Source organism: Exiguobacterium sp. MMG028 (genome assembly GCF_027947425.1).
In the GTDB taxonomy this organism is placed as follows: Bacteria; Bacillota; Bacilli; order Exiguobacteriales; family Exiguobacteriaceae; genus Exiguobacterium; species Exiguobacterium aestuarii_A.
This window is the reverse complement of the sequence record NZ_JAQJIN010000001.1, coordinates 1,268,775-1,326,445: the sequence shown is the minus strand read 5'-3', so window position 1 is coordinate 1,326,445 and position 57,671 is coordinate 1,268,775. Positions and strand designations below refer to the sequence as shown.

Sequence of the window (57,671 nt, the reverse complement as noted above, 5' to 3'; positions counted from 1 at the left end):
CTTTGCCGTTTCCAAGTTCACGGAACACTAAGTTTTTGCGATCGTTGTAAAAGACGACACGGTACTCACGACCATTTTCATGATCGTAGTTGAAGACGCCTTTGATGTGATCCATGTTCTTCTCTTCCGGTTGATCCTCATCATCGTCCTCATCTTCTTCTGCTTCAGCAGCTTCGTTAGCTTCATCAAGCGCGTCGGCGAGGACTACCGTTTCTTCTTTTTCTTCTGTCTCCTCTTCTTCAGATGAGACGACTTCTTTTTTTTCTTCTTCTGTCATGTGAAACGACCTCCTTTACTTACTTTCCTATCATACCCACTTTTTATAGTTGTGACTACTCAAAATGATGCGAGCAAACGCGGACGACATTCGAAGAGGACATGATCAGTCGCTGGAAGAGCTGACGTTTGATCGATTCTGGCGCATCGACTGTCTTGAGCGCTTGCTCCATGCATCCGAGCCAATGCCCGGCATGGGTCTCAGAAATCGGATGTTCATGATGAATCATCGCTAAATTCCCACCACCGCGACGTTCCGAATACAACTTCGGACCACCGAGCAATTGGGTTAAAAATTCGAATTGGTGTTGCTTCACCCGTTCTTTGTCTTCCGGAAACAGCGGAAGTAGAATTGGATCGGCATAGACGAGGTCATAAAACGCGTCAACGAGTTGTTGAACGCCGCTTTCGCCTCCAAATTGTTCATAGGCACTCACATTCATTCCCCCTCATACGTTCAGTCTAATCGATTTCGGGCAAAAATGGGAATGATGCAAGCTGTGACTTTTTTGACTAGGGTAAAGAGGAGGTTTCCCTCTACAAATAAGAGCGGATGGTTCATAATGAAAGAAAAAAGGGAAGGAGTGTTCGCTAAAATGACAGTAACCTTTCACGTCGGTCGATCGGGAACGGGGAAAAGTGAACGGATGATCGAACAGGTTATTCAAGAACTGAAACAAAACCCGAGCGGACCAACGATTTATATGATCGTGCCGGACCAAATGTCGTTTGAAATGGAGAAAAAGATGGCGACAGTGGACGGCCTACGCGGCTCGACAAGAATCCAAGTGCTGTCGATGCGCCGTCTTGCATTTTTGATGATGCGGGATGCGGGAGTGGCGACCGACCAATTTTTAGATCAGACGGGGACACATCTGTTGTTGCGGAGAGTCGTCGAGATGAGCGAGGAACGCTTGACCTTGTTCCGTCGAACGATGAACCAGTTCGGATTTTATGAAGAGTTGAACCAACTGATTTCGATGTTGAAGCGAGGGCTTGTCGAACCTGAACATCTGTTGCGGTTGAGTGAACAAGCGCAACACCGTGCCTTGAAGTTACAGGACCTCTCCATCATCTATGAAGGATTCTTGAAGGTGACAGAAGGGAAGTCGCTGCATGCGGAAGATTACTTCAACGTCCTGTTGCAACTGTTGCCCGAGACGGATTTGACGGGAGTCCGTGTTTACGTGGACGGATTTAATGAGTTCTCGGAGCAGGAATTAGCCGTCCTCGTCGGTCTTGCGGAAAAAGTCGACGTCGATGTGTTGCTGACGCTTGACCCTTCATCGATGTATCGTCCTGACCCATTGTTTGGACCGACGCAACGGACGCTCATGCGCTTCAAGGAACTCTTGTCGGAACGACAACTTCAATCGGTCGACAAACCGTATGACACCATCTATCGCTATACGCATCCAAGCCTTCGCTATTTAGAGGCGACATTTGACCAGATGACGGCAGAGCCGTATACAGGGGCAGAGAACCACGTCGATTTACATGCTGCTGTCGACCGGACTGTCGAGGTGGAAGCGGCCGTTCGAGAAGTCATCCGACTCACCCGTGAAGAAGGATATCGTTACCGAGATATCGCGCTCATTTCGCGTTCACTCGAAGAGTATGGCGATTTGGCATCGCAGGCGTTACAAAAGATGGGGCTCCCTTACTTCCTAGATGAACGGCAACCGATGCTTGACCATCCGCTCGTCGAATTGTTGAAAGCAACCATCGACATCGCCTTGCGTAGCTATCGGGAGGAGGCGGTCTTCCGGGCATTGAAGACGGAACTCGTCGTCCTCGACCCGACACATCGACGCACGTCAGTTGACCGTCTCGAAGCATTCGTCATTGAGCGCGGGATCAAACACTATCACTGGCACGATGCATGGCAATTGCGTCGTCGTACAGGTGAAGAAGCGCGACTGACGAGTGAAGAGCTAGACGTTGAAGCGGAGTTGAATCGATACCGGGAACGCGTCATCGAAACGTTCGATCCGTTGTTAGCGGATTTGAAACAGGCGAAGACGATGCAAGCCTATACGCATGCCATGTATGCCTTTTTGGAGCGGATTGGTGTATCAGACTGTCTGACCCATTGGCGTGACGAGGCGATTGAAGAAGCGCAGTTGCTCGAAGCGCGTGAGCATACCCAAGTGTGGGACGCGGTCTTACATCTTCTCGAACAGTTGGAAGCGGCAGCTCCGGAAGAAACGCTGTCGACGGAACTGTTTCTTCAGATGATGGACACTGGGCTAGATAGTCTACGTTATGCGCTCATCCCACCTTCACTCGATCAGTTGACGGTGACGGACTATGTCCGTGGTCGATTGATTGATAAAAAAGTGGTGTTCTTGCTCGGGGCAAATGAAGATCAAATCCCTCTCGTCACGACACAGTCCAAACTGTTAACCGATCACGACTTGGACTTCATGCATGAGAACGGACTGCGTGCCGGGAAAGCGACCGAGCACTTGTTTGATGATGAAACGTATTACTTATATAAAGCAGTGACGGCACCGAGTGAGCGTCTCTATATTAGCTACGCCCTCGTCGACAGGACCGGTAAGGCGGTTCAACCGGCACGTTTTATTGCTGATTTGAAGGCGCGTCTCCATAAAAACATCATCAAGACACACTTTGCTGAAGCAGGAGAGCACCGACCACGTGACCAATTCGCCTTTTTGACGAACGTGAACCAGACCGCAGCGGTCACGGCTCTTGAACTACAACGATTGAGTCGTCATTATCCGATTCAAGATATGTGGTTCGCCGTCTATAACGAACTGTTAAAACATCCGGACGGCCGTGAACGTTTGCAGTTGTTGACGAGCGCCCTGTTCTATCAAAATATCCCGAAATCACTAGACGACGATGTGGCTAAATCTCTTTATACACCGTCGATTCGGGCGAGTGTCTCGCGACTTGAGACGTTCCAAGCATGTCCGTTCAAACATTTTGCCAGTTATGGCTTGCGTCTGAAAGAGCGCCGACTGTATCGACTTGAGGCACCGGATATCGGAAACTTGTATCACCGAACGATTGAACATATGTCCCAAACGGTGAAGATGGACGGAAAAGAATGGCGGGATGTGGCACCTGATGAATGTGTGAACTTAGCGGAACAGGCAGTAGAACTCGTGACGCCTGAAATCCAACACGCCATTCTGATGAGCTCAAATCGTTACGCCTATTTAAAGAAAAAATTGACGGACGTTGTCAGCAAGACGGCAGAAGTATTGATTGAACAGTCGAAACGGGACGGATTTGACCCGAAAGCGTTTGAACTCGCGTTCGGGAGTGGGCAGTTCCCACCTGTCTCATTCACGTTATCAAATGGGGCCACGTGTGAGCTCATCGGCCGCATCGACCGTGTCGACACGGCGATGGTCCACGATCAGCTGTATGTTCGTATCGTCGATTATAAGTCGAGCAAGCGTGAAGTCGACTTCGCGGAAATTTACTATGGTCTTGCCATGCAGATGCTCATCTACTTGAAAGTACTGATTGAACAGGCAGAGGTATGGACGAAAGAGAACGTGGCGCCGGCTGCGGCACTGTATTTCCACGTTCATCGCCCACTCGTCCCACCTGCTGGATCTGAGGAAGAGACGCGACAGAAAGTATTGGAGTCGTATCAGATGCAGGGGTTGTTGGTCGACGATCCGGAAATTTTGGAGATGATGGACCGCTCTGCGAAAGGATCTTCGAAAAAATCGATTGTCATCCCGGTTAAATATAAAAAAGATGGCACACCTGATTCGAATACACTGAAGAAGATTGTCACACCACCTCAACTCGAACAATTGATGGACCATGCGCTTGACGTCGTCAAATCGAGTGCCGAAGAGATGTATGAAGGAAAAATTGACGTAGAACCTTACGAATATAAAGAGCGCCGCCCGTGTCAGACGTGTCCGTATCAGAGTGTCTGCCATTTTGACGAGGCGCTCGCGAATGAACCACGCAAATTGAAAAAGTTAGAGAAAGAAGATGTATTTCAGGAGTTAGGAGGGGATGACCGTGAAATGGACGAATGATCAATTCGCCGCAATTGAAGCGAGGGGAAGTCACGTACTTGTCTCGGCTGCGGCCGGTTCAGGAAAGACAGCAGTTCTCGTTGAACGGTTGTCTAGCCGATTGCTGGACGAAGCGGATGCGTTGACGGCAGACCGTATGCTCGTCGTCACGTTTACAAACGCGGCAGCTGCAGAAATGAAGCGACGCATCGCAAAGGCGCTCGAAGAGGCGTTGCGCGACGACCCGACGAATGAGTACGTCCGAAAACAACGACAAATGTTGAACCGGGCTCTCATTACAACCATCCACTCGTTCTGTTTAGAAGTGATTCGTGAGAATTACTATTTGTTAGACTTAGACCCGGCATTCAAGATTGCGGAAGAACGTGACCTCGTGCTCTTACAAGATGATGTGTTAGAAGAGGTGCTTGAAGAGGAGTACGGAAAGCAAGATACGGATTTCTTCGCCCTCGTCGATGCCTATACGTCAGACCGTGGCGATAGCGAAATCGAAGACCTTATTCTTGGTCTTTATCACTATGCTCGTACACTCCCAGACCCTGACGCCTATTTGGACAAACTCATTTCGATGTATTCGTTCGGCGATGACCCGGATCAAGAAGCCATCCTCATCGAGTTCGGTCACATGCTGTGGCAGGACATTGAGAAAGCGGTGCGTGATCTTCGGAAGCTCGAGGCGGAACTTCGGGTTGCAGGCTATGAACCGCAGTCGGAAAACATTCGTCAGGCGATTTTCCCGTTTGAACAGTTAGAAGGGGAAGAAATTGTCTGGAGTGAACTTGAAACGGCTGCACGTGCGATGAAGTTTGGGACGATGAAAGCCGTCCCTAAAAAAGAGGAGCATCAAATTTATCATGAGGTGCTTAAACCGGCGTACGATCAAGCGAAGAAGAAGTTGACGGCAGCTGCTGAACGGGCACGTGTCAGTGGGGCGGATCTATTAGAGAGCGTCTCGATGCAACAACCTCTCGTCAAGACGCTCGTCCGAACGGTCCGTGCGTTCGGAACAGCGTATGAGCAAGCGAAACGTGACCGAGCCTTCGTCGACTTTAGCGACTTGGAACATTATGCGCTCGCCATCTTACGGCAGGAGGATGGACCGTCTGATGTCGCCGCTCTATACAAGGAACGTTTCGTCGAGATACTAGTCGATGAATATCAAGATACGAACGAAATTCAAGAAACGATTATCAACCTGGTCGCAAATGAACGGGAAGAGATTGGGAACCTGTTCATGGTTGGAGACATCAAGCAGTCGATTTATCGGTTCCGTCATGCGGAACCGGGTCTCTTCATCGATAAGGCGACGCGCTTCAAACAGGCGGACACGGGAAAACGAATTGATCTCTCTCAAAACTTCCGAAGTCGGGCAGAGGTACTTCATGGCATCAATGACTTGTTCGTCCAGCTCATGGACGAAGAGGTCGGAGAAATCGCTTATGATGAGGCCGCTCAACTCGTGCCGGGTCGTGAATATGAACCGATTCCAGCGAATCCTGAATTTATGATCGTCGACGGGACAAGTCGCGAATTATCGAAACAGGAAGTCGAGGGACGAGCCATCGCAACCCGAATCCTAGAATTAGTATCTGGGGAAGAACCGTTCAAAGTGACGGATGAAGTGACGGGTCAACTAAGAAACTGTGAGTACCGGGACATCGTGATTCTCGTCCGTTCGAAAAAAGGGCGGGTTGAACAGTTGATGGACATTTTGACACAGTACAACATTCCGGCTTATACGGATTCAGATGGCGGCTATTTTCAAGCGACAGAGATTCGAATGATTCTTGCTCTCTTGAAAGTGATTGATAATCCCCTACAGGACATCCCGCTCGCCGGTGCGCTCCGTTCCCCGATGTTCCGATTCGATGATGGGGAATTGGCACGAATCCGACTCGAGTCCGAAGATTCTTTCTTTGAAGCTTTGAAAGCAAAAGCGGATGACGATGACGAGCTTGGTGTGAAGTGTGGAGATTTTCTCGATCGTCTTTCCCACTGGCGTACGTATGCACGAAATCATAGCTTATCTGAACTGATTCAACAGCTGTTTAACGACACAGGGTTTTATGACTTCTCGGGTGGATTGCCTGGTGGGAAAGGACGCCAGGAAAACTTAAAAGCGCTCTATGACCGCGCCCTCTCTTACGAGCGAAGCGGCTATCGTGGACTGTATCGCTTCTTACGTGTCATGGACCGTTTACAAAATACAGGAGAAGATTTATCCGAGGCGCGTTCTCTCGGTGATGAGGAGAACGTTGTTCGCATCATGACTGTGCATAAGTCAAAAGGTCTTGAGTTCCCGGTGACGATTGTCGCCCAGCTCGGAAAACAGTTCAATACACTCGACCAGAAACAGCGCGTCATATTCCATAAGCAATATGGAATTTCACTCGATGCGATTGATGTCGTGACACGTACGAAATCGGAAACATTCGTGAAAGAAATGATCCGACGAGATTTGGACGCAACGATGAAAGCCGAAGAGATGCGTGTCCTCTATGTCGCATTGACACGGGCAAAAGAGAAACTCATTCTCGTCGGTACGGTTGGAGATTCAGCCAAGCAGCTCCAGCAATGGCTACAGGTCGGGCAATCTGGGGAACTGTTAGCAAGTGAGGCGAGACGAGAGGCGAAAACGTACTTGGATTGGATTGCGCCAGCACTCTTACGTTTGCCAAGTGCCACGACATTTATCGAGTCGTTCGGTTTCACGGTACCCGCTTCATTTTATGAATCGACTTCGTGGACGTATCGTTTGATTGGAGAAGACGATCTTGCAGAGATTGCGACACTTCAAGAAATGATGGCACAACTCCACCATGTGCAACGATTTGAAGCAATTGATTTTCCTATTCAAAATGAGGATGAGACGATTCGTGCCGTCCACAAAGCGTTAACTTATAGCTATCCAGCTCAGGATGCTGTACGCACAGCGGCGAAACAGACGGTGACGGAATTAAAACGGGCGATGCAACTAGAGCAAGCCGCCTTCGAAGATCCGGTTCGTCCAATCGATACACCTTATCGGGAGCCGAAATGGCGTCAAGTGAAACAGACTGGTGCCGAACGGGGGACCACGTTACATTTGATTTTCCAAATGGCTGACCCGAATCAACCGATTGTCGACCAAATCGATAAATGGGAGCAGCAAGGAATGCTCAGTCCGGTCGAGGCTGAGACGGCGCGTCTGGCCATTCCTGACGTCGAAGCATTTTTCCAGACTGAAGTCGGACAGGCGCTCGCTGGCGCACTTGAGCGAGGCACGGCGTGGCGAGAACTTCCGTTCACCTATACCGTTCCGGCTGAACGAGTCAACCCGGATGGGCAGTTTACGGATGAGGACGTCTTGATTCAAGGGATTATCGACTGTTTGTATTTCGACGGAACATCGTATGTCCTGTTGGATTATAAATCAGATGCCGTTGTTCATTTGTCCGAATCTCGTGAAGACGCACACGAGCGGCTCCGTGAGCGATACGCGATTCAGTTGCAACTGTATCGAGAGGCCATTGAGACGATTTGGGAGATTCGCGTCGAACAGACGCTCATTTACTCACTTGATTTACAAGAAATCGTCACGGTGACAACCTCATAAAGATTACACGTTGAGCGATGTCAGCTACATGACATCGCTCTTTTTGTTATGTGCATCTTCACATTCTAAATCGTTGACAAGTGAGCTATGGAGGAGTAATTTATTTTATATAAGTAATTGTTCCGTATAGAACAATCCGAAACGGAACGATAAAAGGAGTGAAGACATATGACCGAGATGAGCGCAACAAGAGCGCGGGAAATGATGCAATCGTTTTGGCGCGTTCAGCGTGTATTGATTCGTTTAATGCATCAGACGGCACAACAAAACGACCTTACTTTGCCACAGCTTCATGGACTGATGATGTTGAATGAACAAGGGGCAATCACTCAAAAAGAGTTGGTTCGGCGTACAAGGATGCCGAAGAGTACGTTGAGTCAATCATTGGATGGACTTGTGGAAAGAGGGCTCATTCGTCGAGACATCAACCCGGATAATCGGCGCGAAGTGGTATTGACGATCGATGAATCAGGCAAGCGATTGATTGAGGAGATTGAACAGCAAGAGGAAGGGACCGAACAACAGTTGAATCAAATTCTGTCTCGTCTAGATGAGGAGACGTATCGCCATATGATTGAAGCCCACCAACACATTGCAGATGGGTTGAATGAAGGGTTCACCGATTTTGAAGGAGGGTGTCGTCATGATTAAGTTGTTAAAACGTTTGATTACTTATAAATGGGCCGTCCTCATGGTCTTGTTATTTGTATTCGCACAGTCGTTAGCAGATTTATTCTTACCAACATTAATGGCGGATATCATCGATAACGGGGTCGTGACAGGAGACACGGGCTATATTTGGCAAATGGGCGGCATCATGCTCGGCGTGACCGGGCTTGGGGCGCTCGCAGCGGTCGTCGCAAGTTTTTATTCGTCGAAAGCGGCGATGGGATTTGGACGTGATTTACGAAGACGCGTGTTTAACCATGTCGAGCGTTTCTCACTTGAAGAGTTTGATCGTGTCGGCACGGCCTCACTCATCACACGGACGACGAACGACATCACACAAGTCCAACAAGTCATCATTATGATGCTTCGGATGGTCGTCAGTGCACCGATCATGTTTGTCGGTGGTTTGATTATGGCGACGTCGAAAGATGCAACGTTGTCCCTTGTCATCGTTGCCGCCATGCCTGTTCTCGTCATCTCAATCTTCCTCATTTTCTGGAAAGCGATGCCGCTCTTCAAGAAAGTACAAAAACGATTGGACCGATTGAATCTCGTCTTACGAGAAAATTTGACGGGTATTCGTGTTATTCGGGCCTTTAATCGCGAAAAAGAAGAGCAAGTTCGTTTGACAGAGGCGAATGAACGATTGACGGACGTCTCGATTAAAGTCAACCAAATCATGGCGTTCCTCATGCCGGCCATGATGCTCGTCATGAACTTGACGGTCGTCGGCGTCATCTGGTTCGGAGGCATCCGAATCGATAACGGGGCGATGCAAATCGGGGATTTGATGGCGTTCATTCAATATGTCATGCAAATCATGTTCGCGCTCGTCATGGCTTCTGTCATGTTCATCATGATTCCGCGAGCGTCCGTATCAGCGAACCGCATCAATGAAGTGCTCGAGATGACGCCTTCACTCGTCGATGACGGCACGAAGACGGCTGACGTGGAGCACGGGACACTCGTGTTTGATGATGTCACGTTCTATTACCCAGGTGCCGAAGAGCCAGCATTATCACATGTCAGTTTTTCAGCAAACCCAGGAGAAGTCACGGCAGTGATTGGTGGAACCGGGTCTGGTAAGTCGACACTCGTCAATCTGATTCCACGGTTTTATGATGTGACGTCTGGAGAAATTCGCGTGAACGGAGTCGATGTTCAAGCCGTATCGCAAGAGGAGCTCCGTTCAAAAATCGGATTCGTTCCGCAAAAGGCGTTGCTATTCACCGGTACAATTGCAGAGAACATTCGATACGGGAAAGCCGATGCGACGACCGAAGAAGTCGAACATGCCGCGTCAATCGCACAGGCGAGCGACTTTATCGAGAAGATGTCAAATCGATATGAATCTGTGATTGAGCAAGGCGGGTCGAACGTATCGGGGGGACAAAAACAACGTCTCTCCATCGCACGGGCGCTCGTTCGAAAACCAGATTTATATGTATTCGATGACAGTTTCTCGGCACTCGATTTTAAGACGGATGCCGCGTTACGCAAGGCGTTAAAAGAAGAGACAAAGGATGCGACCGTATTGATTGTCGCGCAACGGGTGAGTACGATTATGGATGCCGATCGGATCATCGTACTAGAAGAAGGAAGTGTGGCCGGTATCGGTACACATGATGAATTGTTTGCGACGAATGCGGTCTATCAAGAAATCGTGAAGTCGCAATTGTCTGAGGAGGAAATCGCATGAGTGAGAAACAAACGACAGCGCGACAAACTCATGGCGGGCACGGTGGTCCAGGAGGTCCTGGCGGTGGAAACATGATGATGATGGGTGAGAAACCGAAGGAGTTCAACGTCACGTTCCGTCGTCTGCTCGCCTATTTGAAACCACGGCGAAACACACTGATTGCGGTCTTCCTCGCAGCGATTCTAAGTACGGTCTTTATGATTGCCGGTCCAAAAATCATGGGAATTGCCATCACGGAGCTATTTGAAGGAGCCTACGCGAAATTCACGGGTGTACCCGGTGCGGAGATCGATTTCACGAGAATCGGACAAATCTTGTCTTTACTCGCAGGACTTTACGTCATCAGCAGTCTATTCAACTACGTGCAACAGTATTTAATGTCAGGCGTTGCCCAAAAGACCGTCTATGATTTGCGGGAAGACGTCAATAAAAAGTTGGAACGATTACCACTCAAATATTACGATGGTCGTTCAAATGGAGAGACGTTAAGCCGAGTGACGAATGATATTGATTTGATTGGGAGCACGCTTCAACAAAGTGTGACGTCATTCATTACCTCGATTGTCACGATTGTCGGAATCTTGATTATGATGCTGTCCATCAGTCCACTGTTGACGGTCATCTCTCTCGTGTCTTTACCACTCACGATTTTTGCGATTCGTCCGATTCTAAAACGGTCACAACAATACTTTTCCGATCAACAGCGTCATCTCGGACGATTGAACGGTCACGTGGAAGAAATGTATACCGGGCACGCGGTCGTCAAAGCGTTCGGTCGTGAAGAGACAGCTGTCCGTGAGTTTGATGAGGTGAATGAAGAACTTTATGATGCCGGACGCAAGGCGCAATTTATCTCTGGGATCATCATGCCGATGACGATGTTCATCGGGAACATTAGTTACGTGTTGATCAGTGTCGTCGGCGGGATTTTAGTCACACAACGAAGCATCTCGATCGGGGACATTCAAGCGTTTATCACGTATACGCGACAGTTCACCCAGCCGATTACGCAAACGGCGAACATCGCAAACATCGTCCAATCGACGGTCGCTGCAGCGGAACGAGTATTCGAATTATTAGATGAAGAGGAAGAAGTGAAAGATGTAACGACTTATCGGTTGGAGCGAGCGGAAGGGAATGTCTCATTCCGTCACGTCGACTTCGGATATGGAGAGAATTTACTCATTCAAGATATGAACCTTGATGTGAAGACGGGACAAACGGTAGCCATCGTCGGTCCGACCGGTGCCGGAAAAACGACATTGATCAATCTGCTCATGCGTTTCTATGAATTGAACGGTGGGGAGATTTTGATTGATGGGAAAGACTCGCGTAAAATGTCGAGACAAGATTTGCGTCATACGTTCGGGATGGTCTTACAGGATACATGGCTCTTTAATGGGACAATCCGCGACAACATCGCTTACGGGAAAACCGGTGCGACCGAGTCTGAAATCGTCAACGCAGCGAAGACGGCGCATGCGGACTCGTTCATCCGGACGTTGCCAGACGGATATGACACCGTCTTAAATGAAGAAGCGAACAACATCTCGCAAGGTCAAAAACAATTACTGACAATCGCGCGAGCGGTTCTCGCTAATCCACCGATTATGATTTTGGACGAGGCGACATCGAGTGTGGATACGCGTACCGAGATTTTGATTCAACAGGCGATGAAACGGCTGATGAAAGGGCGAACGAGTTTCGTCATCGCACACCGTCTATCGACCATCAAGGATGCGGATTTGATTTTAGTCATGGACCAAGGTCGCGTCATCGAACAAGGGACGCATGAATCACTTCTTGAAGCGGGTGGTTTCTACGAAGATTTATATAATAGTCAGTTCGCTGAAAAAGAAGTGGTATAAGTGGAATAAAGGTTTTATGGCAATGTGATTAGGCAAAAGACGTACGAAGATGGATTTCGTACGTCTTTTTATTTTGTGTAATAATTACAAATCCGTTAAAATAAAAAAATGGGATAAAAAATGGAGGAACGATTATGGTTAAAATCTTACTTGCGGAAGACGAAGAAGTACTACGCATGCTCGTTATGGATACATTAGAAGATGAAGGATATGATATCGATGAGGCGCAAGATGGTGTGGAGGCCTATCGATTGATTGAAGAGAATGAATATGATTTGGTGATTGTGGACCACATGATGCCGGGTATGACAGGGCTTGAGGTCATTGAAAAAGTACGGAAGTTACCAGGGCGACAAGAAACGAAGGTAATGATGTTGACAGCGAAAAGCCAACAATCTGACCGTGATTGCGCGAATGAGATTGGTGTCGACTATTTCATTTCAAAACCGTTTAGCCCACTTGAACTCGTCAAAATCATAGGAGGCATTGTGAAGTGAAACAGTGGTTTAACAAAAAGCTCGGTCGTGACATCATGGTCGTCCTCTATTCGTTTCTTGTCCTTGCATTGGTCGGATCGGTACTGACATATGTCTATATCGAGAATCGATTGGAGGCCAACGAATCTAGATTACGTCAGGTCGATGAACGTATGGACCGATTGACAGAACTTTGGGATGATTGGCAGACTAATCAATACGATACACGTGGCTACCTCTTGTTTGGAGATACAGAATCCCTTGAGCGTGCAAGCGCGAATGAAGCAAAGTTCCAGCAGGAAATCAATTGGTTCAAAACAGAAATTCAAACACCACAAGGTCAGTTGTTTGCGGAAGAATTACAACAATTTCATGATTTTTATTATGACGTCATCATTCCGGTGACGTATGAGTATGCGCAAGCACAGCTAGATGGTGAGGTCACAGAAACGTTTATTGATGCCAATACCATTGCCGAGTTACCGACAGCCCGGCGATTGATTGACCAAGGCCTCGTCCAGTTCAATCCGGATCGTGGAATTGACATCCTCGGACCGATTGATCAAGTAGAGTCTTCTCTTGAAAACTATCGTCAGTTAATGACGTCTGAGAAAGAGAAGGTTTACGCAGAATCGCGCCTAAATAATGATATTCTTCAATTTTTATGGATTATGAGTATCGTCTCATTTGCTGGATTAATCCTATTGGTTATTCAGCCGTTTCTTCGTCGTCAAACACGCTTGATTTCAAAACTCTCGATTGCTTCGAATCGTTTGTTGAAAGGTGAAATCGTTGACTTGAGTGATCAAATGAAGCGCGAAGACGAAATTGGGACGATGTCTCGCTCGTTCCATAAGATGGCCGAGACACTTCGTGACAACGAACGTCATTTGATTGAAAAGAACCATGAACTTCAAGCACAGCAAGAAGAGTTGATTGCGCAACAAGAAGAGCTACAGGCACAGCAACAAGAACTTGAAGAAATTCTAGAGCAGACGCAACAAAATGAACAACATCTCGCCTATCGGAACGAGTTGACGGAGACGTTGGCCTCACGTGATTCGCTTACGGCTTATCCGGAGATTATCGAAAAACTCATTACCATCACAGATTCAGAAGTCGGTGCACTCGTCTTCGTGGATGATTCGGACACGTACCGCGTGACGAGCCATGGTTTGAATGACACATTGTCACGCCAGTTGCTCGATAGTGAGAATTCTGTATTGACACGAGCAATGACATTGAAGACGACGGTGCATTCGTCGAAACAAGTCGCAAGTGACCACCCACTCCCGTATCCGTACTATATGTTCGAGACGGCGGTGCCGGTCCATGACCCGACAGATGACTCGATCATCGCGTTCATCTATTTGGTTCGTTATAAAGACCGTTTCACACAAACGCAGATGGGTGACATCATGTCGTTCGCTCGCCAGCTTTCACTCTCGCTCTTACGGATGCGTCTGTTCGAAGAGATGAAGCGTGAAAAAGGGAAGACAGAACGCATCCTCGACTCGATTCGAGAGGCGGTCGTCTATATCGAACATGCGACGGATGATGTATTCGTCAACCGACCACTCTATGAGATGTTCCCTGAACTGAGTGACGTCAGCACGCAGGACCTTGAAGAAGAATCATGGGAAGAATGGCGTAACCGTCTTGTCGAAACCGTAGATCAAGCGGAAGACTTTACGAAATATACGAATCGATTGTTCACCGAAGACTTCCCGCATGACAGCGTCAGCTTCTCAATCCGTAAAGGTGAGATGAACCTGCAGATGTATGCGGAACGGATTATCGTTGGCGGTCTTTCGAAAGGGACGCTTCTCGTCTTCCGAGATATTACGAGTGAGACTGAGGCTGAACGATTGAAGAGTGAATTCATCTCTACGATTTCTCATGAATTGCGGACACCACTTTCGTCTATTTACGGATTCACAGAATTGATGGTGAAGAAGCAGTTACCAAATGAGAAACAAGCAAAATATTTAGAGACGATCCATGCGGAAACGGAACGTCTGACGCACCTCGTCAACGACTTCCTCGATGTGCAGCGTATGGAGTCCGGCAGTCAGATGTATGATCGGGAACAACTCGATATCGAACCAGTCGTACGTGACATGTTGACGTTCTATGAAGCGTCTTCCTTGAAGCACGAATTCGAATTGATCGCAGATGATGCACGATCTTACGAATTGTTCGTTGACTGCCAGAAGTTCAAGCAGCTGATGAGTAATCTATTGTCGAATGCCGTGAAGTATTCTCCACGTGGTGGAAAGATTACGGTGGAGCTTGCCCATCATGAGCATATCGTATCGATCAAAGTGAAGGACGAAGGGATTGGAATTCCGAGCGACGCGCTCGATCGATTATTCGATAAGTTCTATCGCGTCGATAACTCCGATAGCCGCGAAATCGGCGGAACGGGTCTTGGGTTACCGATCTGTCAAGAAATCGTCCGTGGCCATAACGGTCAAATTCATGTGGAATCGATTCAACACGAGGGATCGACCTTCATCGTTGAAATTCCTAGCTATGAATATGCTGTCCAAGAGGCAGAGACGACACCAGTATAATGAATGGAGTCATCCTCGAAGGATGGCTCTTTTTTTAGGAAAGCGTTCGCTTGACCAATCAGGAGAGGGTTCGTGTACAATGAAGACTGTACAACAACATAAAGGGGGGCATTAGAATGCCACTGATTGCATTCTTGCACACACACGTCACGAGCTGGATTTTGTTACTTATCTTATTTGCCGTAGCCTATATTGGTTACAAGAACGGCAACAAGAGTGGAAAGATCGCACATATGGCGTTTCGACTCATGTTACTCATCGCATTCGGAACAGGACTTTATCTCTACCTTCAATTGAACGGAGGCGGCACGTTCTATCACGTGAAAATCACAGTCGGGTTACTGGCATTGATTTTCGGTGAGATGACACTTGTCAAAGTGAAAAAGAACAAACCATCGAACGCCTTTTTCGGCGGATTTATCGTATTGGCACTCGTGACAATCTTTATCGGTTACGCATTACCATACGGACAATCTTTCTTCAACAGCTTCATTCAATAAGACTTTCCCACTTCGCACACCGAAGTGGGAATTTTTTGTTTGTACACAAATTATTAGGGGAAAATAAAAAAATCAGTAATCATGACGATGAGGTGAAACGATGGATCAACAAATGACGGAATGGACACGCGTATTACATGCACGGAAATGGATGAAACAAACAGAATCATTTTTACCACTATGGCACGGCTATATCGGATATAAGTTTGGTTTATTCGATGCACTTCAAGGTGGCGCAAGTATGGCGGAGATGAATTTACGACTCAAACGCCCGTTGACGCAACTTGCGCTAGAGCGTTGGTTAGAAGTTGGGGTCGCAGTGCGTCATTTGAAGAAGAGGGGATGGCGCTACTATCCGACACGTGGATTAAAATACCAGTTGTCTGGTAACGATGAGCGGAGCATCGGATTCATGCTCCAAGAGATGATGGAACTTCACATCCCTGCGTTGATCGCTTACCCAGAATTTTTAGAGTCTGGGAAACAAAAGACGTTTGATGGGGCCGAACACGGTCAAGTCGTCGCGAAAACATCGACGCTCGTCGAGACGGTCGCATTCCCAATCGTACAGCAACTGTTACGTCAGGCGAACGTCGGGTCGATGCTTGATATCGGTTGTGGGCATGGTGGTTATTTACGTAAATTACAAGCGCTCGAACCGAATTGGGAATTGACGGGGATCGATTTAGAGGAAGAGGTTATCGAAGAAGCGCGGTCTCTTGATGAACGGGGCGATATTCATTTTGAAGTCGCCGATTTCATGAACTGGGAAACAGAAGAACAATTCGATGCGGTCATGATGAACAATATGCTCTATTATTTCTCACCAGAGGAGCGAATCAAACTGCTTGAACGGCTTCGGAATCGTTTAGAAGAGAACGGGGTCGCAGTCCTTGTGACGCCACTTGCGGAGACGGCACTCGGCGGACGGTTCGCTTCTGCATTCAATGCCTTCATGACACTTCACGATAACTTATATCCGCTCCCGACCATTCCACGATTGCGCCGTCAAATGCAAGAAGTCGGATTTGAACAAATTCGCTTTATCCCGTTCATTCCAGAAGGGTCTTGGTATATCGTCATCGCCGAGCGAGGGAACAAGAATCTGCTCAATCAACCGATTCAAAATTGAACTTGTCTCCGGTCATTTCTATAATGATAGAGAAGCATAAGAGACTATTCACATAGGGAGTTGTTGAGTGTGTCGAAACAAAGAGTTGCCGTAATAGGGGCAGGACCCGGTGGATTGGCTGCTGCGATGCTACTGGCGCATCGTGGGGTAGACGTCACCGTATTTGAGAAACAACCGTTTGTTGGAGGAAGGACGTCACGTCTCCAAGTCGGCGAGTTCACGTTTGACCGAGGACCTACATTTTTAAACATGCCATATATTTTAGAAGAAATCTTTGAAGAAACGGGACGTGATTTACATGATTACGTCGAGATGAAACGACTGGAACCGATGTATGATTTGTATTTTGATCGTGGCACGCGTCAGCTTTCAATGACGACAGATCGTGATCAAATGCATCAAGCCATCGAAGCACAGTTCCCTGGAAATGGGGAAGGGTATGAACGATTCATGAGCGAACAGGCAATCAAGTTGTCCAAGTTGATGCCTGTCCTTCAGACCGCACATGATAAATTGACCGATTACGTCTCGTTGCGCGTACTCAAAGCACTGCCGTTTCTGTCGATTGGGAAGTCGCTTTATGATGTCTTATCCGAGTACTTCACGAGCGAAGAACTAAAGTATGCGTTTACCTTCCAAGCAAAATATTTAGGCATGTCCGCTTGGGAATGCCCGGGCGGTTTCTCCATTTTATCGTATATGGAACACTCATATGGGGTTCATCACCCAATTGGGGGAGTGAATCAACTTTGTCACGCGATGGCGAAAGTCGTGGAAGAAGAAGGTGGCTCCATACGTCTAGGAGAACCGGTGGAGCGCCTCCTCATGGAGGACAAGAAAGTGACAGGTCTCGTGGCCGGAAGTGTCCATTATGCGTTCGATGAAGTCGTAATCGGTGCTGATTTTGCACATGCGATGACGTCGCTCGTTCCTGACGGTAAACTATCGAAGTGGAGTCCGAATCAACTGAAGAAGAAGCGCTATTCGTGCTCGACATTCATGCTCTATCTCGGACTCGATCACATATACGAAGACGTGGCGCACCATTCAATTCACTTTGCAGACGACTATGAGTTGAACGTCAAAGAGATGACGCAAGAGTTGAAACTAAGCGAGGATTTCTCGTTCTACGTTCAAAACGCCTCACGCATCGACCCGACGCTCGCGCCTGCAGGTAAGTCATCGCTTTACGTGCTCGTACCGGTACCGAATAACTTATCCGGTCTCCCGTGGGAGGAACTGAAGACGACGATGACAGAACGTGTGCTCGACGCCCTTGAGACACGGTCTCCATATCGAGATATCCGGCAACATATTGAGGTGATGGAGACGTTGACACCAGTGGACTGGGAGACGTTCGGCGTGTATGAGGGGGCGACGTTTAACCTTGGCCATAATCTATCGCAAATGATGTATTTCCGTCCGCACAACCAATTTGAAGAGCTCGACAACGTCTGGCTCGTCGGCGGTGGAACGCATCCAGGAAGTGGGCTTCCGACAATTTTTGAATCGGCGCGAATCACGACGAACCTGTTACGTGAACGTGCAGGTGTCGGCCGATGAACATCAGCTTTGTCGGGGCAGGTGTCGGCACACTTTATGCCGCTCTCTTATTGACGAAACGTAATCCGTCGCTAAACATCACGATTTATGAGAAAGAAGCACGCGTCGGTGGACGGTTGAACTATGTCGAGTTTGAGAATGGGGCGAAAGTCGATGAAGGGCCGACAATCGTCTTGTTACCGAGTAAATTGAAGCAACAGTTGATGGAAGCAGGGCTACCAGAAAGTGAAGTCGAGTTGCTCGAAGTCGACCCGCTCTATCGCTTGCGCTATCAAGACGGGACATCGTTCTACAAATATCGGGACATCGAACGACAGGCAGAAGAAATCGAGCGGACGTTCGGTGAAGGGGACGCGTTTCGTCATTATATGTCGCAGAAGAAAGAAGAGTATCGGATTGGATTTGATACGTTTTTGGACCGAAGCTACGCATCAAAGACGGAACTATTCGAACCTAAGCTATTGCTCCTCCTGATGCGTCTGAAAGCATATGAAACCGCCCATGCGAACATGAAACGTTTCTTTGAGGACGAACGCCTACGAGTCGCCTACAGTTTACAGACACTCTATATCGGTGGTAATCCTTATGCGACGCCTTCTTTATATGGACTGATCCCGTATCGTGAACAGGAAGAGGGCGTCTGGTACGTAAAAGGAGGATATTTCTCGCTTGCGGCGAAAATGGAACAAGAGCTGAAGTGTCGAGGTGTCCGTTTCGTGATGAATGCGACCGTCAATCGCGTTCACGTTACAAACGGAGTGGCGGACGGTGTCACGGTCAATGACGAATATGTGTCTTATGACGCGGTTGTCGTGAATGGGGACTTCCCACTCATGGAGCGACTCATTGATGGCGTCACACCAAAGACATACGAACCGTCCAGCGGTACGTTACTTCTGTACTTTACCGTTGATGGAGCACTCGATTTACCAGTCCATCAATTTGATTTGCCAAACGATTTTGAAGGATCGATGCGCACAATCTTTGAGGATGGTAAACTAAGTGAGTATCCGGCGATGTACACGTTCAATCCATCACGGATTGATGCGACACTAGCGCCGGATGGGACGAGCGTGTTATATGTCCTCGTTCCTGTACCTCGTAAATTAGAACGGGAAGACTTTGAGACGCAAGGAACGATGGACCATCTATTCGGACGAATCGAGGCACTCGTACCAGGTTTTCGTGAGCGCGTGACCGAGATGAAAGTCCGGACACCGATGGATGCTGAGCGTTTCGGTCTATTTGAAGGAGGAAGCTTTGGGATTGCACCGAAGTTGTCTCAATCAGCTGCCTTCAAGCCACAGGCAAGACCGTTCCCGAAAATCGAACGATTGTATGCGGTTGGTGCATCTGTCCATCCATGTGGTGGCGTGCCAATTGTCATGATTGGATCACAGTTACTCGTGAAAAAAATGGAAGAAGAAATGGGGGCAATACATCGTGACGACACAAGAAGCGTATCGTCAATGTGAGGAAATCATGAAGAAAGGCTCGCTGACTTTTTATCGGGCCTTCTCTTTGCTCTCAAAACCAGATCGTCAAGCGGTCATGGCTGTGTATACGTTTTGTCGGACCCTTGATGATGCAGTTGATGAATCGGACCGTCCAGAAGAAAGTCTGGCGTCGTTTTTGCATGCGTTCGATCGTTTTTTGGCCGGGTATGATCAAGACGATGCACTATGGGTTGCCCTTCGAGATGTCTGGCAGCGCTATGAGATGGACGTCAATCCCTTCTTCGAGCTAGCAGAGGGGATGAAGTGGGATTTACATAAGTCGCGGTATGAGACGCTCGAAGAGACCGAACAATATAGCTACTATGCGGCGAGCACGGTCGGTCTGATGCTACTCCCGATTCTTGTCCCGAATCAAGATGCCGCCACAAAACGTCAACTTCGGCAAGGGGCCATTGACCTTGGAATTGCGATGCAACTGACAAATATTTTGCGAGATGTCGGAGAAGATTTGAACCGAGATCGCATTTATTTACCACGGACGATGATGCGACAGTTCGGTGTAACTGAAGAGATGTTACAGCAACGAGAAGTGACACCTGCCTTTATCGAACTATGGGAGGCGTTGGCGAAACGAGCGGAGTTCTTGTATGAACGCGCACGTGGAACCCATCACCTCTATCCACTGGCCAGTCGAAAGCCGGTTCAAGCGGCAGCGCTCCTATACGAAGGAATTTTAGATGCGGCTCGAGCAAACGGATACGATGTCTTCACAAAGCGTGCATACGTATCGACGCTTCAAAAAGGAAAGTTACTAGCAAAACTATAAGATGTCAGGTTTACTGTAGGCGTTTTTAGGCGTCTACAGTTTTTTGCGCAAAAAAAACCACTTTTGGCGGGGGACCAAAAGTGGCGTAAGCGTTATGTGATCCATTCATCGGGGAAATGAATGAATCGATTTGTGATGAAGCCCTAAAGATGTGCCGGGATTCATGGGGAATGAATCAGTTGGGACATCTTCGTTGAAACAGGATGCTTGATGGACTAAGGGGGAACATCATACGCAAGCTGTCTCAACTATGGGATACGAGTGGGGAAACTCGCTCATCACTTTTTCTCGGGTGTGACAAGTTCAAAACGCGATGAGGCTCGGGGAAGCCATTCGATCGCTACAGGTGTAACCAACGTTACAGAACTGCTTGAACTCGAATATGATATTATCACGTCTTTCAATTGTCGACAAGTGTCGAAACTCGCGTTCACAAAATGTTCATATTGTCAGAGGTATGTCCTCTAACATCGATCGTGCCGCGAATTGTCCTGAAAGCGTGACCATCGGGCTCCCTCCTCCAGGATGGGTCGAACCACCTGCAAACCAGATGTTCGACACGTCCGTCGAGCGGGCTGCCGGTCTAAAGAATGCACCTTTTTTCGAGTTGGCCGACGTGCCATAAAGAGCACCGTAATATGCATAAAAGTCACGGCTCAAGTCTTGTGGTGTCACACGTCGGTGGAAGAGAACCTCTTCTTCTTCCCAATCGACACCGAACGCGCGCAACCGACGACGTATCAAATGCTCATACGTATCTGCATCAATGTCGGTCAAATGCGCGGGGGCATTGACGAGGATGAACAAGTTGTCTCCTGCCTCCCCCATCGATGGGTCAGTTGCGGATGAATTGGAGATATAGATGGTCGGCTCGTCCGCATAGCGTTCTTCTTGGAAGAGTGCTTTGAATTCTCGCTCGTAGTCGTCAGAGAAATAGACGTTATGATGGGCGAGGTTCAGTCGTTTCGATAACCCGATCATTAACACGAATGCAGAGATGGACGGCTCGACGGTATCGCGTGTCGGGACCGGGAAAGAAGGACGGTCTTTCGCATCGACAAGTCGAGGATATTGCGTGAGCAGCTCGCCATTGAGCAGAACAGCATCACAAGAGATGACTTCTTTGTCATCAACAACGACTTCATGGGCTTTCCCGTTCAGGACTTCAATTTTCGTCACTTCGTGTCCGAGGCGGAACGTCACCCCGAGTTCACTCGCTCGCTTCGCAAACCCTTTGGCGATGTTCCAGTTGCCTCCCTTGGCAAAATAGACTCCTTCATTCAATTCTAAATGAGAGATGAGTGCGAACGTACCGGGTGTCACGTACGGGCTACTGCCGATATACGTCGCATATCGGTCGAGTGCCTGGATGATGCGCTTATCTTTGAAGTATTTCTGATGAAGGGCATGCAGACTTTGCAGCGGGTGAACTTTTACCATGTCCGCCCAAAGACCGGGATCTAATTTTGTCTCCATACGGGTGAAGAAGCGTTCGTTCGCGATTCGGAACAACTTCTCTGCTTCATCTAAATATGCTTGTAATTGATTTTTCTTCATTTGGTCATTCGTCAATCGTCGCACTTCCGACTCGAGCTGTGCCCGGTCGGCGCTAAATGTGAACGAGGAACCGTCCGAATAATGATTGACGGTATGTTGATCGAGTTTGATCAATTCAAAATAGTCATCAGGATTGGCACCGCTGTTTCGGATGACGGAACGAAAGACATCTGGCATCGTGATGGTGTTCGGACCGAAGTCGAAACGGTGCCCGTCGGTGATGACGGGCATAAGTTTTCCGCCGACATGTTCATTCTTCTCAATGACCGTGACGTCATAGCCGTGTGTGGCGAGCGTGACGGCAGCGCTCAGGCCACCTAACCCGGCTCCAATAATAACGATTTGCTTCATACATTTGTCCCCCTTAAGTAAGACGCTCGATTAGGAATAATGGCGACCTTTCCACGTGATCGGTAGACGTCTCCATTTACGGATGACGGCGTTCCCGAGTAAGGTCAGATAAGCGATCAAGCTGATTGGATGCAACCATGTACCGGATCCATGAGATTTTATGTCGACAGCAAGTCGGGCGAGGAGTACGAAGAGTGCCGCACTGATCGTTTGCCAACTTGGTGAAAATAGCCATGCGAACATGGCGGTCAACTGAATCCCGTAATACGTCAAAAAGTACAAGGCGAGTCCTACTGATTCATTCATTCCCTTGAATACGTTTTTTGAAAACCCGCTCCATACTTCTTCATTCGTCTCATACATATCACAAGAGATGAACGGGGCGACTTGAACGAGTGACGTCACTTTTTGATGACGCTTGAACATACGACATAAATCGATATCATCAATCAACGATGAACGGATCGCAGCGTGCCCACCAATCTCTTCGTAACTATTTCGTTCGACAAGTACATTCATTCCGTTCGCTGCCGCGAATGCTGGGTGTTTCACTTTTCGCCAGAACAAAGGCAGGTGTTGGGCGATAAGCACATGTTGCATCGGAATCAACAATTTCCCGAGAAATGTCGATGTCGGAAATTGGGGGAATCCGGATAAAAAGACAGCCTTTTCACGTGCGAGTGTCGCATGCATGCGGGCGATGAAGCTCGAATCGATGGTGACGTCCGCATCTAAAAAGAGGAGATACGGTTCAGTCGTATGTGTTGCGAGCTGATGACAGGCATGGACTTTGCCGGCCCAGTCATCAGGCAAAGGGACTCCCTGAATGACGGTGAATCTGACATCGTCTCCGATTGCGCGATTTAATCGTTCATATGTATCATCTTCGGAACGGTCTTCATAAATGTAGACATGAGTATTCTCCGGGATCGCCATTTGTAAATTAGTAATCAATCGGTCGACATGTCGTGACTCGTTTCGCATCGGGATGCAGACGGCTGTCGCCGGTGTTTTCCCAGGTTTTGCGAGTGGTCGTAAAAACGCTAGATTCACGAGTGTGAAGATGAGCATGCAGAGGGTCATGAACCAAAGAATCATGAGCCCTTCCTCCCCAGTCGGACGAACGTTTCTGTCCATTCGGCTAGATTGCGTCGCGGGCGGAACAAGGGAGCATAGGCGGTTGAACGCGTGATGACGTCATCTCTGACATCGTCATACAACTGCTCAAGTGCTTGCGCAATCTCTTGTTTTTGAGCTCTCCGAGTCGACGAGGTCACGCTGTACTTTCGGAATCGGACGTAGACAACGGGCTCGGCATGGCTTTCAAATGCATAATACATGGCACATAAATGAAGGGGACGCTCATTCAGTAACAGGGTCGCCCCAGATTCGATTTCAATCGGACGCATTTCTTGAGGGACTTCTCGACCTTGTGGATACATCCATACCGATTTGCCTGAAGCGAGCAACTCATTCGCATAGGCGAGGGAAGCACGCACATCGGATAGACTTCCTTTTTTCACAGAGAAAGCCCCAAGGTGACGAAAGAACGGGAAACGGCGCAATCCGTCTTCGTCCATCAACACATGGATGTCATGTCTCAAAAAATGTTCATTCACCATATACATGACGAGTCCATCCCACCAAGCACTGTGCGTACTTAAGATTAAACCAGGTGTCGGGATATCATCGGTTCGAATAAAAATATTATGAAACGTCGGACGAATCTGACGTTCCCTTACGAATGTTGAGAATACATTATTGAACCATCTCTTTTTGTGTGACTCGATCATCGCGACCTCTCCTTTCTAAAAGAATCACCCCAGACGTCAGAATGCTCAGGAAGCCAATTCCATAAAGCCCTGCGTTTACGGCCGTGACGCCAAAGAGGGCATGAAGCATGACGAACAAGTAAACGCCGTGCTGAATGAACAAGGAATCGACAGCTCGTTCGTGACGTTGCAAAATCCAGGAGAATATAAGGGATAATCCAAACCATCCAATAAAGTTTTGCGTCGGGATATCATAATACAAGCCATCATTGGCCCATTCCCAGTAGCCTTTCACGTTTGCCGCTACAGGATCGATTGCCATATCGAGCCATACGGCGAGAATCGGGACGAGCCATAAAATGTTGTTGCGGAATGTGAAAAGTCGGGCCACGGCAAAACTAGAGCCAATGACAGCGAGCCACGCCGCACCGATTGTGACAGGGACTCCAAATACAGTCGGACCGAATGCCTCGGCATAGACGTATTCGCTGAACGGGAACCCTGTTTTTACACCGAGTGTCTCGACGGCGATCGAACCGAAGAAAATAAACGGAACAATCCAAACACCTTGTCGAATCCCTTGATAAAGAATCGTTCCACCAATCGCGCCGGCGAGCCATAAAAAGACGGGGTTCGCCCATTCTAGCCAAGGCGGAAGCAAATCGAATCCGACTAAGATCAACCCAATGAAATACCAGACAATAAACCATTTCCAAATAAACGGATACACTTTCATTCCATCACCTCTTCTTTCATTCTAAAGCTCATCTCAGTCTTCGTCTAACAAATGCATGTACGAAAAAAGAGCCTCGTCGAACGAGACTCTTAATTGGCCATCCGCTTCCGTTTTTTCACGAACGAGAAAGCGATGAATAAGACATAAAACGGGACGGCGATGAACCAGAACGTCGGCCATTCTTTCCAACGTGCGAACATCATATACGTCACATAGACGAGGCTGATGGTAATGATGAACGAGTGACGTGGCAGTGGCACGTCTTTAAAACTCGGGATGCGGACACGGCTGACCATCAACAGGGCGAGCCCCGTGAAGAAAATCGGTGTCAACAGTTCGCTGACTCGGTCCCCGAACGTCGTGATGACGGCGAGCAGTCCACCGGCGGCCGTAATCGGGACGCCTGAGAAGTAACTTGCCGCAACGTTTGTCGCAGACAAGTTGAAGCGGGCGAGACGGTATGCCCCGAATAGCGGAAAAAGTGCCGCAAAGAACAATCCATAATTGCCGTAATCAATGAAAAACGTATAATAGGCGAGCATCGCCGGTGCGACACCGAACGTGACGATGTCAGCGAGCGAGTCTAGTTCCTTCCCAAAGTCCCCAGCGACTCCGAGCATACGGGCGAGTCGCCCATCTAAACTATCGAGCATCATCGCGATGATGATTAACAGTGTGGCGTTTGAGAAGTCACCACGTGCGGCGTAGACGATGGCGACGACACCACAAAATAAGTTTCCGAACGTAAAGGAGTTTGGAACCCACGAACGGATGCGTTCTTTCCACATAATTTTGCCCCCAGTAAGGTCATTGGCTGAACCAGCGACCGTTTGTGAATTGCAGTAAATCTTCTGGCTTCAACTCGATTTGATAGCCACGTTTCCCGGCAGAGATCGTGATGGTCTTTTTCTCTCTAGCTGCCTCATGCAAGTATACGGGAAATGGCTTCTTCGCCCCGATGGGAGAGACGCCACCCCGGATGTATCCGGTCAGTGCCTCGAGCTCTTTCATCGGGACAGGCGATGCTTTCTTCGTTCCCCAAGCTTTAGAGGCTGCTTTTAAATCAATGTCACGCTCTCCGGAGATGAGAAAGAAGGCGTATTGTTTTTTCTCGTTCACGAGACAAATCGTTTTGTACAGTTCATCGAGCGATTTCTGAAGCGTCTCCGCAACATGCTTGGCAGAGACGTCGGTTTCATCGACTTCATACGTATGATAAGCGAACGGAATCTTCTTTTGTTTCAGTTGCCGAGCGGCGTTTGTCAGTTGCATCTGACTCATCCTTTCGTGACCGACTTCTTTTAGAATAGCAAATCAACCAACTTCACGGCAATTGAACTTCAAAAAACTTTTCAGAAAAGGAAGGAGTTTGACGGAATAACGAAGAAATGAACAGTGATTCATTTTATAAGGGGGAATGAAAGTGGAGACGATTCAATTGACGACACACAATGGGGTAGGGTGGTTGAAACTGAACCGACCTGAAAAGCTGAATGCCTTGAACGAGACGCTGCTACGTGAAATGAAAACGGCAATCGATGAATTTGATCAGGACGACGCGGTTCGCGTCATCGTTCTTGTCGGCGAAGGACGGGCATTCTCATCTGGACAAGATTTAACGATTGAAAGCGATGCAGATTACGGGGAATATTTAGAGGAGGTGTATCATCCACTCGTCCGTGCGCTTTTCTCATGCCATAAGCCAATCATCGCGGGCATTCATGGCGTCGTGGCGGGAGCGGGACTAAGTTTGGCACTTGCGGCAGACGTTCGAATCGTCGCCAAGTCGACGAAGTTCAGCTCGGCGTTCATCAAAATCGGATTGGTCGCTGATGCAGGAGGACCGTATCACTTACGTCGACTTATGCGAGACGACCTCGCATTAGATTGGTTGTGGAGTGGCAGTACGATTGACTCGGAGGCCGCGCACACATTCGGACTTGTCACAGAGCTCGTGGAAGATGCAATGTATACAGAGCGATTGACCTCATATGCGGAAACACTCGCTGCAAAATCACCGGTCGCTGTTCAAGGGATGAAGGCGCTCATGCGGGCTGCTTCATTTGAAGAGGGGTTGAATGAAGAAATCGATTGGCAACGGAAGTGTGGGGACACGGACGTGCACCGCCAGGCGATGCAGGCATTCTTGATGAAATGAAAAAAGCGGCCGCGGCCGCTTTTTTACGTGGTTGATTTGGCTTCGAACTGGAAGCCTTTTTGTTGCCACGTTCCGTACTTCCAACGACGGAACGCGAAGAAACCACGGAACCACTCATCGAGAGAGAAGGCGAGCCAAATCCCGAGGATGCCGAGCCCCATTTGAAGACCGAACAAGTAGCTGAATGCTACGGCGACACCCCACATCGAGGCGATTCCAATCATGACTGGGAAGCGGACGTCTCCAACGGACTTCAACGATCCCATCAAGACGATGTTCATGGCGCGCCCTGGCTCTAAAATGAGCGTCGCCCATAAGATTGGCACTCCGACCGCGATGATGTCAGGGTTTGACGTGAAGAGTCCGAGTAGCGACTCGCTGAACACCGCCAATCCGAGAGAGGCGACGAACGAGGCGAACATGGCAATCTTCAATGTCTTGACAGCGCGATGATACGCCTCTTTGAAACGTTTGCCTCCGATATCTCGCGCAATCAGGAGCTGTGTCCCTTGCGCGACGGCGACGGTGAATAAGAAGGCGAGCATTGACAAGTTCATGACGTATACCCGTGCGGCGAGGGAAGCTTCTCCCATCGTCGCAATGAAACCGGTAATGATGATCTGTGATGCTTGATAAGACAAGTTCTCTCCTGCAGAAGGAACACCGATTTGAAGGAGCGACTGGATGTCGTCTTTCTTCGGTCGTAACACTTCTTTTAACGGGAAGCGGATCAAAAGCTTCCGTTTGACGAGCCAGAACAACAGGACCATAGCGGCGAATCGTGCAATCACGATGGCCCAAGCGACGCCGGCAACACCTGTGACCGGAAGTCCGAACCAGCCGGTAACGGCAAAAATGGCACCGACTGCGGTGATGATATCAATCAGAAGCGTCGCGAGCATGGCGTGTTTCGTCATCCCGTGACTTCGTAGAATCGAGCTGAGCGCCATGATGAGCGCTTCGGTGAATAACGACAAGCCGACGATTTGCAGGAACAACAGACCGTGTGCAAACAGTTCGTCCGATAGACCGAACAGGCGTAAAAACGTTTCACCGAACAAGAAGATGACGACGACCATGATTGCGCCGAGCCACATATTCAAACTGACGGCAGAGCGGGCAAAGTCACGACTCTTCTTCATGCGCCCCGCCCCGATGGCCTGACCAATCAAGATGGTCGCCCCGACAGACGTCACACTGAAGACAATCAAGAACACGTTTAAAATTTGGTTGGCAACCCCGACGGCCGATGCGGCGGCGTCTGAGTAGTGTGCGAGCATCAATGTGGCGATGATCCCGGTTCCCATGTGGAGGGCAAGTTCGATGAAAATCGGCCACGACAGTTTGAACAGGGTGAGCTGTTCCGTTTGTTTCGTCTGCATGTAGTGTATTCTCCCTTTTCTCTATAATTCTTTCTGTTAACTATTTGTTTTATAAAAATGTCAAAGGTCATCTTACTCCTTATGAAATGAAAAAGAAAGGGGTTTGCTAAATTATTTTCAACAAAAAAATCACCCGAAGAAATCAGGTGATTTTCGAAATTATTTCAATTTCAGAATAGCAGCACTAAATGGTGCAAGCTCGATTTCGAGTGAATCGAGATCACGGTCGTGTAACAAGTCGTAGGCGGCGCCACGATAACCGAGCGGACTTAGTTTCGACGTAGAGTCCGAGTTGTTGAAGTAGACCAAGTACGTCTCATCTTTCGTGCAACGCTCGATGATGACGGCATTGTTGGCGTCGTCGACCAAGTTGAAGCGATACGAGCCGGCGTTCGCGAGCACGGGGTGGTCTTTCCGTAACTGGATGAGCTTTTGAATGTAACGGAAGAGGTTACGGTCTTCTTCGGCTTCGTCCCACGGCATACAGCGACGGCAACCTGGGTCTTGTTCTCCCTCGAGTCCGATTTCATCCCCGTAGTAAATACATGGGCTACCTGTGTACGTGAGCATCGACGTCATCAACAGCTTGAACTTGCCTTTATGACCTTTCGTCCGCGTCAACGCACGAGGTGTATCGTGTGAGTCGATCAAGTTGAACGTGACTTCGTTGACGTTCATCGTGTTCATCATCTCGACACGCGTCAATTCGTTGCGGAACTCAGAAGCAGTCGTCCGATCGAGCGCGAAATAGTTCAAGCTTGCGTTCGTGAACGGATAGTTCATGACGGCATCGAACTGATCGCCTTGTAGCCAAGGTTGCGCGTCGTGCCAAATCTCCCCGAGGATGTAGGCTTCCGGGTTCGCTTGCTTGACTGCCTTGCGGAAGTCACGCCAGAACGCATGGTCGACTTCGTTGGCGACGTCTAGGCGCCATCCATCGATGCCGAATTCTTCGATCCAGTAACGGGCGACATCTAATAAGTAAGCTTTCAACTCTGGATGCTCCGTATTGATCTTCGGCATATTCTTCTCGAATGCGAACGTATCGTAGTTCGGCTTCGGCTCCGTCACGATCGGGAACTCACGGAGATAGAACCAATCGCGATATTCAGACGCCGGACCGTTCTCGACGACATCTTGGAACCATGGGTGGTGATAGCCGACATGATTGAAGACGGCGTCGAGCATGACCTTGATGCCATTCTCGTGCAAGAGGTCGACCATTTCTTTAAATTTCTCTTTTGTCCCGAACTGTGGATCGATTTCCATATAGTCGAGCGTATCGTACTTGTGGTTCGTCGTCGCTTTAAAAATCGGGCAGAAATAGATTCCGGTAATCCCGAGTTCGACCAAGTGGTCGATATGGTCAATCACCCCTTGGAAATCCCCACCGAAGAAGTTTGTGATTGTCGGCTCTGTCGAGTTCCATGGCAGTGTCTCTTCTGGATTAAGTGAAGCATCTCCATTCGCGAAGCGATCCGGGAAGATTTGATACCAAACCGTGTCCTTCACCCATGACGGTGCGTGGAAGATATCAATCGGATTGATGAACGGGACACAGAAGTAATAGCCCGTATCATCAAGTGGTTTTTCTTCGAACCATCCTTTTTCGGTATAGACGGCTGTCTCTTGTCCATCATTCAAACGGAATCCGTAGCGAAGGCGACGGAAAGGTGGTTTGATGGCGATGAACCAGTAGTCATAGGCGTCGTCAAAACCGATTTTCTCCATTGGAGTCTCGTATGTACGCCAGTAGCTCGGCTTGTCCGGGTCAAAGTTCCACATAGCTGGGTCTTCAGAATGCCAATCATAAGGGTCGTTCCAAATCAAATCGACCGATTCAATATCACCACGTTTCGTATGAAAACGGATGTGGATCGTCTCACGGTCATATTTGTAAACGAACGGGGACATGGCACGATGATAAATCGCTTCTTTCATCATAAGGAAAACATTCCTTTCTTTTATAGGGGATGACATCATTTTACAACACTGTGAATCAAAGAGAATAGGTGTTGCGAAAACGTTTGCTCAAGCAAAGGGTAATAAAGCGTTTACATTTTGTCAATTGCTGAAACTCATAAAAAGTGAAGATTTGAGAACAAAATTTTATAAATTACATAAATGGGTCAACAGACGTAAAAAAAGTGTAAAAAAAGACTTGTAAAACGCTTTCACAACTGTATAATAAAAATTGAGGTGAGGATGCAAACGTTTTCACTACCGTGTCAATTTCGTAGCGGAGTTTTAAAATTGACGTGGTCGTGCGATTGCGCAAATCTGACCATACTATTTCCTTGGGGAGGTTTTTCATCATGAAGATGAAAAAAATGGTAGCAGGACTTTCAACAGCAGTATTCGCATTCGGTGCACTTGCTGCATGTGGTGGCGGAACAGACAACGGATCTTCTAACGAAGGTGGTTCTTCAAGCGAGAACAAACCTGAAAAGATCGTCATCTGGGAAGACATCGAAAAGTCTGAAACAACGAAAGAAGTTGCGAAGGCGTTCGAAGAAGAGCATGGCGTAAAAGTTGAAGTCGTCGAAGTACAGATGACGGATCAAAAAGACAAGCTTGCGCTTGACGGTCCAGCTGGTAAAGGTCCAGACATCGTTCTCGTACCACACGACCAAATCGGTACAATCGCTGACCAAGGTCACTTGGCTCCAATCGCTGACGAAGGATCACTTGACGCATTCACAGACGCTGCGAAATCAGCTGTCATGTTCGATGGTCAAGCTTACGGATATCCTAAATCAGTTGAGACACCAGTTCTCATGTACAACAAAGATTTGATGGCTGAAGCTCCAGCATCAATGGACGACCTCTACAAGTTGTCAAACGATGTAAAAGCTGATGGTGAGTATGGATTCCTTGCACTTTGGGATAACTTCTACTTCGCACACGGTGTTGTCGCTGGATTCGGCGGATACGTGTTCAAAGAAGATGGTGGCGCACTCGACCCATCTGACATCGGTTTGAACAACGAAGGCGCGGTTGAAGGATTCGAATACATCGGTAAATGGTACGAAGAAGGCCTCTTCCCTAAAGGATTGATCGGTGAGTCTGGCGGCCAAGCGATGGACCAACTCTTCACTGAGAAGAAAGCTCATTCAGTCATGAACGGACCATGGGCTGTAGCTGGTTACACAGATGCAGGCGTAAACCTCGGAGCGGCTCCAATGCCAACACTTCCGAACGGTGAGCCAATCAAGACGTTCATGGGTGTGAAAACATATGCCCTTTCAGCTTACACAGAAAACCAAGAGTGGGCTGAAATGTTCCTTCAAGAGTTGACGAATGAAGAAAACGCATTGGCAATGTTTGAAGCATACAACGAGATCCCGCCAGTATCAGCACTCGAGTCGAACGAAACAATCACGTCGAACGAAGTTGCGAAAGCGGTATTCGACCAAGCGACAAACGCAATCCCAATGCCGAACATTCCTGAAATGGGACAAGTTTGGGAGCCAATGGCACAAGCACTTCAGCTTGTAGCGACTGGTAAACAAGATGCACAAAAATCTGCAGACGATGCAGTGAAAGTCATCGAGCAACAAATCCAAGCAAACAACCAATAAGGAATTGAAATGACGGGGTGCGCCACATGGCGTTCCCCCTCATTTTCTAGCATTGAGCAAACGTTTGCTTGATTGATTTGCTCAAATCGAAAGGAGAAACTGAGGATGGCTGCAATTGCGAACCCTAAAACACCGGACCAACGCCCGGACAAGCCTACAAACCATGCTCGGAACGCGGGACTACTTTCCATCATTCCGGGACTCGGACAGTTATATAACAAACAATACGCGAAGGCGGTAGCGTTCTTTATCGTCGTCGTATCTTATTTTGCCGTAAACTATGATCTATTTTTCAAAGGGGCGGGCGCCGGACCAGGTGACCGTGGAGGACTTTGGGGATTGATCACGCTTGGTGAAGTGCCAGGACCTCGTAACGACCACTCCATCTTCTTGATGGTCGAGGGGATTGTCGCGTTAATTTTACTTTTCTTCGGAATCGCGTTCTATGTTTGGAACATTCGTGACGCCTATCGTGTCGGTCGCGCTCGTGATCAGCATCTAAACCTTCCATCGTTCCAAATGCAACTTCGCAACTTGCGTGACCATGGATTCCCATACTTAATGTTAATCCCATCACTCATTTTGTTGGTGTTTACCGTTATTCTTCCATTGATCTTTACGTTCTTGATCGCCTTCACGAACTATCGCTATAACAACGCACCACCTGCGAAACTCGTGGAATGGGTCGGATTCGAGAACTTTACACGTATTTTTGAAATCGATATCTTCCGTGACACGTTCGTCGGTGTACTCGGCTGGACGCTTGTCTGGACGGTCGCTTCAACGACAGGTGTCATCGCGATCGGGATTTTCCTTGCGGTACTCTTGAACCAAGAAGGTCTTCGCTTCCGTCGTTTGTTCCGCTCAATCTTGATTTTGTCTTGGGCAGTTCCAGCATTCATCACAATCTTGATCTTCCGTTCGATGTTCAACGAATCGTTCGGGGTGTTCAATACGACGATCTTGCCGGCACTCGGTCTTGACCCAGTCAACTGGATGACCGATCCGACGGCGACACGAACAGCACTCGTTCTCATTCAATGGTGGCTCGGATTCCCGTTCATCATGACGCTCATGACAGGGGTCCTTCAGTCGATTCCTGGTGACTTATATGAAGCGGCAACGATTGACGGAGCAACCATCTTTGATAAGTTCCGTTTGATCACATTGCCGATGCTCTTGTTCGCAACTGCACCGATCTTGATCACGCAGTTCACGTTCAACTTCAACAACTTCAACATCATTTATCTCTTTAATGGCGGTGGCCCTGCTGTACCTGGACAAACGGCCGGCGGTACCGACATCTTGATTTCTTGGATTTACAAATTGTCTCTCGGTGCCAACCCGCAATACGGACTTGCGGCTGCGATCACACTCATCTTGTCATTCTTCATCATGACACTTGCCGTGATCCAGTTCCGTCGGACAAAATCTTTCAAAGACGAGGATATGATCTGATATGAAAAAACAAAAACGAATCAATTTGGCGATCTCGTATGTCATCTTGACGCTTGCGTCGATCATCATTCTCTATCCGATGCTTTGGGTTGTCGGTACATCATTCAACCCGGGGCGTACGATTACGTCAACGATTATTCCAGCGAACCCGACGTTTATTCACTATAAAAACTTGTTTGACCTAACGATTTCGGATTATAGTTTATGGTATGTGAACACGTTGAAAATCGCTTTCATCACGATGGCGCTTTCTGTCGTCTTGGTGACGATTACTGGTTACGTCTTCTCACGCTACCGTTTCGTCGGACGTAAGAACTCACTCGTCTTGTTCCTTGTCCTTCAAATGGTGCCACAGTTCGTTGCGATCATCGCGATTTATGTATTGCTCAACATGCTAGGTCTTCTTGACACACATACAGCACTCATCTTGCTCTACGCAGGTGGTGCGATTCCGATGAACACGTACTTGGCGAAAGGGTACTTCGACACGATTCCAAAAGAACTTGACGAAGCTGCCCGCATGGATGGTGCAGGTCACCTCCGAATCTTCTGGCAAATCATCTTGCCACTTGCGAAGCCGATTGTCGCAACGATTGCTCTCTTTAACTTCATGGGACCATTCAACGACTTTATCTTGGCATCGCTCGTCCTTCGTTCACCAGAGAAACAAACATTGGCAGTTGGTCTTTACAACATGATCTCGAAACAGTTCGATAATAACTTCACGTTATTCGCGGCGGGTGCGGTTCTTTCAGCCCTTCCGATCGTTATCTTGTTCTTCATGTTCCAACGCTACTTCGTTTCTGGCCTTACAGCGGGTGGTACGAAAGGATAATACTCGTAAAAGGAGGAAGCGATATGAGGCGAGGCGTCGTGCTCGTGCTCCTGTCGCTTCTTTTGTTTCCGACAGTCGTCGGTGCAAAGGAAGCTGCTACTTGGGAACAAGAACGCATGTATTTTATTATGGTCGACCGATTTGTTGACGGGAACCCGGACAACAATGAGCAAGTCGACAAAGATGATCCGAAAGCGTTTCATGGCGGAGACATCCGTGGGGTCATCGAAAAGCTCGATTATATCGAGTCACTCGGCTTCACATCGATTTGGTTGACACCCGTTTTTGAAAATATGCCGGACGGCTATCACGGGTATTGGATTAAGGATTTTTATAACATCGACCCGCAATTCGGGACGAAAGAGGACTTACAAGAACTTGTCGCGGAAGCACACAAACGAGACATGAAAGTCATTCTCGACTTCGTCGTCAACCACGTCGGCCCGAACCATCCATGGGTGGAAGAAAAACCGGAATGGTTCCACGAACAGCTACCGATCGTGTTCTGGAAAGACCAGGAGCAGGTCGAGACACACTGGTTATTCGATTTGCCGGACTTTAAGACAGAAGATCCGGAAGTCAAATCGTATTTGATCGACGCGGCAAAGTATTGGATCGAAGAGACAGACATCGATGGCTACCGTCTCGACACGGTCCGTCACGTCGATAAGGCGTTCTGGAAAGACTTTGTCGAAGGTGTTCGGTCGGTCGACCCAGACTTTTACTTACTCGCTGAAGTATTTGACCCGGACCCACAATACGTCGCGCAGTATGACGACCTCGGGTTCAACAGCATCACGAACTTTACATTCTACGACCGGGTATCAAAAACGATGACGCAACAGCAGGCGAACGTCGATGAGATCGATGTTGCCGCAAGCTATGCCGAAACGTTCTTTAACGACCCGAATCAGATGGCGACGTTCCTCGATAACCATGATGTCGAACGGTTCATGCATATGGCTGAACTCGGCGGCGTGGAATCGGCGGAACGACGGTTGCGCCTCGGGTTGTTCGCGCTTTATGCGTCACCGGGTATGCCAATCGTCTTCCAAGGGACTGAAAATGCACAAACAGGTGGAGCCGACCCGGCAAACCGTGTCATGACTGAATTCCCGGGAAATGAAGAGTTACACGAATACGTCGCAACGATGAACCGCATGCGTGAAGAGTATCCTGTTTTTGCGACAGGTGAACAGCGTATGATTGCATCGGAAGATGGAATGGCCGTCTTTGAACGTAAAGATGGGGATGACGTCGCGTTATATGCGATCAACATGAACAGTGAGGATCGAGAGATTGAGATCGAGGTCAGTGAAATCGGGGAAGATACAAGACTTCGTGGTCTATTATTCTCACAACTGGTCACAGATCAACGCGGAACGTTTACAATTGAACTATCTGGTGAAAGTGCGAACGCTTACATCGTTGAGGAGTCATCGGTAAATCCGTGGATGATCGGGTTGATCGTCGTCACGATTCCGATTTTCTTGACAGGTTTGGTCATGTGGAAGCGCCGCAAATAAAGATATGACACGCCGAAAGGCACGAATTGAATTCACGGAAGCAGGGGGGAACACCATGCAAATCACAATTAAAGATGTTGCGAAGCACGCGAACGTCGCGCCGTCGACGGTATCTCGCGTCATCGCCAACAGCCCAAGAATCAGTCAGAAGACAAAAGAACGGGTCAGAAGCTCGATGGAAGAGCTCGGTTACCACCCGAACATTCATGCGAGAAGTCTTGCCAACCGCTCGACACAGTCGATTGGTCTCGTCATGCCGAGTGCGGCAACAAAGACTCTCCAAAACCCATTCTTCCCAGAAGTGTTGCGAGGAATCAGCACGAAGGCGCATCAAAACGGTTATTCACTCTACATGACGACTGGTGTGACAGAGGAAGAGGTGTTGTCGGGTGTGATCGAGATGGTACAAGGACGCCGCGTCGACGGTGTCATTGTCCTCTATTCACGTGAAGACGACCAAGTCGTCCAATACTTACGACAAACGAAGTTTCCGTTCGTCGTGGTCGGGAAGCCGTTCGGGGACGCTTCTTCAATTACGTACGTCGATACGGACAACTATTTAGCAGGGCGCGAAGTGACGAAGCATCTCTATAATCTAGGTCACCGTCGCATCGCCTTCATCGGAGGATCGGACAAACTCGCCGTAACACAAGACCGCCGAAACGGATACGCGACGGCTCTCATGGAGGCAGGCATTCCGGTATGTGAGGACTATATCGCACGGGCCGAGTTCATGACGAAGGGCGGCGCAAAAGCCGTCCGTGAGTTGCTTCAAAATGAAGAGCCACCGACAGCTGTCGTCGTCAGTGATGACATGATGGCACTCGGGGTCATCAGTACACTCAGCGAGATGGGGCTCAAGATTCCAGAAGATGTAGCTGTCGTCAGTTTCAATAACGTCTACATCGCTGAGCACTCGAACCCGCCGCTCACTTCGGTCGAGATTAACATTTTCGGTCTCGGTTTTGAGGCGACGAATTGCTTGATTGAACAAATTAGCGATAATGCCCCACCATACGGAAAACGCGTCATCGTTCCACACTATTTGGTCGTCCGCCAATCATGTGGACAAAAAAAGAGTAAAGCGGAGACACTCGAATCAAATTCTTAATCATCTAGACGATCTCGCAAGGAGCGAGGTCGTCTTTTGCATATCCTGTTGATTGAAGTCGTCTGAAATGGGGAACATTTCTCACGAACGGATTGAAATTGAAAGGATGGATAGAGATGAGCGAAAAACGATTTGTCGGAACATACGATACGAAAGAGAGCCTGCTTTCTAAAATTAACGAACTGAATGAAAATGGTTATGATGAAGGAGAATTATATGTCGTGACCGAACAGGAAGACGCTGTCCACGTACTCAAACACGAGACGAACGTAAACGTGGAGAATGATGACGCGTCTTGGTTAGACAACCTTCAGGGCGACACAAGTCAGGGCAAAGATATGAAACAGGCGCTACACGACCTAGGCATCTCAGATGATGAGGTAGCGCAGGCACATGCACAATTGAAACATGGCGGATATGTGCTCGTTATCGATGAGCCTGATACGGGGTTCAATGATGGTCGGAGCGCTCTATTCGAAGGGCATGAAGCGAATGCGGCGTTCGGTGAGGGTGAAGAAAATCAAAAGTGATGACCCATTAAGACTGTCTCCGCGAGAGGCAGTCTTTTTATTTAAAAACTGTGACAAAAAAAGAAAGAAAAAGTTTTATGCAAACGATTGCATTCTCTCTTCAGTTGTGTAAAATGAAAGGTGAGATTAAATACAGCGCTTTCATAGACAAACGGTTGCATGAACTTGTTGTCCGTCGAAGGTAGCCTTGTAGAGAAAAAGGAGTGGCAGACAGATGAAACGATTGTTTGCAGTCGATGAATGGAAAGTAACAGAAGAAGGTCTTCACCCGAAAGAAAACCGTCTTGCTGAATCAATCACATCGCTCGGAAACGGGCATATGGGGATGCGAGGAAATTTCGAGGAAGATTACTCGAATGATACGCACCAGGGATTCTATGTGGCGGGCGTCTATTACCCGGACAAAACACGTGTCGGTTGGTGGAAGAACGGATATCCTGAATACTTTGCCAAAGTATTGAATGCGACAAACGTCATCGGTCTACGCGTCGCGATCAATGGAACACCTGTCGATTTGGCGAAGTGGGACGTGAAGGACTTTACACGTGAATTGGATATGCAGCGTGGTGTCCTCACGCGAACGTTCACATTGATGAACGGGACAGAAGAGACAAACGTAGAAGTCGTCCGTTTCTTCTCCATCGTCGACAAAGAAGTATTAGCGATTCGTTACAACGTCACACCGGTGAACTACGAAGCGAAAATCGAGTTCACGCCATACTTAGACGGCGATGTCGAGAACGAAGATTCGAACTACGATGAGAAGTTCTGGCTCCCGGTCGACCGTGGCATCGAAGAACGCTTCGGTTTCGTGACGACGAAGACGAAAAAACTCGATTGGCACGTTACGGCATCGATGATTGCGGACGTAGAAGGCGCTCGTTGTGAAGTGCTCGAAGCGACAGACCTCTTCGTGGCGAACAAATTCACGGTCAATGTGACTGCCGGTGAGACAGCGACAGCCTATAAATATGTATCTGTCGTGACGAACCGCGACTATGCGATTGAAGACCTTCAATCTGCAGGGATGAAACGCGTCGAAGCGGCGTTTGAAAAGGGCTTTGAGACGCTTCTCACTGAACAGACGGAAGCGTGGCTCGCACGTTGGGAAGATGCTGACGTTCGAATCGATGGAGATATCGAAGCGCAACAAGGAATCCGTTTCAACATCTTCAACATGTATCAAACGTATACGGGCGAAGATTCGCGTCTTAACATCGGGCCAAAAGGATTCACAGGCGAGAAGTACGGCGGTGCGACGTATTGGGATACGGAAGCCTATTGCCTCCACTTCTACTTGGCGACAGCCAAACCAGAGGTCTCATGGAACTTGCTTAAATACCGTCACAACCAATTGCCGCAAGCAAAAGAGAACGCTGTGAAGAATGTCGGTATGGAAGGTGCGCTCTACCCGATGGTCACGATGAACGGGGAAGAGTGCCATAACGAGTGGGAAATCACGCATGAAGAGATTCACCGGAACGGTGCGATCGCCCATGCCATCTTCAACTATACGAACTTTACAGGCGACAAGTCTTACCTTGGACAATACGGACTTGAAGTATTGGTCGAGATCTCGCGTTACTGGGCTAGCCGCGTCAACTTTGTGCCACACAAAGACGTGTATATGATCCTAGGCGTCACAGGTCCGAACGAATACGACAACAACGTCAACAACAACTGGTACACGAACTTGATTGCCGCATGGACGCTTGAATACACGCAAGAAGTATATAACTACTTGAAAGAAGCTGAGCCTGCACGTCTCGAAGAGCTCGTGTCGACACTCGGCATCACAGACGCTGAACTTGCGAAGTGGGCAGACATTCAAACGAAGATGTACTATCCGAAAGACGAGCTCGTCCCAGATGTCTTTATGCAACAGGACGGCTTCATGGATAAAGAGCAAATCTTGGTGAAGGACCTCGATCCGAAGCACCTTCCACTTAACCAAAACTGGTCGTGGGATCGCATCCTCCGCTCGAACTTCATCAAACAAGCGGACGTCCTTCAAGGACTCTACACGTTCGGTGATCGCTTCACGCTTGAACAGAAACGTGCGAACTTTGACTTCTACGAGCCGCGCACGGTTCATGAGTCGAGCTTGTCACCATGTGTCTATTCAATCATTGCGGCAGAAGTCGGGTATGAGGACAAAGCGGTCGAACTGTATCAACGTTCGGCACGACTCGATCTCGACAACTACAACAATGATACAGAAGATGGGTTGCACATCACGTCGATGGTCGGTTCATGGATGTCCATCGTTCATGGTTTTGCGGGTATGCGCATTCAAGGGGATCACCTCTCATTCAGTCCGATGATTCCGAAGGACTGGAACGGCTATTCGTTCAACATGCTCTGGCGTGGCCATCACTTGACGGTCACATCATCACGTGAACAAGTGACAATCAAACAAACAGGTGGTACAGATGTAACGCTTCACGTGTATGGAAATGCAGTAACGGTTCCTGCGAATGAATCGATTACAATTGAAACAGTGAAAGCGTGACCAATTGCTTCATACGAACAAGCCGACCTCGGTCGGCTTGTTTTTGTATGAAAAACTTATCAGATTTCCTGCATATTTGCTGTATGCAGCATGAATAATCTATGTTATCTTGATTCTTAGCTATTTTGAGAAAGGGGAGTTGAAGCTTGACGGAAGCCGTTAAAGAACATACACGAATCGGGGTTGTCTCGATCATCGGAGGATTGTTCGTTGCCTTATCCATGACATTATTTTTAATTCCAGCCGGCGTCTATTCGACAGGATTTACGGGCCTTGCCCAAATCTTGACAGCACTACTAGCTGGTACACCGTTTGAACTAGGGGAAGGGCTCTGGTTCTTTATTCTGAACGCACCACTGCTCGTCGTTAGTTATTTTATGCTCGGTCGGAATATGATGATCCATACGCTTGTCAGTGTCGCCTCGGTTACGTTGTTCATTCGTATGCTTCCGCAATCGCAGCTCCTCTCGGACGACCCGTTATTGAACGCCGTGTTCGGCGGTGTGCTCTTGGCGATCGGTTCGGGGATTACTATTCGGTACGGTGCCTCGACGGGGGGCTTTGACATCGTCGCGTTGATTCTTGCGAAATTCACGAACAACTCGGTCGGTGTCTACCTCTTCTTGATGAATATGATGATTGCGCTCGCAGCAGGTGCCTTGTTCGGATGGCCGACAGCGCTCTACACGATCGTCTTCTTATACGTGACATCAAAAGTAATCGATGAGATTTACACGAATACGCAACGTCAGACGCTCTTCATCGTGACGAACCATCCAGATGAAGTGACGAAAGAATTGCATCAACACGTGTTCCGTGGCATCACGCTCATGCCGGCAATCGGCACTTACTCGAAAGTCGAGAAAGCGACGCTCATGATGGTCGCCCAACGACACGAGGTTCGTGAAATCACACGGATCTGTAAAGATGCAGACCCATCGGTTTGGATCAATATCTTGCCGACAGAGGACGTCGAAGGTACGTTCCGTCGCTAAAATTGAGTGAATGACAAAAAGCACCGACTTTTCAGGTCGGTGCTTTCGTTATGACTTGATCCCAAGTCTTTCTTCTAGGAAGAGGGCGATTCCGTCGTCCATATTCGAAGCCGTCACTTCATTGGCCACGTTTTTCAGTTGGTCGATGGCATTCCCCATCGCGACACCTGTCCCGACATAGTCGAGCATCTCAAGGTCATTCTCTTCATCACCGAACGCAATGATTTGCTTCCGGTCGATGTTCAAATGCTTCGAGACTTCCTGGAGTCCGAGTGCCTTCGACGTGTTTTTGCTCATGACCTCGATCATGTGCTCGGGCATGCGCCATTGACGGTTCAATACGGCCTCGGCATGAATGTCGTCGAGCTGCGAGCGGACGTGTGCCACGTGGTCTTTTGTCGCGTGAATCAATAGTGACGTCGGCTCGTCCTGCAAGTGTGTCAACAAGTTCCCAGACGTGACACTGAGCGCACGTTCTGCATACGGGCTGTAAAACTCTTGCGGGTCTTTTTGGAAATAGACATGGTCGGTCACTTCGACGACGATGTTATGGGCTTTCGTATCAGCGACCTCTTCAATGATATCGTGTGCGGTCTTGAGCGGAATCGGGCGGTGTGTGACCGCATAATTCGCATCTTTCGGGTGATGCACGAGGGCACCGTTGAAGTTGACGAGCGGAGTCGTCAATCCCATTTGCTCATAGTACATGATCGAATGGCGCTTTGGGCGCCCTGTCGCGATCATGACTTCATGACCAGCTTCACGCGCCGCTTGAAGGGCACGGAGATTGCGTTCACTAATGGTTTTATCATCTCTTAATAACGTTCCATCTAAATCAACTGCGATTAAATAACGTGACATCAGTCATCCTCTTTTCTTCACAATGATGTTTCTACGACCGTATCACATTTTTCGATTATACGGAAAGAATATACAATCGAAGTCGCATATTCCATTCGAACAATGCTATACTAATGTCGTATGAATTTTTACGAATCATCTGTGAGATGGAGGGGACGTTCAATGCGTTATTTAGTGACATTGATCTGGGCGATTGTGCTCTCAAATACAGCGGTGTTTATCATTTCTGCTGTTGATGGTGTAGAGTTCAACGCGATGCTCGCGACAGGATTTGGCGTGGCCATCACAATCTTCGTTGCACTTCTCGATGTTTTGAACAAAGACATGGGAATCAGCGACGTTGCACAAGAAAAGTAAGCCGTCTACAATCAAACTGACTCGTGCATGAGTCAGTCTTTTTTCTTTATCCAACATAGAGGAGGATCATGCATATGAAAAACCCTGAAAAACGCGCGAATTTTATCACGTTCGCCATTATCGGAGCGATTATCGTCATCGGAATCGGTCTGTTGTTCTTTTTAAACGGAGCCAATGAAGAAGAGGGCGTCAATGCCGTCACTGCAGACGAATTGCAGCAACAGTTAGACCAGGACGGCGAGGTTGTCGCTTACTTCTGGCAGACAGGCTGTGAATATTGTGAGCAAGTGAAACCGTATGTTGAACCGCTCATCGAAGAATACGATGCGGTCTCAATCAACTTGGCAGACCATAACGTATGGGAAACATACGGCATCAATGGAACACCGACAATCATCCGATTCGAAGATGGAAAAGAAGTCGGTCGCATTGAAGGTGCGGTGTCTGAACAACAATACGAAACATTCTTTAAAAATGAGGAGGCAAAAGAGGAATGAAGCGTCGTTTCTACCAAACGTTATTTGAGTTGAACGCCTCGCCTTGGATTGCCACACGCTTGAAGCGCTTTGCGGAATCAAGCGTGAGTCGCCACTTGATTCCTTCGTTTGCCAAAGTGTATGACATTGCGGTGGAGGAAGCAGAACAACCGCTTGCTGCGTATCCATCACTGCATGCGTTCTTTACCCGTCACTTGAAGCCGGGAGCCCGTACGATCGATGAATCGTCCGAGACACTCGTTTCACCATGTGACGGAAAGTTATCGGTCATCGAATCAATCTCAGAGGATAGCCGTTTTGAGGTGAAAGGACAGTCGTATACGCTTGCGGAGTTGCTCGGTTCTCAACAAGAGGCGAGACGTTACGCTGACGGAACGGTCGTCGTTCTGTACCTCAGCCCACGCGATTATCACCGCGTCCATACGCCACTCTCGGGTCGTGTGCTCAGTCACTATGAACTTGGGGACCGCTCGGCACCCGTAAACGAGATTGGATTGACGGAGACGGTGAGACCACTCTCTCGCAACTACCGTCGTGTGACACGCTTTAATAGTCCGGCTGGGACGTATGAGCATATCATGGTTGGTGCCTTGAACGTGAACACGATTGAGTGGACGCTCGAGGGCGATCAAGCGGAGAAAGGGCAAGAGGTCGGATACTTCTCATTCGGTTCGACCGTCGTGCTTTGTTTTGAGAAAGATGCGATTCAAATGGACCATGGAAAAATGGGTCCGGTTCGACTCGGTGACGTCATCGGGACAATCAAAACCAACTAATTTTGTATCAATTTTCTTCCGACCGAACGATAGACTAGTCGTTTGGTCGGTTTTCGTTTACCATAGAAGGGATATCAATACTTGTATAAGTAGTTGAATCGTTTAGCTAATTGGAGGAATTTTACGTGTTTAATCGACTTTATCCGAAACAGTTCGTCGCGTCTGTGTTTGACATCGACTTACAAGAATTGAAAGACCGTGGGGTACGCGTCATTTTGACCGACCTTGATAATACACTCGTGGCGTGGGATGTTCCGCATGCGCCTGAGCTTTTATTGATGTGGCTTGAAAAAGTGAAATCATACGGTTTCGATGTGATTGTCGTATCAAATAATAACGAGAACCGTGTACGAACGTTTACGGAACCGCTTGGTCTTCATTATGTCTCTCGTGCAAGAAAACCGTTACCATCAGGGTTTAAAGCCGCACTTTCGAAATATGGCTATTCACCGAAAGAAGCCATTTTCTTAGGCGATCAGTTGTTTACGGACGTACTCGGTGCGAATATGGCTGGCATCCATGTCATCCACGTTCAACCGGTCGTCAAAACGGACGGGCTCGTCACGAAATTCAACCGGATGCTTGAGAAGGTTGTCTTTGCGCATATGAAGCGTCGCGGGAAGTATGTATTGATCACGAAAAAAGTGGAAGAGCTTGCTGTCGACGCACAGCGGGCGAAAGTTGCGGTCGCTGAAAAAATCGGCGAAGCGATGCATCCACATTCCAAAGATTCACATAAAAAAGATGAATAAGACCTCGAACGCACAGGAAGAAGGAGGCTGCCCATGTACGGCGACCAAGGCGTCGGAATTAACGCTTCAGGAGTAGCAGCGAGGTGCTACGGCGAATGAAGAAGGGGAAACCTGAACGGCAGTAAGCACAACTATGGAAGAAACCAAACGATATTGCGCTGGGTGCGGCGTAGCCATCCAAACGGAAGACCCGAACGGGGTCGGCTATGCACCAAAATCGGCACTTGACCGAGAAATCGTCATTTGCCAACGTTGCTTCAAATTGAAGCATTATAACCAAGTTCAAGACGTCGAGTTGTCAGACGATGACTTCTTGCGCATCTTGAACGGAATCAGTTCAAAAGAGGCACTCGTCATCAAGATTGTCGATATTTTCGACTTCAATGGCAGTTGGCTCCCGGGCCTACAACGCTCAGTCGGCTCAAACCCGGTCCTCTTAGTCGGAAACAAGGTAGACTTGTTGCCGAAATCCGTCAACCCGAACCGGATGGCGAACTGGATGAAGGCGGAAGCAAAAGAGCTCGGCTTAAATCCGATCGATGTCCATTTGATCAGTGCGAAAAAAGGACACGGCATCGATGAACTCGCGGAGAAGATCGAATATTACCGTAAAGGCAAAGACGTCTTTGTCGTTGGTTGTACGAACGTCGGGAAATCGACACTCATCAACCAGGTGATCAAGCGTTTCGGTGAAGAGGATGAAGCCATCATCACCGTCAGTCATTTCCCGGGAACGACGCTTGACTTAATCGACATCCCACTTGATGATGATGCGAACTTGTACGATACACCAGGGATCATCAACCGTCATCAAATGGCGCATTACGTCGATGCGAAAGATTTGAAGACGATCACGCCGAAAAAAGAAATCAAGCCACATGTGTTCCAATTGAATCCGCAACAGACGCTCTACTTTGGCGGTTTGGCACGCTTGGATTACTTGGAAGGCAATAAACGATCGTTCGTCATCTATATGTCGAACGAATTGAAAGCACACCGTACGAAACTCGAACGCGCGGATGAGCTCTATGACCAGCATATTGGGAAAATGCTCAATCCCCCGAACGAGAAGACGCTCGAAATCTTACCACCACTCGTACGCCATGAATTCAGCTTACGAGACGGTGTGAAGACAGACATCGTGTTCAGTGGCCTCGGATGGGTCGCGATTCACGGTAAAGGCGGTCGCATTGCGGCTTGGGCTCCGAAAGGCGTCGCAGTCACACTCCGCGAGGCGCTCGTATGAATCTGGCTGTCATCGGCCACCCGATTGCTCATTCGCTCTCTCCCCAGCTGCACGAGCAGTGGTTGAGGGCGTCTGGGCTTTTCGGGCGTTATGAGGCCATTGACGCGCTGGAGACCGACCTGCCTGCTTTGTTCGAAGCGATGCGGAATGGTGAATGGGACGGATTCAACGTCACCATTCCGTATAAAGAAGCAGTCGTTCGTTACGTCGATGAACTCGATGAGGCAGCGAAACTTGCCGGTGCTGTCAACACGGTGTATAAGCGAGACGGACGCCTTGTCGGAACGAATACAGACGGTGCAGGGCTCGTCCAAGCACTGACACCGTTCACCGATTGGACAGGACAAGTCCTCGTCATCGGTGCGGGTGGAGCTGCGCGTGGGATCGTACAGGCACTACCGACGCGTCGAGTGACGATTGTCAATCGAACAGTCGAACGGGCGAAAGAACTCGCAGATACGTTCGATGTCACGTACACGACGTTCGAAAAGGTCGACGTCTCGCAATATGAGGTCATCATTCAGACGACTTCTGTCGGCATGGACAAGAGCTCGACACCACTTTCATTAGATGGACTACGACAAAACACGGTCGTTTGTGATATCATATATCGTCCACTTGTCACCCCGATGCTTCATGAAGCGAAACATCGCGGGGCCATCATTGTGACAGGGGTAGCCATGTTCGTCGGGCAAGGCGCGCTCTCGTTCGAAAAATGGACGGGCGTGAAACCGGACGAAACCATCGGAAAAAAGTTAATCGAAGGATTATTGGAGGAATAATATACTATGCTATCAGGTAAACAAAAACGCTTTTTACGCGCAGAAGCGCACCATCTCTCACCAATCTATCAAGTTGGGAAGAATGGGGTCAGCGAAGCGATGTGTAAAGATATCGTGGACGCACTCGAAAAACGCGAATTGATCAAAGTTCAAGTACTTCAAAACTGCATGGACACGCCAAAAGACGTGGCCGGTGAATTGTCAGAAGGTACAAAAGCTGAGGTTGTTCAAGTCATTGGTAAAGTCATCGTCTTATACAAAGAGGCGACTGAGAAAGAAAATCGCCAAATCAAACTCCCATGAGCCGCATCGGTTTGATGGGGGGCACGTTCGACCCGCCGCATCTCGGACATCTGTTGATTGCCGAACAAGCTCGTGAACAACTTGCACTCGATGAAGTCTGGTTTTTACCGGCTGCGATTCCGCCACACAAGATTGGCTTCAGCTCGGCAGACCATCGAATCGAGATGACTCGCCGCGCCATTCAAGGTCAGTCAGAGTTCAAGTTGAACTTGATTGAGTTTGAGCGGAGTGAGCCGTCCTATACGGTGGAGACGATGAAGCGGTTGATCGAACAGCATCCAGACGATACATTCTATTTCTTGATTGGAGCGGATTCACTCGTCGCACTCGAGTCGTGGCACGACTATGAGACGCTCATTCGACTTGTCGCATTCGGCGCCGTCGCCCGTCCTGGGACACGTTACTTGATTCCAGAAAAGGCGGACGTTCGTCCGATCGATATGCCGCAACTTGAGATTTCGTCCACCGATATTCGGGAGCGGGCGAAGCGAGGCAAATCCATCAAATATTTGGTCCCGGCGCTCGTCGAGACGTATGTGAAGGAGCATAAGCTGTATGACGTTTGAAGAAGCGCATGAGTTGATTAAACAGACGCTACCAGAAAAACGCTATATCCATACGCTCGGTGTCGTCGAGACGGCAGAGCGGATGGCGGTTCAGTACGGCGAGAACGTCGAAGAGGCTCGTCTAGCAGCGATGCTTCATGACTACGCCAAGTACTTTGACACGGAAGAGATGCGTCAAGTCGTCATCGAAGAGGGACTTGATTCAAGCCTACTTGAGTACGGGGACGAGTTGTTGCATGCGCCGGTCGGTGCGATCTTGCTTGCTCGTCAGTATGAACTTGATGAAACCGTACTATCGGCAATTCGGAATCATACGACGGGAGAGCCTGGGATGTCTCGTCTCGATCAAATCCTATTCGTGGCCGATGCCATCGAACCGAATCGGAATTATCCAGGGGTTGATCGCCTGCGAGTAGAGGCAGCGCATTCGCTCGAAGGGGCGGTTGTCGCGACACTGCGCCAAACGATTGAATTTTTATTGAAGAAGTCGGTGCGCATTTTTCCACTGACGATTGAAACGTATAATGATTTTGTGAATACACCTTAGGAGGGTCAATATGACTGCAAGAGAAGAATTAGAATTGATTGTAAAAGCGGCTGACGATAAACGTGCCGAGGAAATCGTCGTACTCGACATGGAAGGCATCTCGCCGATTGCGGATTACTTCGTCATCTGTCACGGGAACTCGGAGAAGCAAGTCGAAGCAATCGCACGTGAAATCAAAGATGTCGCTGGCGAAAATGACCTACCACTCCACAAGTTTGAAGGAATGGACACGGCACGTTGGGTACTTGCTGACCTCGAGAACGTCGTCGTTCACATTTTCCATCGTGACGACCGTGATTACTACAATCTAGAGAAATTGTGGGCTGACGCGCCGCACGTCGAAGTGGAAGTCGGCTAATGGCATACGAAGGATTCGCCTATGTATACGACGAGTTAATGAAAGACGCGCCGTATGATGAGTGGGTCGCTTTCGTGCGTCGTCACGTCCAAGATGGCGCGACACTCGCGGATGTCGGATGTGGGACAGGATCGGCTACGATTCGCCTCGCCGAACATTACGACGTGATGGGGATCGACTTATCGGAGTCGATGCTCGAAGTCGCACAAGAAAAGGCACTCGAAGCAGAGATCGAGTTGCCACTTTGGGAACAAGATATGCGTGAGTTGGAGTTACCGGAACCGGTCGATGCCGTGACGATTCTATGTGACTCACTCTGCTATCTACGGGATGAGGCAGATGTGATCGATACGTTCGAATCTGTCTACAACCAACTCAAACCGGGCGGGCTGTTCATCTTTGATGTCCATGCGCCGAATAAGATGCAGACGCTCTTCAACCAAAAGACGTACGCGTCAAACGGGGAAGACTGCTCGTATATCTGGTTTGCCGACCCGGGAGAGGCACCGCTCTCAGTCGTTCACGATTTGACGTTCTTCGTCGCGCTTGAAGACGGGACGTACGAACGGATCGAGGAGACGCATGAACAACGGACATATGAACCAGGGCAGTACATGCAATGGTTGATTGGTGCCGGATTCCACGTCAAATCGGTCACATCAGATTTCACCGAACATGCACCGGGAGCGGATGCGGAGCGCATCTTCTTCGTAGCCCAAAAATAAGCAAATCCCCGATTCGTCAAGGATCGGGGATTTTTTGTCGTTCTTATGCTTCGTGGCTAAACTGCCATTGGACACCGAACTGATCTTCGAGCATGCCGTACGCCTTGCTCCAAAACGTCTCTTGAAGCGGCATCAAGACACGGCCGTTCACTGAGAGCGCTTCGAACTCGCGGTGGATGGCATCGAGGTCGTCCGTGACGACGGCGAGTGTGATATTGTCGCCGAACGTGACCGGTCCGTCAGGCATCGCATCAGAAAACATGAGCGATGAGCCGTGAATCGATAGTCGGGTATGCAGCACGAGATTGGCCATTTCACTCGGCACCGGTTGACTGTCTGGACCAGGTTGGTCACCGAACGTCATGATGTCTGGAGCGGCATGGTTGAATACGTCCGCATAGAAGTTCACGGCGTCGCGGCAATTCCCATTAAAGTTGAGATACGGATTGATCGGCATAGCAAGTTCCTCCTCGGATTCATAATATCCATTATAGAACATATGTTCGTAAAAAAGCAAGTAAGTCCAACTAAATTCGATTGTGTGGTTGAACACGATTAAGAGTTGGGAATAAAGCTAATAGAGAACAAACTAGACGAAAGAAGGCGAAGCATCGTGAAGCTCACGAAAGGGCGTATCCTCGAGTTTGGATTCGTCTTGTTCATGGCGGTCATGCTCGTCACATCGATCATTGAAGAATCCTGGTTCGATGCGAGTGTGGCGGGAGCCGGGATCATCTCGGGTCTCATCCCGTTCTTTATTGAAAAGACGTTTAAAACAGAACTCGATAGCAAGATGAAGGTGGCCTATATCCTGTTCTTGTTTGCCTCACAGTATTTAGGATCAATTGTCGGATTGTACGGGAACGGCTGGTGGGATACGTTCCTTCATCTCTTGAGCGGTATCTTTCTTGCATTTTTAGGATTCGACTTCTTCTCCCGGCTCGATGACGACATTCGAACTGAAATCCCGAAACGATTTTTATTCGTCTATATCGTTGTCTTTTCCATGGCCGGCGCGGCGCTTTGGGAGATGTATGAATTTACATCCGACGTCGTCTTAAACACGACGATGCAAGGGAACGGGAACGACGATACGATGGTCGACATCATCGCCGGGTCACTTGGTGGAGTGCTCGCCGCGTTCTTCGTCGTGACGCTTCATCAACGTGAAAGAGCCAAACAAAAAAGACAAATGAAAAAAAGTTCGTGATTCACGAGCTTTTTATTTGTAATCATTCTAATGTTTTATTAATATCAAGATTGTAATGATTATAAATAATGGGAGGCAATCATATGGATCAATATCGTCAACTAACTACTAACCAAGGCGCACCAATCGGGGATAACGCCAACTCCATCACTGCGGGTCGTCGAGGCCCGACGCTTCTCGAAGACTACCAACTAATTGAGAAATTAGCGCATTTCGACCGTGAACGCGTACCAGAACGCGTCGTTCACGCGAGAGGGGCAGGGGCGCATGGTGTCTTCACTGTAAAAAATAGTATGAAACGATATACAAAAGCTGCATTCTTGCAAGAAGAGGGGCAAGAGACGCCTGTGTTTGCGCGTTTCTCGACCGTCATCCACGGCTTAGGTTCACCGGAGACGCTTCGTGACCCACGTGGTTTCGCCGTCAAGTTTTATACGGAAGAAGGGAACTATGATTTCGTCGGAAACAACTTGCCGGTCTTCTTCATCCGTGACGCGATTAAATTCCCGGACGTGATTCACTCGCTCAAACCAGACCCACAAACAAACCTTCAAGACCCAGACCGTTTCTTCGACTTCATGTCACTCACACCGGAATCAACAAACATGCTACTTCATTTGTTCAGTGACGAAGGCATTCCGGCATCGTATCGTCATATGCGCGGATCGTCCGTCCACTCTTTTAAATGGGTGAACGAATTTGGCAACACAGTGTACATAAAGATGCGCTGGGTACCGAAGCAAGGCATTCAAAACTTGTCGATGGAAGAAGCCGCGAAAATTCAAGCGGAAGACTTCAACCACGCAACACGTGACTTGTTCAACGCGATTGAGCAAGGAGACTATCCGGAATGGGATCTATATGTACAAATTTTAGATCCGGCTGATATGGATAACTTCGACTTCGATCCGCTCGATGCGACGAAAGATTGGTTCGAGGATGTCATCCCATACCAATTGGTCGGAACGATGACCCTCAACAAGAACGTCGACAACTACTTTGCCGAGACAGAGTCTGTCGGCTTCAACCCGGGCGTTCTCGTACCAGGAATTCAGCCATCGGAAGACAAGATGCTCCAAGGACGTCTCTTCTCGTATTCGGATACGCAGCGTCACCGCATCGGACCGAACTACCTTCAACTTCCGATCAACTGCCCGTTCGCTCAAGTCGCGAACAACCAGCGTGACGGGGCGATGCCATTCAAGCAACAGAAGAGCACGGTCAACTACGAGCCGAACCGCTATGAAGACGCGCCGAAGCCGAATGCGGATTACATCGAGACGCCACAACCGATCACAGGCGTGACGGGTCGCCAGAAGATTGAGAAGACGAACGACTTCGGCCAGGCCGGAGAAGTGTATCGTCGTTATTCTCAAGAAGAGAAGGACGCGCTTATCCATAACCTCGTTGCCCACATCAAAGAAGTTCGTCATGAGAAGACGGTTCTCCTCTTGATCTGCAACTTCTATCGTGCGGATCGTGAACTTGGGGAGCGTCTCTCGAACGAGTTGAACGTTGATCTCGCACCATTCTTGAACCAAATGTCGAACTAAGCATGTAACCGCGGTCTTGTGCCGCGGTTTTTTGTATGATGAATTATAAAATTAAGTGCAACACCCCAAAGTGAACACAAAAAAGCCCATAGCGACAGTCATTAGTAGAATACGGTTACTATACACACATTCAGACAAAGGACTCGCTATGAGCTGGACTTATTTGTATTTAGCGTCTTTTAAAATAAATGATAGAGTCAATGAGAATCAAGACACCAGATAGAACTCCCATTAGAACAATATAAACAAGTGTACGTTCTAGTAAAGGGTTTGGCGCTTCTGTTATGCCATCGCTATACGATATAACCTCTATCAAAAAAAGTGAAAATAAAGTAAAGAAAACTCCTACAAATCCAACTTTATACATATAATCTCTCCTAAATAAATTTAATTTCACTATCTGCATTTGTAAACATTTTTTCTTGTTTTGACGTAGAGATTCTTTATTCATATTTCATACTGACAATTTTGATTAAGCAGAACGTCCAAACACTTGTTGCAAAATTTACTTAGAGTGTCATTTTGTTTGTTCGTTTTCACACCATAACAAGCAAATTAATGAGTAAGAATAAAAGAAAAATCACTCCGAAAAATAGTAACACCCCTAACAGGATTGGTCCTTTTTCATCTCCGGTTTTTCTAACATACAAGACTAAGAAGGTAAGTAATACAACCAAAAAAACTGTTAAGGAAGTAAAGAGTAAAGTGATGGAATGGTTGGATATGATTCTAAAGTGAAAAAAGAATTCAGAGATTAAAACAAAGACAAATAAAAAAGTTCCTGCTAACAATAAGTAGAAAAAAGTATTTCGGTTCGTATTCAAAGACAGAAACTCCTTTATGTGTATTTTGCACTACACATTTATGATCATTTTTAGAAGTGTGATATGACAATAATTGTACTTTATGTTGCGAAAAATCATCAATCCTCTTTTGATTGAGGAGCAACCTGAAAGTTAACATCATATAGACGTCGGCTCCTGATGAATCAGCCGCATAGAAAAAATCTCTGTTGAAAGGCAACTTTCCCGGAGGAAATGCTGATGTTATTTTGCCAAACACCTTTTGATGCAAAAAGACGCCCCTCTCATAGAGGAACGTCTCGTCTATTGTGGTTATTCACCGACCATCCCGTCACCGTCCCGATCGTCCATATACTGGTACAACCAATGATCACGCGTGATGGGCATCTCAAATCCGGCATTTTTCGCTTCTTTGATCGTCACTTGTCCGTTTCCGTCAATGTCGATATCGGATAAGTCTCGCTCTTCGACCGGTTCCGTTGTCACGGCAGGTGGTGAGTCGTCCGTTAATCCGAGTGATTTGTTCACTTCCTCTGGGTCCGCGTTATCATACGTATCCGTGACCGTGTTGCCTCGTACGGTATACGTATACTGGTAACGGGAAGGAATCTGTGTCGTCGTGTTCGGATAGGTAATGATGGCCTCAAAGTCTTTCGCACCGCCAGCCTTTCGAATGACATCTTCCATGAACGCCTGGTCCCCGTAGCGATTGAGTGCACTATTTTGTGGTGTGATGTTATAGGCGTTCGAGACACCACCGAGCGAATCGGCAATAATATGACCTTCATCGAGATTCGGGTCTTCGACACCTGGAACTTTCGCCTCGTCTGAATAATAACGACCAGAAGAATTGACGTCTTCGGTCTCATCGTCTTGAAGCGTGATTTCGTCGGCGATGACACGAATCAATTGACCATGCTCGTTCGTGAACGCCCAGTACTCACGGTCGCCGAAGCCGATATCGACGACGACATTCGCTTCACGTGTTCCGGACTGATCACCGCCATCGACCTCGATTTGTGTATAGCCTTCAAATAAATCTTCTTCCTGTTCAGGTGAAGGCGTCTCGGTTGTCTGTTCTTCTTGTGTCGGTTCCTCTTCGACGGTTTCTTCAGTCGACGTTGGGACGCTCACATCGGCATCCGTACAACCGGAGAGGAGCAGCACCCCAAGCAGGAATGGAATGTAAAATGGCATTCTTTTCATATATCTCGCTCCTTATTCGAAGTTACGCTGTCGTATTTTATATGTAGTCTATAATGATAGCATAAGAAAACAAGAAGTGAGCGTCCCCCTTCAAAATGTGCCCGACGGATTCCTCTCATTTGTGGATTCAGAAAGCTTGTGCCAAGATTAAAAAAAGGGGGAAGAACGTATGAACGAAGTGATTGAGACATTATTGAACCACCGTTCCGTCCGTGACTTTACGGACGAGACATTAACAGATGAACAAATCCAGACCATCGTTGAGAGCGCCCAACGCGCATCGACGTCTAGCTTTATCCAAGCCTATTCCATCATCGGGGTGACCGATGAAGCGAAGAAGAAACGACTTGCCGAGATTGCGGGCAACCAGTCCTATGTCGTCGAGAACGGTCACTTCTTCGTCTTTTGTGCGGATTTGCATCGCCATGAAATGATTGGTGAGCTACAGGAAGCGGAAGTGTCTGCGACGCTTGAGACGGATGAGAAGTTGCTTGTCGCTGTGATCGACGCTGCACTCGCCTCACAAAATGCGGCCGTAGCGGCAGAGTCGATGGGGCTCGGCATCTGTTATATCGGTGGCATTCGGAACGACCTTTTTGCGGTCAAAGAAGTGCTCGAATTGCCGGAACGGGTCATCCCGCTCTTCGGTATGGCCGTCGGTGTACCGGCCTCAGTCGAAGATCAAAAACCACGCTTGCCGTTCCAGCATGTTTATCATGAGAATACGTATGAAGCGAATCCAGAACGGATGAAGCAGTCCCTTTCCGATTACGATGCGTTGATCCACGATTACTATATGGTCCGTGGCTCAAACCCGCGTAAAGACACGTGGACTGGACAGATGGGACGCATGTTGTCAAAATCGACGCGTCTTGACGTCAAAGACTTCTTGAAAGCACAAGGCTATTTGAAGCAATAAGATAAACCGCCGACAAATCACTGTCGGCGGTTTTGTCATGTTCAATTTACTTGAGCGTCGAGCCAATTCTTGTCGATGGCGCCGAATTGTTTCGCGATGATCACACCGGATTCATCGAGCACATATGTCGTCGGCATCGCCTGAATCCGGTACGCATCCCCGACTTGACCGTCACGGTCATAGACGACAGTAAACGCGTCTTCGTACGGTTCGATGAACGAGATGGCATTGTCCGGGTCACGTTCGCTCGTCGTCGTGTTGACGGCGACAATCGTCACGTCGTCTCGTTCATTCGCGAACGCCGCCATGTCCGGCATCTCTGCGCGACACGGAGGACACCAGGACGCCCAAAAGTTAACGACGACTTGTTGACCGCGTAACGATGCTAAGTCGAACATACTCCCGTCAGTTCGTTGTAACTCAAACGATGGGGGAATTTGCCCGATGTTTAGACCGGTCGATGCCGTCTCTGTCGTGATCGTTTGTGTCGCGCGTTCCGGTAGGGCAGCATTCACGACCGCAAGCAAGACGAGAGCACCGATACTCAATTGTACGACTCTTCTTGAAGGACGAGCGACATAGAGCGAAAGCCCGAACAGGATGAAGGAAATGCCCATCATCCACCATTTTACTTGTCCAACCGCATACGACTGAAACAGCCAGATACTAGATGCGCCAAGGACGGTCCAAAGGATGTGTCCTCGAGTCGGCGCATGCATCCAGCGCCACGTCATCCCGAATAGTACGAGGATAAGGACAGTACTCCATAGATGAATCGGCTGGTCGGGAAGAGAGAATACCGTCCCGTATACTGGAACCGCGAGCGTCATCCCGAGCCAGATGAGGAGCCCACTCAGCACCCAATATCCTAAAAAGTCTCGATCGAGTCGATAGACGAGCCAAAGGACAACAGCGGCCGCGATCCATTGAGACCATACGCCTCCTGTGGCGTAGAGGGCAAGAGAGACATCACGAGTCGTCAATAGACCGATAAGGATGGCGCTCCCTTTCCAGGCGAGAAATCCATAGAACCATGTACCGATGACGGCTTCACGTTGCTTACTCGTCAGACCGAGAAAGCGAAAGATCCCGTAAAGGATACCAAGGCTTACTAAAAAAATGAGTAAATCGACACGAATGTTAAGTGGACCGATAGCGACCACGTCTTTCCCTCCTAAACAAAAGGCGCCCCTCTCGAAGCGGGCGCCATATTCATAGTCAGTATAACATTACTTGATTTGTTGAGCGTTCAAGACAGTCTTCATCGCGCCGTAGCCACCGAGGATGTTGTGGATATCTTTGTAGCCGAGTGATTGAAGGACACTTGCCGCCATGCGTGAACGTACGCCTGACGCACAGTGGACCGCAATCGTTTGATCTGTCGGAAGACCTTCGTGATCACGCGTGAGTTTACCGAGCAAGATGCGCTCTGCCTTTTCGTAATGGCTCGCATTCCATTCTGTCGCATTACGAACGTCAAGGACGAAGACGTCACCTTTTTCTGCAGCTTCGATCGCTTCTTCTGCCGTCACGTCCGTATACGTTTCCGTCAAGAGTGAAGCGTCGAGCTCTTCGACCGGAACGATGAAGCGAAGACGGTCGAGACCGATTGATTGAAGGTCGGTCTGTACTTGATCGACATCTTCCTCACTTGTGATGAGTGTGATGTCTTTGTCGAAGTTGACGAGCCACCCAGCCCACGAGACGAACTTGTTGTTGTATGGGATGTTGATTGTCCCAGGTACGTGTCCGTTCGCAAAGTCTTCTCCTTTACGCGTGTCGACGACTTGCGTCTTTTCAACGAGTGTATCAAGGCGTTCTGACCCGACAACTTCAGGACGAGCGACGTTCGTCGTCACTTGAATGCCTTCTTTGTTCACTTTTTTCATCATCGCGAAGTAGTTCGGCGGTTCAGGTTGATCCGTCGTCAATTCTTTGATGAAGGCATCTTTGTCCGTCATTTGAAGCGCCCAGTTCGTCGCTTTTTCGTAACCGACCGTCGATGTTGGAATCGCACCGAGTGCTTTCCCGCAAGCACTGCCTGCACCGTGTCCTGGCCAGACTTGAACGAAGTCAGGAAGCGCCATGAATTTTTTGAGTGAATCAAACATTTGTTCCGCACCGATCGCCGTCGTTCCTTTCACGCCGGCTGCTTCTTCGAGAAGGTCAGGGCGACCAATATCTCCGACGAAGACGAAGTCTCCTGTAAAGATTCCCATCGGTTGTGTCTGGTTCCGGTCATACAGAAGGAACGAGATGTGTTCCGGTGTGTGACCTGGTGTATGCATGACTTCGAGTGTCACGTTGCCGATTTTGAACGTGTCGCCTTCTTTGACGAGTTGTGCGTCAATCTCTTTGGCAAATGCGTACTTCCAAGAAGCATCACCTTCGTCTGATAGATAAGCTTTCGAACCTGTGCGCTTCGCGAGTTCGAGTGAGCCCGATACAAAGTCCGCATGAATGTGTGTCTCGGCTGTTGCGACAATGTTCATGCCTTCTTTTTTCGCTTCCTGAAGATAAGGCTCGATGTTACGGGCCGGGTCGATGACGATGGCTTCTCCTGTCATTTGGCATCCGACCATATATGAAGCTTGTGCTAATTTCTCATCATAAAAATAACGTAATAACATGTGAATTTCCCCCTATGAATGTAATGGTTTTATTCGACTTCGCCTTGCCAGCTCATCATCCCACCGTCGACGTTCGTGACATCGAATCCGAGTGAATCGAGATAAGCAGATGCGTTCATGCTGCGTCCGCCGGCTGCGCAAATAACGTGAATCGGTTTAGAGCGATCGAGCTCATCGACTTTTGCCCCGAATTCAGAAAGTGGTACGTTTTTCGCTTGTTTAATGTGACCTCCAGCATATTCATCTACCTCTCGCACATCGATGAGGTTGAGTGAGTCGTCTGCTTGAAGTAACGCTTCTAATTCAGTAGTCGTAATCGTCTTCATGAGTCTGTGATCTCCTTTTCATGTTTAAGGTGTTTGGCAACGAGAATGTTTCGTTGGCTTTAATATACCCCCTAAGGTA

51 protein-coding genes (1 of these 51 only partly in view) are annotated in these 57,671 nt (G+C 48.5%); 35 read left to right on the top strand and 16 right to left on the bottom strand.

Features of this window, described 5'->3' with window-relative positions:
• Nucleotides 1-277, bottom strand: the 5' portion of a protein-coding gene (locus tag PJK55_RS06905; protein WP_214761089.1) for a hypothetical protein. Its footprint begins 113 nt before the window's first position; 277 of the gene's 390 nt are visible here — the first part of the coding sequence; the start codon lies at nt 275-277; its stop codon lies off the left edge, out of view.
• Between the two features lie 55 nt (nt 278-332).
• The gene (locus tag PJK55_RS06900; protein ID WP_251125659.1) at nt 333-719 is read right to left on the bottom strand and encodes a truncated hemoglobin; all 387 of its coding nucleotides are present in this window, start codon (nt 717-719) and stop codon (nt 333-335) included.
• 153 nt (nt 720-872) lie between these two features.
• On the opposite strand from PJK55_RS06900, the gene addB reads away from it, so the two are divergent.
• The 12 genes from addB (at nt 873) to PJK55_RS06840 (ending at nt 20,671) form a co-directional block, all read left to right on the top strand.
• On the top strand, nt 873-4,310 hold the full coding sequence (addB, locus tag PJK55_RS06895; RefSeq protein ID WP_271305219.1) for a helicase-exonuclease AddAB subunit AddB: 3,438 nt from the start codon (nt 873-875) through the stop codon (nt 4,308-4,310).
• Complete coding sequence (gene addA / locus PJK55_RS06890) at nt 4,288-7,905, top strand: helicase-exonuclease AddAB subunit AddA (RefSeq protein ID WP_271305218.1); 3,618 nt, start codon at nt 4,288-4,290, stop codon at nt 7,903-7,905. The genes addB and addA overlap by 23 nt, the downstream gene beginning before the upstream one ends.
• A gap of 168 nt (nt 7,906-8,073) precedes the next feature.
• Complete coding sequence (locus tag PJK55_RS06885) at nt 8,074-8,556, top strand: MarR family winged helix-turn-helix transcriptional regulator (protein ID WP_271305217.1); 483 nt, start codon at nt 8,074-8,076, stop codon at nt 8,554-8,556.
• Nucleotides 8,549-10,273 carry an ABC transporter ATP-binding protein gene (locus PJK55_RS06880; RefSeq protein WP_271305216.1) on the top strand — a complete coding sequence of 575 codons (1,725 nt, stop codon included), beginning with the start codon at nt 8,549-8,551 and terminating at the stop codon, nt 10,271-10,273. Before PJK55_RS06885 ends, PJK55_RS06880 begins: the two co-directional genes overlap by 8 nt.
• Nucleotides 10,270-12,141 (top strand): ABC transporter ATP-binding protein, encoded by a 1,872-nt coding sequence (locus tag PJK55_RS06875; protein WP_271305215.1) that lies wholly within the window; start codon nt 10,270-10,272, stop codon nt 12,139-12,141. The genes PJK55_RS06880 and PJK55_RS06875 overlap by 4 nt, the downstream gene beginning before the upstream one ends.
• Before the next feature lie 134 nt (nt 12,142-12,275).
• Nucleotides 12,276-12,638 (top strand): response regulator, encoded by a 363-nt coding sequence (locus PJK55_RS06870; RefSeq protein WP_214739390.1) that lies wholly within the window; start codon nt 12,276-12,278, stop codon nt 12,636-12,638.
• Nucleotides 12,635-15,193 (top strand): sensor histidine kinase, encoded by a 2,559-nt coding sequence (locus PJK55_RS06865; protein WP_271305214.1) that lies wholly within the window; start codon nt 12,635-12,637, stop codon nt 15,191-15,193. Before PJK55_RS06870 ends, PJK55_RS06865 begins: the two co-directional genes overlap by 4 nt.
• Nucleotides 15,194-15,309: 116 nt before the next feature.
• Nucleotides 15,310-15,693 (top strand): YisL family protein, encoded by a 384-nt coding sequence (locus tag PJK55_RS06860; protein ID WP_214789665.1) that lies wholly within the window; start codon nt 15,310-15,312, stop codon nt 15,691-15,693.
• 100 nt (nt 15,694-15,793) lie between these two features.
• The gene (locus tag PJK55_RS06855) at nt 15,794-16,825 is read left to right on the top strand and encodes a class I SAM-dependent methyltransferase (protein WP_214789663.1); all 1,032 of its coding nucleotides are present in this window, start codon (nt 15,794-15,796) and stop codon (nt 16,823-16,825) included.
• Between the two features lie 69 nt (nt 16,826-16,894).
• The gene (locus PJK55_RS06850; protein WP_271305213.1) at nt 16,895-18,388 is read left to right on the top strand and encodes a phytoene desaturase family protein; all 1,494 of its coding nucleotides are present in this window, start codon (nt 16,895-16,897) and stop codon (nt 18,386-18,388) included.
• Complete coding sequence (locus tag PJK55_RS06845; protein WP_271305212.1) at nt 18,385-19,863, top strand: phytoene desaturase family protein; 1,479 nt, start codon at nt 18,385-18,387, stop codon at nt 19,861-19,863. The genes PJK55_RS06850 and PJK55_RS06845 overlap by 4 nt, the downstream gene beginning before the upstream one ends.
• The gene (locus tag PJK55_RS06840; RefSeq protein WP_442899495.1) at nt 19,829-20,671 is read left to right on the top strand and encodes a phytoene/squalene synthase family protein; all 843 of its coding nucleotides are present in this window, start codon (nt 19,829-19,831) and stop codon (nt 20,669-20,671) included. The genes PJK55_RS06845 and PJK55_RS06840 overlap by 35 nt, the downstream gene beginning before the upstream one ends.
• A 441-nt stretch (nt 20,672-21,112) precedes the next feature.
• Here PJK55_RS06840 and PJK55_RS06835 read toward each other — a convergent pair whose 3' ends face one another.
• The 6 genes from PJK55_RS06835 to ybaK all read right to left on the bottom strand — a co-directional run bounded on the left by PJK55_RS06835 (nt 21,113) and on the right by ybaK (nt 26,359).
• On the bottom strand, nt 21,113-22,579 hold the full coding sequence (locus PJK55_RS06835; protein ID WP_271305210.1) for a phytoene desaturase family protein: 1,467 nt from the start codon (nt 22,577-22,579) through the stop codon (nt 21,113-21,115).
• A gap of 30 nt (nt 22,580-22,609) precedes the next feature.
• Nucleotides 22,610-23,677 carry a glycosyltransferase gene (locus PJK55_RS06830; RefSeq protein ID WP_271305209.1) on the bottom strand — a complete coding sequence of 356 codons (1,068 nt, stop codon included), beginning with the start codon at nt 23,675-23,677 and terminating at the stop codon, nt 22,610-22,612.
• Nucleotides 23,674-24,372 (bottom strand): lysophospholipid acyltransferase family protein, encoded by a 699-nt coding sequence (locus PJK55_RS06825; protein ID WP_271305208.1) that lies wholly within the window; start codon nt 24,370-24,372, stop codon nt 23,674-23,676. The genes PJK55_RS06830 and PJK55_RS06825 overlap by 4 nt, the downstream gene beginning before the upstream one ends.
• Nucleotides 24,338-25,087, bottom strand: a complete 750-nt coding sequence (locus PJK55_RS06820; RefSeq protein WP_271305207.1) for a carotenoid biosynthesis protein — start codon at nt 25,085-25,087, stop codon at nt 24,338-24,340. Before PJK55_RS06820 ends, PJK55_RS06825 begins: the two co-directional genes overlap by 35 nt.
• Nucleotides 25,088-25,176: 89 nt before the next feature.
• On the bottom strand, nt 25,177-25,875 hold the full coding sequence (pssA, locus tag PJK55_RS06815; RefSeq protein WP_214789647.1) for a CDP-diacylglycerol--serine O-phosphatidyltransferase: 699 nt from the start codon (nt 25,873-25,875) through the stop codon (nt 25,177-25,179).
• Nucleotides 25,876-25,894: 19 nt separating this feature from the next.
• On the bottom strand, nt 25,895-26,359 hold the full coding sequence (ybaK, locus tag PJK55_RS06810) for a Cys-tRNA(Pro) deacylase (RefSeq protein WP_271305206.1): 465 nt from the start codon (nt 26,357-26,359) through the stop codon (nt 25,895-25,897).
• 151 nt (nt 26,360-26,510) lie between these two features.
• Here ybaK and PJK55_RS06805 point away from each other — a divergent pair, with 151 nt between their 5' ends.
• Nucleotides 26,511-27,245 carry an enoyl-CoA hydratase/isomerase family protein gene (locus tag PJK55_RS06805; RefSeq protein ID WP_442899492.1) on the top strand — a complete coding sequence of 245 codons (735 nt, stop codon included), beginning with the start codon at nt 26,511-26,513 and terminating at the stop codon, nt 27,243-27,245.
• A gap of 23 nt (nt 27,246-27,268) precedes the next feature.
• On the opposite strand, the gene PJK55_RS06800 is transcribed toward PJK55_RS06805, so the two are convergent.
• On the bottom strand, nt 27,269-28,627 hold the full coding sequence (locus tag PJK55_RS06800; protein ID WP_271305204.1) for an MATE family efflux transporter: 1,359 nt from the start codon (nt 28,625-28,627) through the stop codon (nt 27,269-27,271).
• A gap of 159 nt (nt 28,628-28,786) precedes the next feature.
• A complete protein-coding gene (locus PJK55_RS06795; protein WP_271305203.1) occupies nt 28,787-30,571 on the bottom strand; it encodes a glycoside hydrolase family 13 protein in 1,785 nt (594 codons plus the stop codon).
• A gap of 371 nt (nt 30,572-30,942) precedes the next feature.
• Between PJK55_RS06795 and PJK55_RS06790 the strand changes: the two genes are divergently transcribed.
• From PJK55_RS06790 to PJK55_RS06755, 8 genes are all read left to right on the top strand, one after another.
• On the top strand, nt 30,943-32,208 hold the full coding sequence (locus tag PJK55_RS06790; protein WP_271305202.1) for an extracellular solute-binding protein: 1,266 nt from the start codon (nt 30,943-30,945) through the stop codon (nt 32,206-32,208).
• Between the two features lie 105 nt (nt 32,209-32,313).
• Nucleotides 32,314-33,666 carry a sugar ABC transporter permease gene (locus PJK55_RS06785; protein ID WP_074032667.1) on the top strand — a complete coding sequence of 451 codons (1,353 nt, stop codon included), beginning with the start codon at nt 32,314-32,316 and terminating at the stop codon, nt 33,664-33,666.
• 1 nt (nt 33,667) lies between these two features.
• Nucleotides 33,668-34,501: a sugar ABC transporter permease gene (locus PJK55_RS06780; protein WP_214696113.1), complete on the top strand. Its 834-nt coding sequence runs from the start codon at nt 33,668-33,670 to the stop codon at nt 34,499-34,501.
• Between the two features lie 23 nt (nt 34,502-34,524).
• Nucleotides 34,525-36,027, top strand: coding sequence for an alpha-amylase family glycosyl hydrolase (locus tag PJK55_RS06775; RefSeq protein ID WP_271305201.1), 1,503 nt, complete (start codon nt 34,525-34,527; stop codon nt 36,025-36,027).
• A 55-nt stretch (nt 36,028-36,082) separates the two neighbouring features.
• A complete protein-coding gene (locus PJK55_RS06770) occupies nt 36,083-37,138 on the top strand; it encodes a LacI family DNA-binding transcriptional regulator (RefSeq protein ID WP_214785373.1) in 1,056 nt (351 codons plus the stop codon).
• A gap of 116 nt (nt 37,139-37,254) precedes the next feature.
• Nucleotides 37,255-37,668, top strand: a complete 414-nt coding sequence (locus PJK55_RS06765; protein WP_271305200.1) for a general stress protein — start codon at nt 37,255-37,257, stop codon at nt 37,666-37,668.
• Nucleotides 37,669-37,882: 214 nt separating this feature from the next.
• Entirely contained in the window at nt 37,883-40,180 is a 2,298-nt protein-coding gene (locus tag PJK55_RS06760; protein ID WP_271305199.1) for a glycoside hydrolase family 65 protein, read from the top strand.
• Between the two features lie 146 nt (nt 40,181-40,326).
• On the top strand, nt 40,327-41,175 hold the full coding sequence (locus tag PJK55_RS06755) for a YitT family protein (protein WP_074032674.1): 849 nt from the start codon (nt 40,327-40,329) through the stop codon (nt 41,173-41,175).
• Nucleotides 41,176-41,223: 48 nt separating this feature from the next.
• On the opposite strand, the gene PJK55_RS06750 is transcribed toward PJK55_RS06755, so the two are convergent.
• Nucleotides 41,224-42,036, bottom strand: coding sequence for a Cof-type HAD-IIB family hydrolase (locus PJK55_RS06750; RefSeq protein WP_271305198.1), 813 nt, complete (start codon nt 42,034-42,036; stop codon nt 41,224-41,226).
• Between the two features lie 162 nt (nt 42,037-42,198).
• Between PJK55_RS06750 and PJK55_RS06745 the strand changes: the two genes are divergently transcribed.
• From PJK55_RS06745 to PJK55_RS06695, 11 genes are all read left to right on the top strand, one after another.
• Nucleotides 42,199-42,393, top strand: a complete 195-nt coding sequence (locus PJK55_RS06745) for a YjzD family protein (protein WP_271305197.1) — start codon at nt 42,199-42,201, stop codon at nt 42,391-42,393.
• A gap of 74 nt (nt 42,394-42,467) precedes the next feature.
• Nucleotides 42,468-42,890 (top strand): thioredoxin family protein, encoded by a 423-nt coding sequence (locus PJK55_RS06740; protein WP_214696100.1) that lies wholly within the window; start codon nt 42,468-42,470, stop codon nt 42,888-42,890.
• Nucleotides 42,887-43,666, top strand: a complete 780-nt coding sequence (locus PJK55_RS06735) for a phosphatidylserine decarboxylase (protein ID WP_271305196.1) — start codon at nt 42,887-42,889, stop codon at nt 43,664-43,666. Before PJK55_RS06740 ends, PJK55_RS06735 begins: the two co-directional genes overlap by 4 nt.
• 125 nt (nt 43,667-43,791) lie before the next feature.
• Entirely contained in the window at nt 43,792-44,418 is a 627-nt protein-coding gene (locus PJK55_RS06730) for a YqeG family HAD IIIA-type phosphatase (protein WP_271305195.1), read from the top strand.
• Nucleotides 44,419-44,551: 133 nt separating this feature from the next.
• Complete coding sequence (gene yqeH / locus PJK55_RS06725; protein ID WP_015880995.1) at nt 44,552-45,664, top strand: ribosome biogenesis GTPase YqeH; 1,113 nt, start codon at nt 44,552-44,554, stop codon at nt 45,662-45,664.
• Entirely contained in the window at nt 45,661-46,446 is a 786-nt protein-coding gene (gene aroE / locus PJK55_RS06720; RefSeq protein WP_271305194.1) for a shikimate dehydrogenase, read from the top strand. Before yqeH ends, aroE begins: the two co-directional genes overlap by 4 nt.
• A gap of 6 nt (nt 46,447-46,452) precedes the next feature.
• Nucleotides 46,453-46,749 (top strand): ribosome assembly RNA-binding protein YhbY, encoded by a 297-nt coding sequence (gene yhbY / locus PJK55_RS06715; RefSeq protein ID WP_074032681.1) that lies wholly within the window; start codon nt 46,453-46,455, stop codon nt 46,747-46,749.
• Complete coding sequence (locus PJK55_RS06710) at nt 46,746-47,315, top strand: nicotinate-nucleotide adenylyltransferase (protein WP_271305193.1); 570 nt, start codon at nt 46,746-46,748, stop codon at nt 47,313-47,315. Before yhbY ends, PJK55_RS06710 begins: the two co-directional genes overlap by 4 nt.
• The gene (yqeK, locus tag PJK55_RS06705) at nt 47,305-47,862 is read left to right on the top strand and encodes a bis(5'-nucleosyl)-tetraphosphatase (symmetrical) YqeK (protein ID WP_271305192.1); all 558 of its coding nucleotides are present in this window, start codon (nt 47,305-47,307) and stop codon (nt 47,860-47,862) included. Before PJK55_RS06710 ends, yqeK begins: the two co-directional genes overlap by 11 nt.
• A 10-nt stretch (nt 47,863-47,872) precedes the next feature.
• Entirely contained in the window at nt 47,873-48,220 is a 348-nt protein-coding gene (gene rsfS, locus PJK55_RS06700; RefSeq protein ID WP_074032684.1) for a ribosome silencing factor, read from the top strand.
• The gene (locus PJK55_RS06695) at nt 48,220-48,945 is read left to right on the top strand and encodes a class I SAM-dependent DNA methyltransferase (RefSeq protein WP_047795583.1); all 726 of its coding nucleotides are present in this window, start codon (nt 48,220-48,222) and stop codon (nt 48,943-48,945) included. Before rsfS ends, PJK55_RS06695 begins: the two co-directional genes overlap by 1 nt.
• A 43-nt stretch (nt 48,946-48,988) precedes the next feature.
• Here the strand turns inward: PJK55_RS06695 and PJK55_RS06690 are convergent, their stop codons facing one another.
• Complete coding sequence (locus PJK55_RS06690) at nt 48,989-49,402, bottom strand: VOC family protein (RefSeq protein WP_271305191.1); 414 nt, start codon at nt 49,400-49,402, stop codon at nt 48,989-48,991.
• Nucleotides 49,403-49,558: 156 nt separating this feature from the next.
• Between PJK55_RS06690 and PJK55_RS06685 the strand changes: the two genes are divergently transcribed.
• Nucleotides 49,559-50,155 (top strand): hypothetical protein, encoded by a 597-nt coding sequence (locus tag PJK55_RS06685; RefSeq protein ID WP_271305190.1) that lies wholly within the window; start codon nt 49,559-49,561, stop codon nt 50,153-50,155.
• Between the two features lie 83 nt (nt 50,156-50,238).
• Nucleotides 50,239-51,708, top strand: coding sequence for a catalase (locus PJK55_RS06680; protein ID WP_271305189.1), 1,470 nt, complete (start codon nt 50,239-50,241; stop codon nt 51,706-51,708).
• Between the two features lie 1,115 nt (nt 51,709-52,823).
• Here PJK55_RS06680 and PJK55_RS06675 read toward each other — a convergent pair.
• Nucleotides 52,824-53,717 (bottom strand): DNA/RNA non-specific endonuclease, encoded by an 894-nt coding sequence (locus PJK55_RS06675; RefSeq protein WP_271305188.1) that lies wholly within the window; start codon nt 53,715-53,717, stop codon nt 52,824-52,826.
• A gap of 169 nt (nt 53,718-53,886) precedes the next feature.
• On the opposite strand from PJK55_RS06675, the gene nfsA reads away from it, so the two are divergent.
• Complete coding sequence (gene nfsA, locus PJK55_RS06670) at nt 53,887-54,636, top strand: oxygen-insensitive NADPH nitroreductase (RefSeq protein WP_271305187.1); 750 nt, start codon at nt 53,887-53,889, stop codon at nt 54,634-54,636.
• 41 nt (nt 54,637-54,677) lie between these two features.
• On the opposite strand, the gene PJK55_RS06665 is transcribed toward nfsA, so the two are convergent.
• From PJK55_RS06665 to PJK55_RS06655, 3 genes are all read right to left on the bottom strand, one after another.
• The gene (locus PJK55_RS06665; protein ID WP_271305186.1) at nt 54,678-55,799 is read right to left on the bottom strand and encodes a TlpA family protein disulfide reductase; all 1,122 of its coding nucleotides are present in this window, start codon (nt 55,797-55,799) and stop codon (nt 54,678-54,680) included.
• 66 nt (nt 55,800-55,865) lie between these two features.
• Nucleotides 55,866-57,266, bottom strand: a complete 1,401-nt coding sequence (locus PJK55_RS06660) for an MBL fold metallo-hydrolase (protein WP_271305185.1) — start codon at nt 57,264-57,266, stop codon at nt 55,866-55,868.
• A gap of 29 nt (nt 57,267-57,295) precedes the next feature.
• Nucleotides 57,296-57,592: a rhodanese-like domain-containing protein gene (locus tag PJK55_RS06655; RefSeq protein WP_015881009.1), complete on the bottom strand. Its 297-nt coding sequence runs from the start codon at nt 57,590-57,592 to the stop codon at nt 57,296-57,298.
• Between the last annotated feature and the right edge of the window lie 79 nt (nt 57,593-57,671).

Coding starts and splice junctions, on each gene's coding strand:
- PJK55_RS06900 (WP_251125659.1), bottom strand. CDS start 719: ATGAATGTGAGTGCCTATGAACAATTTGGAGGCGAAAGCGGCGTTCAA.
- addB (WP_271305219.1), top strand. CDS start 873: ATGACAGTAACCTTTCACGTCGGTCGATCGGGAACGGGGAAAAGTGAA.
- addA (WP_271305218.1), top strand. CDS start 4,288: ATGACCGTGAAATGGACGAATGATCAATTCGCCGCAATTGAAGCGAGG.
- PJK55_RS06885 (WP_271305217.1), top strand. CDS start 8,074: ATGACCGAGATGAGCGCAACAAGAGCGCGGGAAATGATGCAATCGTTT.
- PJK55_RS06880 (WP_271305216.1), top strand. CDS start 8,549: ATGATTAAGTTGTTAAAACGTTTGATTACTTATAAATGGGCCGTCCTC.
- PJK55_RS06875 (WP_271305215.1), top strand. CDS start 10,270: ATGAGTGAGAAACAAACGACAGCGCGACAAACTCATGGCGGGCACGGT.
- PJK55_RS06870 (WP_214739390.1), top strand. CDS start 12,276: ATGGTTAAAATCTTACTTGCGGAAGACGAAGAAGTACTACGCATGCTC.
- PJK55_RS06860 (WP_214789665.1), top strand. CDS start 15,310: ATGCCACTGATTGCATTCTTGCACACACACGTCACGAGCTGGATTTTG.
- PJK55_RS06855 (WP_214789663.1), top strand. CDS start 15,794: ATGGATCAACAAATGACGGAATGGACACGCGTATTACATGCACGGAAA.
- PJK55_RS06845 (WP_271305212.1), top strand. CDS start 18,385: ATGAACATCAGCTTTGTCGGGGCAGGTGTCGGCACACTTTATGCCGCT.
- PJK55_RS06835 (WP_271305210.1), bottom strand. CDS start 22,579: ATGAAGCAAATCGTTATTATTGGAGCCGGGTTAGGTGGCCTGAGCGCT.
- PJK55_RS06830 (WP_271305209.1), bottom strand. CDS start 23,677: ATGATTCTTTGGTTCATGACCCTCTGCATGCTCATCTTCACACTCGTG.
- PJK55_RS06825 (WP_271305208.1), bottom strand. CDS start 24,372: ATGATCGAGTCACACAAAAAGAGATGGTTCAATAATGTATTCTCAACA.
- PJK55_RS06820 (WP_271305207.1), bottom strand. CDS start 25,087: ATGAAAGTGTATCCGTTTATTTGGAAATGGTTTATTGTCTGGTATTTC.
- pssA (WP_214789647.1), bottom strand. CDS start 25,875: ATGTGGAAAGAACGCATCCGTTCGTGGGTTCCAAACTCCTTTACGTTC.
- ybaK (WP_271305206.1), bottom strand. CDS start 26,359: ATGCAACTGACAAACGCCGCTCGGCAACTGAAACAAAAGAAGATTCCG.
- PJK55_RS06800 (WP_271305204.1), bottom strand. CDS start 28,627: ATGCAGACGAAACAAACGGAACAGCTCACCCTGTTCAAACTGTCGTGG.
- PJK55_RS06795 (WP_271305203.1), bottom strand. CDS start 30,571: ATGATGAAAGAAGCGATTTATCATCGTGCCATGTCCCCGTTCGTTTAC.
- PJK55_RS06790 (WP_271305202.1), top strand. CDS start 30,943: ATGAAGATGAAAAAAATGGTAGCAGGACTTTCAACAGCAGTATTCGCA.
- PJK55_RS06785 (WP_074032667.1), top strand. CDS start 32,314: ATGGCTGCAATTGCGAACCCTAAAACACCGGACCAACGCCCGGACAAG.
- PJK55_RS06780 (WP_214696113.1), top strand. CDS start 33,668: ATGAAAAAACAAAAACGAATCAATTTGGCGATCTCGTATGTCATCTTG.
- PJK55_RS06775 (WP_271305201.1), top strand. CDS start 34,525: ATGAGGCGAGGCGTCGTGCTCGTGCTCCTGTCGCTTCTTTTGTTTCCG.
- PJK55_RS06770 (WP_214785373.1), top strand. CDS start 36,083: ATGCAAATCACAATTAAAGATGTTGCGAAGCACGCGAACGTCGCGCCG.
- PJK55_RS06765 (WP_271305200.1), top strand. CDS start 37,255: ATGAGCGAAAAACGATTTGTCGGAACATACGATACGAAAGAGAGCCTG.
- PJK55_RS06760 (WP_271305199.1), top strand. CDS start 37,883: ATGAAACGATTGTTTGCAGTCGATGAATGGAAAGTAACAGAAGAAGGT.
- PJK55_RS06750 (WP_271305198.1), bottom strand. CDS start 42,036: ATGTCACGTTATTTAATCGCAGTTGATTTAGATGGAACGTTATTAAGA.
- PJK55_RS06745 (WP_271305197.1), top strand. CDS start 42,199: ATGCGTTATTTAGTGACATTGATCTGGGCGATTGTGCTCTCAAATACA.
- PJK55_RS06740 (WP_214696100.1), top strand. CDS start 42,468: ATGAAAAACCCTGAAAAACGCGCGAATTTTATCACGTTCGCCATTATC.
- PJK55_RS06735 (WP_271305196.1), top strand. CDS start 42,887: ATGAAGCGTCGTTTCTACCAAACGTTATTTGAGTTGAACGCCTCGCCT.
- yqeH (WP_015880995.1), top strand. CDS start 44,552: ATGGAAGAAACCAAACGATATTGCGCTGGGTGCGGCGTAGCCATCCAA.
- aroE (WP_271305194.1), top strand. CDS start 45,661: ATGAATCTGGCTGTCATCGGCCACCCGATTGCTCATTCGCTCTCTCCC.
- yhbY (WP_074032681.1), top strand. CDS start 46,453: ATGCTATCAGGTAAACAAAAACGCTTTTTACGCGCAGAAGCGCACCAT.
- PJK55_RS06710 (WP_271305193.1), top strand. CDS start 46,746: ATGAGCCGCATCGGTTTGATGGGGGGCACGTTCGACCCGCCGCATCTC.
- yqeK (WP_271305192.1), top strand. CDS start 47,305: ATGACGTTTGAAGAAGCGCATGAGTTGATTAAACAGACGCTACCAGAA.
- rsfS (WP_074032684.1), top strand. CDS start 47,873: ATGACTGCAAGAGAAGAATTAGAATTGATTGTAAAAGCGGCTGACGAT.
- PJK55_RS06695 (WP_047795583.1), top strand. CDS start 48,220: ATGGCATACGAAGGATTCGCCTATGTATACGACGAGTTAATGAAAGAC.
- PJK55_RS06690 (WP_271305191.1), bottom strand. CDS start 49,402: ATGCCGATCAATCCGTATCTCAACTTTAATGGGAATTGCCGCGACGCC.
- PJK55_RS06680 (WP_271305189.1), top strand. CDS start 50,239: ATGGATCAATATCGTCAACTAACTACTAACCAAGGCGCACCAATCGGG.
- PJK55_RS06675 (WP_271305188.1), bottom strand. CDS start 53,717: ATGAAAAGAATGCCATTTTACATTCCATTCCTGCTTGGGGTGCTGCTC.
- nfsA (WP_271305187.1), top strand. CDS start 53,887: ATGAACGAAGTGATTGAGACATTATTGAACCACCGTTCCGTCCGTGAC.
- PJK55_RS06660 (WP_271305185.1), bottom strand. CDS start 57,266: ATGTTATTACGTTATTTTTATGATGAGAAATTAGCACAAGCTTCATAT.
- PJK55_RS06655 (WP_015881009.1), bottom strand. CDS start 57,592: ATGAAGACGATTACGACTACTGAATTAGAAGCGTTACTTCAAGCAGAC.